Consider the following 56,551-nt stretch of genomic DNA (forward strand, 5'->3'; position numbering starts at 1 on the left):
GATCCAAAATCTGGACGCGCCCGAGCCAGTCCTTCAAGATCACAGACAGATGAGCCTCAGTCTATGCTAAGCGCTCAACCGGACAGCCGTGGGACAAGCCCGGCCATGACCCCTGGTCGCGAGCGGAGCCTACTGCTTCTGCAGCTTCGTCAGCGTGCCCGACCCGTCGGTGTTCGTTGCGGTGTAGGTCACCCTGTCTCCGGCGTGAACGGCATCCAGCATCGCAGCGTCCTTGGCCTTGTACTGCTGGAGCGCGCCGGCGCCGCCGCCACTGCCGCCGACCGTTCCCTTCTGCATCTGCTGGATCGAGATCGTGTTGTTGAGACGATCGATTCGAGTGACCATTCCGGTCATATCGTCAGCAAAAGCGCTGGATGCGAGCATGGTGACGGCTGCAGCGCCCGCGAAGATGAATCTTGCTGTTCCCATCGAGGCCTCCCGTTTCCAGAGATTCACATCGACAAGCCATCCTAGATCGATTTGGTTCCGGCAGATAGCGCGCAAACATTAACGATCGTGTTGATATCGCGGGAACTTTCATGAAGCCGACAGGAAGGCTGACGCTATTCGATTTCCTGCTGGATGACGCGGCCGAGCGCGAACAGGCGCTGGTCGATCGTGGTCGGCACCTCGCAGACGAAGCGCACCACCTTGCGGCGGTCCTCGAAGATGCGCGTCTCCCAGATCAGCTGGTTGCTCATGGCGTCGACCTTGGCCTCGTCGCGCGGCGTCGCGTCCTGGAGCGCCTGGAGCTGGATGGTCTCCTCGCGGATCTTGTCGGCAGCCTCGCGCTGCTTGCGGCTGACGCGCTCGAGACCGCCCATGACCTGGGAGCGCTGGGCGTTGAGCGTGTCGAACAGGCCGGCGAACAGCAGCTTTGCCTTGGCGGTCTTGTCGGCGGAGCCGGTCAGAAAGTCCTTCACCGACTTCTCGGCCTCGTCCAGCGGCGTCTTGCGGGCCGCGAGCTTCGAGACCAGGGCGCTGACCTTGCTGTCGTCTTTCCACTTGGTCTCGGCGTCGTCGAGCGCGGGGCCTGCCCAGACGGCGGCGACCGAGATCTCCGGCACCTTGGCCTGCGCGCAGGGCCAGTTTGGATAACGCGGATCGGCTGCGCGTGCGGCGATGGTCGAGACGGCGGCGAACGCAAGGGCTCCAAGCGCAAATGTCCGAACCGTCATCCTTCGCCTCCCGCCGGCCCGCGCCGCGCCAGCCCGCGTGAGGGATCATAGGCGAAAATCGCGCCGATCATGAACACGATTGTGCAGGCTCCGACCACGGCGAGCGAGATCCAGTTGATCTGCCCATACAGCGCGAACCGGATCAGCTCGACCGCATGGGTGAACGGATTGGCCTGACAGACATAGTAGAGATAGGGGCTACCCTCCTGCACCCGCCAGAGCGGGTAGAGCGCCGAGGAGGCGAAGAACATCGGGAAGATGACGAAGTTCATGACACCCGCAAAGTTCTCCAGCTGCTTGATGCCGGAGGAGATCAGCATGCCGAGCGAGCCCAGCATCAGCCCTGATAGTATCAGCGCCGGCAGCACGGCGAGGTAGCCGATCGGGGGCGGCGTGATGTCCCAGAACCAGGCGATGATCAGGAATGCATAGACCTGGAGCAGCGACACCGCGGTGCCCGCAAGCAGCTTGCAGAACAGCAGGAAGCCGCGCGGCAACGGGCTGACCAGCAGCGTGCGCATATTGCCCATCTCGCGGTCATAGACCATCGAGAGCGAGGACTGCATGCCGTTGAAGAGCTGGATCATCGCCATCAGCCCGGGCGCGATGAAGACCTCATAGAGGATGTAGGTCTCGTAGGGCGGGATGATGGAGATGCCGAGCACCTGGCGGAAGCCGGCGGCGAAGATGAACAGCCACACCAGCGGCCGCACCAGCGCCGAGACGAAGCGTTCGCGCTGATGCAGGAAGCGCAGCCCCTCGCGCCAGACGATGCCGGTCAGGCAGGTCATGTACTCCTGCAACGAGAAGCCGCGCGGTGCGTCGCGCGTGGCGATGCTGCTCATGTGCCGCCTCCCGGCATCACTTGCGCGCCCGTCAGGCGCATGAAGGCGGTGTTGACGTCCTGCGCGCCGGCCTCGGTGATGACGCGGTTCATCGGACCCTGCGCCAGCACCTTGCCCTGGTGCAGCACCACGAGCTCGTCACCGGCCGTGATCTCGTCGAACAGATGCGTGGCCCAGAGCACGCCGATGCCCTGCTCGGTCACGAGCTGGCGGACATGGCTGATGATGTCGGCACGCGCCTTGACGTCGAGGCCGACGGTCGGCTCGTCCAGCAGCAACAGCCGCGGCCGGTGCAGCAGCGCGCGGGCAATCTCCAGCCGCCGCATCTGCCCGCCGGAGAGATCGCGCACCTTGCTGCCGGCGCGCTCAGTGAGGCCAATGCGCGCAAGCAACTCGGCGCTGCGCGTGGCCGCCTCGCGCCGGCTGATGCCGTGAAGAGCGGCGTGATAGAGCAGGTTCTGCGTCAGCGACAGATCGAGGTCGAGCGTGCGCGGCTGGAACACGACGCCGAGCAACCGCAGCGCCTCGCCGGGCGTGCGGCTGATGTCATGGCCGAAAATGCCGACGCGCCCGGTCTGGATGCCGAACAGGCGCGTGATCAGCGAGAACAGTGTGCTCTTGCCGGCGCCATTGAGGCCGAGCAGCGCGGTGAAGCTCGCCGGCTGCACATTGAAGGAGACGTCGATCAGCGCCCGGCGCGGGCCGTAGGAATGGCTGACGCCGTCGATCGACAACGCAGGCACCGCGGCCGGACCACGTTTCAATGTCTCGCGTTGTTCTGCGACAGGGGCGGGACTGGTCATGGCGCGATCGTGATGCCCCAGGGCAGCTCGCCCACTTGAATGGTCTTGATCACCTTTTGGGCGGCGACGTCGATCACGGAGACGTCGTTGGAGACGCCGTTGGTAGTGAGCAGATATTTTTCATCCGGCGTGAACGCCATATGCCAGACGCGCTGGCCGACCAGCAGATATTTTGTGACTTTGCGCGAGGCGGTGTCGACCACCGCGACGCGGTTGGCGGGACCGAGCGCGACGAACGCGGTCTTGTCGTCCTTGGTCATGCCGATTCCGACCGGCTGGATCGCCTCTTTCCGCAGGCCCGGAATCTCGAAGGTGATCTTGCCGGTCACCTCATGCTTTGCGGGATCGATGATCGATACCGTGCCGCCGATCTCGGACGACACCCACAATTCGGACGCGTCGTGCTTGAACTGGGCAAAGCGCGGGCGCGGATCGACCAGCACGTTGGCGACGATCTGGCGCGACGAGGTGTCGATGAAATGCGCCATGTTGGTCGTCTCGGAGGTGTTGATCAGGGTCTTGCCGTCGGGGCTGATGGTCATGCCCTCGGGCTCGACGCCGACCTGGATGTCGCCGAGGCGCGCGCGCTTCTCCAGATCGATCACGGTGACGGTGTTGTCGTTCTCGTTGGCGACATAGAGCGTCTTGCCGGCGGCATCCTGGGTGAACAATTCAGGGTCGGGTCCGGAGGGCAGGGTGTCAACCACCGCTTGGGTCTTCGCGTCGATCACCTGGATGGTGTCGTCGTCGCCGACCGCAACCATGACGAATTTACCGTCACGGGTGAACTCGATGCCGCGCGGGCGCTGGCCGACCTTGATGGTCTCCGTCACGGTCCAGCTGTCGGTGTCGATGACAGAGACCGTGTTGCTTTTCTCGTTCGAGACGTAGGCGATGACGGCATGCGCGGGCGTTGCTGCCAGCACCAGTCCGGCCAGCAATCCCGCACGCACCATTCGACGCCTCATTTCAGCTTGCATTTGCTCTCCGGGCGATCGTAGCCGAGCGTGTCGAGCTCGGACACCTGGTGCAGGAAACCTTCCTGCGGCGACACCGACACCACCATGCGGCCATCGACCAGCAGGATCGGCTGGCGCAGCTGGAGATTCCAGTCGCGCACGGTCAGCCGCGTGCCCTTGAAGGCGGCGATCTCGAAGTTCGGCCCCTCGATGAAATCCGTCACCGTCTTGACGTCGCCGGATTTGGTGCGCGAGGTGGCCTCGCCGATCATGCGCACGGCGGTCCAGGCCTGCATGTCGAGCGCGGTCATCCGTCGCGCGTTCAGCCTGATGAAGCGGCTCTGCATCTGCGTCGCGCCCCACTGGTCCTGCGCCGCATCCCAGCTGCGCGGCACGAGGCCGGCTGAGCCCGCGACCGGCCGCGGGTCCCAGGTGCGATAGGGCAAATAGGCTGCGAACACTTCGCTTTCGTCCGCGGCCACCAGCACGTCGTAGGCCGGCGCCTGCTGCGTGAACACCGGCATCTGCCGTTGGATCAGCGTCACGCCGGAGTCCGTGCGGCGCGCGCCACCCTTGTCCTCGAAGGTCCGCTCCTGCACGATCTTGGCGCCGAAGCGCGTGGCGGCGCGCCGCAGCGCATCGGCGTAGAGCCTGTCCTCGTCATGCGAGCCGACCACCAGCAGCCAGCGCGACCACTTCTTCCAGACCAGGTATTGGCCGAGCGCATCCGCCAGCATCGAGCGCGTCGGCGCGGTGTGGATCACATTGGCGCGGCAATCGGCCTCGCGCAGCCGCTCGTCGATGGCGCCGGCGTTGAACAGCAGCGTGCCGCGATCGCGCAAGGCGTCGGCAACCTTCAGAAGCGTATCGGCCGGCAGGTCAGCCACGATGAAGCCGTTATGTTCGGCGAGCGCGGTCGCGGCCTGGACGGCGTCCTCGCCTTGCTTGATCCGGTGCTCCTCCAGCGTGAAGCGCTGGCCGGTGAATCTTCCGGTCGTGTTGTTGTCTTCGATCGCAAGCTTGGCGCCGGCGACCCCGTCATTGTCGGCGGGCTGCTCGACCAGCGACAGTGTCGATTTGGTGCCGGCAACGCGGAGATAGCCAACGTTGATCTCAACGGGGTCCGCCGCCAGCGCCTGCGTCGCCGCAACAGCGAGGCCAATCAGGCCGACGAACCATCGGATCATGCTTCCTCCAAACATCCTCCCCGGCTTGACCGCCGGTGGAGACTTGTTTCTGCTCGAAGCATGACCGATTTGGCAAGGCTTGCAACCCCGCATTTCGTCCGCGCGCGCAGGAGCGCTGGAATCACGATCGTGCGAGCGTTGCTGCGTTTCGCAGCATTGCTGTTGACGGGATCAGCCGCACTCGCCGATCCGCCGAGGCACGGCGGCAAGCGCCGACATGCGTGGCAACACCGATGATCCTGGTCGCGCACGACGAGCTATCTGATCCGCAATCGCCTGCTGGCGCCGAATTACGGCAAGCCGGAGTAGGCTTTTCACCCTCTCCCCCTGTGAGAGAGGGTGGCTTCGCGCAGCGAAGCCGGGTGAGGGGTATCTATCCTCACGAACAGTCCGACGAGTGGAGAGATACCCCTCATCGGGCGCTTCGCGCCACCTTCTCCCAGAGGGGAGAAGGAAGAGAAAGCACTCGAGCAGCCGCTAGCCCTTCAGTCTCTCCGCGTGCCAGTGCAGATGATCGGCCATGAAGGTCGAGATGAAATAATAGCTGTGGTCATAGCCCGGCTGTCGCCGCAGCATCAGCGGGATGTTGGCTTTGGTGCAGGCCGCTTGCAGCAATTCAGGCTTGAGCTGTTCTTTCAGGAAATTATCGGCCTCGCCGACATCGACCAGGAAGCCGGAATATTTCGCGCCGTCCTCGATCAGCGCCACCGTGTCATGGCTGCGCCAGGCATCCTTGTTCGGCCCGAGATAGCCGGTCAGTGCCTTGACGCCCCAGGGCACCTGCGACGGCGCCGCGATCGGAGCGAAGGCGCTCGCAGCACGGTAGCGATGTGGGTTGCGCAGCGCCACGGTCAGCGCGCCGTGGCCGCCCATGGAATGGCCCATGATTGTTTGCCGCCTGGCATAGACGGGAAAATGTCCCGCCACGAGTTTGGGCAACTCGTCGCTGACATAGCTCCACATGCGATAGTTGCGGGCGAACGGCTCTTGCGTGGCGTCGACATAGAAGCCGGCGCCGAGGCCGAAATCATAGGCGTTGTTGGCATCACCGGGCACGCCGGGCCCGCGCGGCGAGGTGTCGGGGGCGACGAAGATCAGGCCGAGCTCGGCGCAGGCTTTGCGGAATTCGCCCTTCTCGGTGACGTTGGCATGGGTGCAGGTCAGACCGGAGAGATACCAGACCACGGGCAGCTTCGCGCCCTCCGCATGGGGCGGAACATAGACCGAGAACACCATGTCGGTTCCCGTCGCCGCGCTGGCATGGCGATACACGCCCTGCACGCCGCCATGGGATGTATTGGTCGAGACAGTCTGGATCGTCATGCCTGATGGCTCCGTGGCATCTCACCACATCGAGAATGCAATGCTCATGTGACCGAGATTTGTCGCGCGCTTTTAGGCCACGCCGCTGTCGATCGCCAGCCGCACCAGCTCGATGGAGGTCCTCACCCCGAGTTTCTGGCGCATGATCGAGGAGGTGTTGGCAACCGTCTTGTAGGACGATTGCACCAGCCATGCGATCTCGGACAGGCTTTTTCCAGCGCTCAGCAGCCGCAAGATCTCCATCTCGCGCGCGTTCAGCTTCGACAACGGGCTCTGCGCCAGCGTCGGCCCTGCGAAAGCGATGCTGCGCGCGATCGCGCTGGGCAGATAGGTGCCGCCGCCGCCAACGGTGCGGATCGCCTCGACGAGGTCATCAGGGTCGCCGGCCTTGGAAACATAGCCCTTGGCGCCGCATTCGATCGCGCGTGCGGCGAAGGCCGGGTCGTTGTTCATGCTGAACATGATGATGCAGGCCTCCGGCGCGCGCTCGAGGATGCGGCGAGCGAGCTCGAATCCGGAGACGGTCGGCAGGTTGATGTCGATCACGCAGAGGTCCGGGCGCTCGACGATGAAAATGCTCTCGCCATCCTCGGCGTCCGCAGCCTCCAGAATTTCGATCTCGCCTTCGTCGGCCAGCACGGCCCGGCAGCCGGAGGCGACAATGGGATGATCGTCGACGATCAGAATGCGCATAGGCGTTCCCCGCGACAGCGCGTTCCCGCGACGGGATTGACTTTCATTATCGCGCCGCATGATGCCGAACGAGAAAGCGCGTCGGGTCATGCAACCCGGCCGGGATTGCTGTACGTTCCGATTAGATATCGGGCGCTTCGCCTCTGTCAACGCTATCGGACAGGGGTGAGCGATCCTTCGTGGGACAGGCGAAAGCAATGTGGCAAAATCTTTCCTTGCGCGGGCGCATCAACCTTCTGCTGGCGCTGCTGCTGGCGCTCGGGCTTGCCGTCAACATCGCCCGCCAGGTCGCGGAGGCCGGTCCCCGCGTGCAGGCCGAGGACCAGAGCGTGATCCGGCTGGCGCGCGAGTTCATCGAGATGATCGTCGCCGATCTCAACGAGGCGCCGGATCCCGATGCCAGGTTGAACCAGATCGCGCGCGACCTCAATCGCCTCCGCCATGTCAGCATCGCGCTCCGGGACGCCGGCGGCAATCCGCTGACGTCGCCGCGTGCCGATAGCGATGATGACACGCCCGGCCCGCCGGCCTGGTTCGTCAGCCTGGTTCATCCCGAGCAGACCGCCGTCAGCGTGCCTGTTTCGGTCCATGGCAGGCCCGGCTCGCTCGTCATCATCTCGCATCCGAATGACGAGATCGCCGAGATCTGGGACGCCATCGTCACGCAGCTCGAGGTCGGATCGGTCATCGCGGTTGTGCTGTTTCTCGTGATGATGACGGTCGTGGGCCGGGCGCTCGCACCACTCGAGTCCCTGGCGCAGACCATGAGCGAGCTCGAAGGCGGGCGCTACGACGCGCGCGTGATGCCGGGCGGCGCGCCCGAGCTTGCCGCGATCTGCACCAGGCTCAATCATCTGGCGGCAACGCTCGGCGAAGCGGTCGAGGACAAGCGGCGACTTGCCGAGCGCGCGGTGTCGCTCCAGGACATCGAGCGCAAGGAGATCGCGCGCGAGCTGCATGACGAGTTCGGGCCCTATCTGTTCTCGCTGCGCGCCCATGCCAGCGCGCTGACGAAGCTCGCCGACGGGCGCGCGCCCAGCGCAGAGGCCGTGCGAAAGCACGGCGGCGCGCTTCTCGAGCAGATCAATGCGCTACAGCAGTTCACCCGTCGCGTGCTGGAGCGCTTGCGGCCTGTCGGCCTCGCCGAGCTTGGCCTCGGCAAGGCGCTGGAATCGCTGTCGCGGCTGTGGCGTGAATCGCATCCCGACGTGACGATCGAGACCACGATCTCGCCGGCGCTCGGGATCACAGGGGAGACCGCCGATCTCACGATCTACCGCGTGGTGCAGGAGGCGCTCACCAACGCCTTCCGCCATGCCGGCGCGACCGCGATCGATGTGGTGATCGAGCCGGCGGAGCAGCCGGGGCGCGACGGCCGTGGCTGTGCCCGGGTGCGCGTCAGCGACAATGGCCGTGGCATGGAGCCGGGCCAGAAACTCGGCTTCGGCCTCGTCGGCATGCGCGAGCGGATTCTGGCGCTCGGTGGCACGCTCAACGTCGCCTCAGGCGAGGGCGGCGTCACCGTCGAAGCACTGGTTCCGACCGCTTCGGCCTGATCGCATCAGGGAAAACTCCCGATCGGGAAAAATTCCCGATTTCGTCGGGAAAACGGGTGCGGAGAATGCCCGACCTTTTGCGGCTAGTGCAACCCCGAGGGCCGGCTACACTTCTTCCTGCAATCGGCGGCGTCGAGAACGGTCGATGCCTGGGATTCGGACGGCTGGGGATGGGCGCGCGAAAGCTTTTGATCGTCTCGATCTCGACGGGACTGGTGCTTTGGAGCGATGCTGGCCTGGCCGCGCAGGACGAGGAGACCAACGTCCAGAACCTGCCCGCGGTCGAGGTGGCCGCGCCGCAGCGGACGACGCGGCGTCCTGCGCCGCGAACGCCGGTGCGCGTCGTGAGCTCCGGCAAGCCCAAGAACCGCATCTACGTCTACCCGACGGCGCCCGGCAATGCGAAGGGCCTCGACGTCGACAAGGTTCCCTCCAGCATCAGCGCGATCGATGCCAGCCAGATCAAGCGTACCGGCTCGATGAACGTGAGCGACGCGCTGCGTGACAACGTCGCGAACGTCAACATCACCGAGGTGAGCGGCAATCCGTTCCAGCCGAATGTCGAGTTTCGCGGCTTCGTCGCCTCACCCATCGTCGGGACGCCGCAAGGGCTTGCCGTCTACCAGAACGGCGTGCGCGTCAACGAAGCGTTCGCCGACAGCGTCAATTGGGACCTGATCCCGACCGCCGCGATCCGCTCGGTCACGGTGGTGACCAACAATCCCGCCTTCGGCCTCAACGCGCTGGGCGGCGCGGTCAATCTGCAAATGAAGGATGGTTTTAGCTACCAGGGGGCCGAGACCGACACGATGGGCGGCTCGTTCGGCCGCATCCAGAGCTCGGCACAGTGGGGCAAGCAGGTCGACGCCAATTACGCCGTCTACGCCGCGCTCGAAGGTCTGCATGACAACGGCTTCCGCAATCTCTCGCAATCGGACGTGCGGCGCTTCTACGGCGATGTCGGCTACAGGGGCGGGGATAGCGAATTCCACGTCAATATGGGGCTCGCCGACGACGATTTCGGCGCGACCGCCACCGTTCCCGCCGAGCTGTTGCAGCAATATTGGGGCGCGGTTTACACCTCACCGCAAACCACCAACAATCGCGTCGGCCACGTCAACCTGACCGGCAAGGTCGAGGCGACGCCCGCCTGGACGTTCGAAGCGACCGCGCATGCGCGCGTGTTCGAGCAGCGTGTGGTCGACGGCAACCCGAGCAGCGTGCAGGAATGCGCGGCGGCCGGTTTGCTCTGCTTTGGCGACAACACGACACCGGCGAACGGCCTCAATGGCGCGCAGCTTGCAAACCCCTTCGCGTCCGGGAGCCTGCTCGGCGAACTGGATCGGACCTACACCCGATCGACCACCTTCGGCGTCTCTGGCCAGGCGACCAATACTGACGAACTGTTCGATCATGAAAACCGCTTCCTGCTCGGCGCCAGCTTCGATGCCAGCGTCACCCGCTTCAACGCGTCGGCTGAGCTCGGAACCATCGGTACCGACTACGTCGTCAGCGGCAGCGGGGTCTTCCTTGGCCAATCCGGCACCCCCGCGACCGGCGAGATGGGCCCGGTATCGCTGCGCACCGTCAATCAATATACCGGCCTCTATGCACTCGACACCTTCAACGTCTCGGATGCCTTCGCCATCACCGGCGGTGGCCGTTTCAACCACGCCCGCGTCACGCTGGAGGACCAACTCGGCACTGCGCTCAACGGGGATCACGCCTATGACCGCTTCAATCCTGTCATAGGCGGTACCTACAAGATCACGCCGGAGCTCACCGCCTATGCCGGTTACTCCGAGGCCAACCGTGTGCCGACGCCGCTCGAGCTCGGCTGCGCCGACCCGAACAATCCGTGCCTGATCGCATCCTTCCTGGTCTCCGACCCGCCGCTGAAGCAGGTGGTATCCAAGACGGTCGAAGCGGGCCTGCGCGGCACCAAGGAGCTGAATATCGGCACGCTCGGCTGGAAGATCGGCGGCTTCCGCGCCACCAATCACGACGACATCATGGGCCTGCCGGTGGCCGGACGGCAGGGCTTCGGCTTCTTCCAGAACGTCGGGGCGACGCGCCGGCAGGGTCTCGAGGCCGAGGTCAATCTCAAATCGGATAGGCTTCAATTCCATGCCAGCTATGCGCTGGTGGACGCGCGCTTCCTCGACGCGCTCGAGCTCTCGTCCAACAGCCCCTTTGCCGATCCTGGGACGGGGACCATTCAGGTCGTAGCGGGCAACCAGATCCCGGCCGTGCCGCGTCACCGCATCAAGGCCGGTATCGAATACGCCGCCACCGACGCCTGGAAGGTTGGCGGCGATGCGCTGTGGGTTTCGAGCCAATATCTGGTCGGCGACGAATCCAACCAGGCTTCGAAGCTGCCCTCCTACGCCGTGTTCAACCTGCATACCTCCTATCAGTTCACCAAGAACGTCCAGCTCTACGGCAAGGTCGACAATATCTTCGACAACCGCTATGCGAGCTACGGTACGTTCTTCGACACCACGGCGGTCCCGAACTTCGCCAACAGTGGCAACCCCTTCACCGATCCGCGCTCGCTGAGCCCGGCAAGACCCCGAGCGTTCTATGCCGGCATGCGGGTGACGTTCTGAGACGGCTCGATGAGCGCCCGCCTGGTATAATGCCTGCGCCTCGCGCGGAGGGCCGGATTCGCACGGGCCGCGCGATTAAGGATTCCTTAGCGCTCATCGTGCGGATCATCGGTGCGGGTAGATCAGCGGAGGCTGCTCCCATGCTGAAGGACGGTACCTACGCGGCGTGGTACAAGACGCCACTCGACCAAGGCACCGGCATCGTCCATGTCGCGGACGGCCAGATTTCGGGCCGCGACAGCCTGATGACGTATCACGGCTCCTGCAAGATCGATGGCGATCGCTTCACCGCGACCGTGTCGACGAAGCGTCATACCGATGGACGTGTCACGGTCTTCGGCGTCTATGATGAGCTCACGCTGGAGATCGAGGGGACATGCCCCGACAAGATCGCGACCTACACGGCAACGGCAGGTCAGGCGCGCGGAGTCGTCCTGCAGGGTACTCTCATTCTGACGGAACAGCCGGGACCAGCAACTGAACGAATCGAGCAGTTGCCAGCGTTCAATCCTGACAAGCTTCCGAAGTTACCGAAGCGCTCGCGCTGATCGGGCTCGCGGGGATGCGGCTGACGTTCCGGGATTGCGGGATCCCGCTCATCGCCTAGGGTCCTTCCGCCAGACCCGCGAGCGCCATCGCTGCTCTGAGTTCATGCACCGTCGCCGTTCCCGCGCCGGCAGCCTGGAACGCCAGAGGTGCCGGATTCAGTGGAAGCCGCGTCACGTTGGCCGGGCCGCGCGGCGGCTCGAACATCATCGCCTGGCTTGCGCCGAATGGAATGCGGTCGAGCTGCCGGATGGCGCTGCGCATCTCGCGCAATCCCGCATCTAGAGGCATGGCAAGGGGCCGCTGATCGGTCCAGACGCCGAGCGCGCGGGCAGCATCCGGCAACCCGGCTCCGGTCTGCCATGGATGGCCGATGGGCTGCGCCGTATCCTTCAGGATTTGGAACAGCCGTTCGACCCGATGGGCATCCTTTGCGATGAAGTTGCTCTTGAAGTCGCCGTGGTCGGCGAGGATCAGGGCCGCAAGTGCGGCGACGTGAGCCGCTGCCAGTGAGGTGCCGTCGCAGACGGAATAGCCCTCCGGCGACTGGCAGGCAATGACCGCAACACCGGGTGCGCACAGGTCGAGTTCGGACCCGCGGCAGGAAAAAGGCGGTACGAACAACCCGCCCGCCGTCGCAATGGCGACGGCGGCCTGCGCAGCCTGCGGACTGTCTTCCGGGAAGCTTCCCTTCCGTCCGACCGCACCGACTGCCATGACGTGCGGAGAACACGCGGGAAACAGAACGCCCTGTCCGGAGTTGCCTGCGGCGGCAATGATGCTGATGCCTTGCTGCTTGGCCATGGCAATGTGCTGCTCGACCAGCGCGGAGCCGCGCTCGCAACCGACTCCGATGCACGCCACGTCGATGCCGGTTTGCAGGCAATCATCGAGCGCCGCGATCAGGTCGCTGCAACGGGCATCCATTGGAAGTTTGTAGACATGCAGCTCGCTGTCCGGGGCATAGCCGCGGATACAGTGATCTGCCTGCGCGGCCGCGTGGATGATGCCTGCGCAATGCGTGCCGTGGCCGGTGGCATCCTTTGACCATGAGCGATCTTCGCCATTGCGGGCATCGACACCGCGCTGGATGCCAGCCAGTTGCTTGTGACTGGTCGCCACGCCGCTGTCGATGAGGGCGATCCTGACGTCAGCTCCACGGCAGTGGTCTGGAATCTGATCGAAGCGCATCGCTTCGCTGCCCCAATGCGGCCGGTCGGGCAGCCGCAGCGGTTTGAGGGTGACGGTGTTCACCGCATCGGCCTCGATATTCGGATGCTGTTGCCACAAGCCCCAATGGCCGGAACGCGCGCTGACGAAAATGGCGGAGATTGTTTCCGGCACTTCGTCCGGCAGCGTCAGATCGACATTGCCATCACGGTCCGTCCGTCCTTGAACTGACGCCTGCTCGCCGACGAGCTGAACGCATGCCCGTTCCACAGGAGCACCTGCTTCGCTGAGGACCCGGATCGTCACCTTCAAGTCCGGCCCGAGTGCGTTCATCGTCGTAGCCGCCGGGATGAAAGAGGAGACCGGGCGGGCGAAGGATGCAGCCCGCAGATGGCTGTCGGACTCGATGATCAAGCTGCCGGCCGTGGAGCGGCGCAACGCGGCGGCGGCTTCGTCAGGCATGCGCACGATCGCAATGGGCGGGCCACTGACGCCACGCTGGTCATGGGTCCACAGGATGTTGCCGAACTGGTTCAGCTGTTCCGCCAGCGTTTGTGCGCTGACGCCGGGACCCGCCGGCGCGATCATGTATTGGGTGTTGCGCACGGGTTTGCTTCGGGTTCCGCTCGAGGTCGGTCGCGCATCATCTTGATTTGCTGCCATGGCGTCGCCTCCTTTGATTGAGAGCGTTTTCGAGCGAAGTTGAGACCGGTTCGCGTAAAGAAAACGCCTCAGAACAAGAATCTAGAGCCTGTTCCGATTCCATCGGAACGGGCTCTAGTGAATGGAAGATTGCGTGCGATCGATCGAAGCTTGTCGCAGCAGCGGAACGCGGGGATCGGCTGCGCGAGCGCCTTCGATCGCGCGGTAGGCGAAATAGATCAAGTTGAAGGCCTGCGCGAAATCCCGCTCGGTAAACTTGTTGGCTGCCTGGGTGACGGTGGAGACGCAGTTTTCGAGGCCCGCATGCTGTGCCGCATTGGTCTCGAGATAGGCAGACAGCGAACGCAGCGATTCTGCGATCATGTCTCCGATCATGTTTTCCGCAGCCTGATGATCGAGCACTGGATTCGGCATCGGGAAATTGCCGGGCGCGGTTCGGAATGGCTGCTCGAAACCTTGCGACTGCAGGCGCAAGAGCAGCGGCATCAGATTGCCAAGCAGGCCCACGAGCTGCTGAATGTCTGACGAGTGTCGCTGCGACGTGGTTGCGGCAGAGGGATTGGAATCCGACATGAGGCTCTCCTTGAAAGAAGCGTGCACAACGGCAGGCGCGACCGCCGCTTTTGGCGGCGGTCGCGCCCTACCGCGCGGTCAGATCATACGCTGCTGGCCGTAGGCCTGAAGGTTACCGATGACCTGAGGAATGACGCCGATCAGCTGGCGGGTGATGTCGGCGACGTCTTGCTGCGTCAGTTGTCGCTGCTGGCCAAACCCGGTCGCACCGCCGAATGCCGCCTGGAACTGCGGCGCGCCGAACTGGGTACCCCACATCTGCGCTGGCTGAGCCTGCATGGGATGGCCGATACCGAACTGACCGAAGTTTCCGAACTGACCCTGACCGGGACCGCCATGCATGGCCGAATGCTGCATCTGAGGCTGGCCTTGCAGCATTCCCACGATCTGCGGCACGATGGGCAGGATCTGCCGCACGACCTCGCTCACGTCTTGCGGACTTAACTGCCGCGGCGTCTGGCCGTAAGCCGCATAGCCCATTCCTGCGAATGGAGTTTGAGCTTGCGCGAGAATTTGAGGCAGCGCCGGTATTAATTGCCGCACGACCTCGCTCACGTCCTGCTGTGAAAGCTGGCGCTGTTGCCCGCCCCAGGGCTGTTGTTGACCCCCGCCCATTTGCCCGCCCCAGCCGGTGCCATATCCGAACGCGCCGAAGGTCGGCTGACCACCGAACTGCCCGTATTGCTGTCCATAGGCCGCCTGGCCCAATCCAAGGCCGCCTTGTCCATACTGTTGGCCGCCTTGCGAACCGAATGCTCCCGATCCCCATTGTTGCGGACCGAACTGTCCGAATGGCGAACTATGAGCGGGGTTCTGTTGCAGGGTGTCATAATAGGTCATCGCGTGGTCTCCTCCTTGCGATGGTTGGTGCCCTCAGCCCAAAATCCTGCCAAGGCCGGTCGCGCGCGACCCCTTCGCTGGCAATAGCAGTCCGTCACGCCGGTGCGACGGCGTTGCATCTTCAAGTTCAAATGCTTGGCACAGAAATCTCAGCAGTAGGCAATGTCGCCCGCTGGGTGTCGCAAGCTGCGTCCCCTCAAGGTGACAAGCCGACCGCAAGAAATTCCAGAACGGCAAAATGATAGGCCGTCGAGAGATGTGGAGCGGGGTTTCCTTGCTGGCACGATGCTAGCCAATTATCGTTTACGTCCGCTCAAACGCTAGCAATTACGCTGATATCTCCCCAGTTCTGCAATCCGCGCAGACGCGAAGAACGTGCTCACGTTGAAATTAGTTGCGCGAAAGCGCGGCGAGATTTTGGCGCCGATCAAACTCCGCAAAGATTAAAAAATTCAAGCAGCGTGTTTTTTCGTCAGCACTGTTTGCCTGGTCAGCGAATCTTCCGAGGTAAATCGGGAGTCGATTTCAGCGAATGCTAATAGGCGAGGTCGAGCAACGTGCCGACACGCTCGGAGGTGGCAGGATGGCTGCGAAGCAAACGCACGGGATCATGCGCGAATGCGGACGTGCGGCTTGGGGCAGAGCCGGTGTGATGGCGCTCCAGCTTGTCGAGTGCGGCAATGAGCGCTCGCGAGTCGCCGGTCAGTTCGAGCGCCGTTGCGTCTGCATCGAGTTCGCGAACGCGCGACAGAGCAAGTCCGAGGAGCTGGCCGAGAGCTGGTGCTGCGCTCAGCAGCATCGCCAATGGCCCGCTCGATGTCGTGCCACCGATATGATGGCTGGTTCGCAGCAGCGCGAGACCAGCGAGCGAGGTCCAATCGATCGCGCGTCGCAACGCCGTCGCCCAGCCCATCGTCCAGGCGTCATTGTTGCGGATATGAGCGACTTCATGGGCCAATATCCCGGCAACTTCGTCGCGCGTCATGCCGCGCAGCAGGCCTTCGGTCAACACGATGGCACTGCGTTCCGGTCCGCCGAGCGCATATGCATTCATGTCGCGCGGTGTTGGCAGACAGTAGAGGTCCGGCAATCGCACCAGCCCGGCTCGGCTGCAAACTTTTGTCAGAATCGCGAACAGGTCCGGCACTTCGGCGGGGGACAGCAGGCGGGCGCCGAACCAGCGATACACGTTCTCGTGCGAGATGATCGTTTCGTCGGGGCGGGGTGCGCTCCCTGACAACGCCCGCTCCATGCCCGCGGCTCCGCCGACGCTCCAGCCGCAAACGGCGAGCAGCAATGTCATGGCAAGGATCGCCAATTGAGAGGATTGATGGTTCGCAGCCTGATGGGCGCGCTGCCGATGCCGCGACCGCCACTGGTCTCTCGAGCTCAGCTCGATACGGCATCGCAGGATGAGGCCTGCCTCCGCCGACGGCCAATGAATCTCCACGGTGACGTCGGGGCCGCACCGCAAAATGCGCAGCATCTCTCGCGGCGCATGCCGCACCAGGGCCAACGAAAGGCCTGGCGCGAGGCCGGCAACGACATCCTGGCCGTGCCGACCACGCAACGCCATCGGGTTTACGCCAGCGTGAATCACCCTTGTCCCCTCGTGCGCGTTCAAAGCAAAAAGCTACGGCTCTCCCGGTGTCTTGTCATGCGAGTTTCACGCCTTGGACACAGAAAAGTCCCGGTATCCACACGGGAGATCCGATCCGCTTCAGTGCAAGCCGTCCGGATGAGGCCTCAGGAACCGGGGTGTGTGCAAGCTAAACCATGGTTTGGTCCGATAGTGCCTATTCTGCGCTCCACGTCGGAGACGACAGCTGTGAGCGCCGGTTGCAGTCGAGACAACCAGGGACTCCGCTTCTCAAATCGGCCGGAACTCGCCATTGTGCCGGCCGCAACGATGGAAGTGGAGGAGTAGCAATGCCGGACGAGTTCTCGCGTCGCCAGTTCGCGATGATCGCGGGGCTGTCTACAGTAGCAATAACATCTCCAGAGCCGGCGGAGGCCAAGCCTGCTCTGGCCTCGCACAGCGCGGGGAGCTTTCCTTCGGGCTTCCTTTGGGGCACGGCAACCTCGTCGTATCAGGTCGAGGGTGCCGTCAGTGAGGACGGCCGGGGGGCCTCGATCTGGGACAGGTTCGTCCGCATCCCCGGCAAGATCGAGGACGGCACCACGGGCGATCGCGCGAACGAGCATTATCATCGCTACAAGGAGGACATCGCGCTCATCAGGGAGCTCGGCTGCAAGGCCTATCGCTTCTCGGTGGCCTGGCCGCGGGTGTTTCCGGATGGCGACGGCAAACCGAACCCCAGGGGGCTCGACTTCTACAATCGCCTGGTCGACGAGCTGCTGAAGAACGGCATCGAGCCCTGGCTCACGCTCTATCATTGGGATCTGCCGCAATCGCTGCAGGATCGTTTTGGCGGCTGGCGCTCGACCGAGACCTGCAAGATCTTCGGCGACTACGCGGCCTATGTCGCCGGGCACCTGACCGATCGCGTCAGATGCGTATTCACGTTGAACGAGAGCGGCCGCTTCGTCTATTTCGGCTACGGCATCGGCATCGATGCGCCGGGCCTGACCTTGCCGCAAGCGGAGGTAAACCAGATCAGGCACAACACCGCGCTCGCGCACGGACTTGCGGTGCAGGCCGTGCGCGCCCACGGCCGCCGCGGCACGCGCGTGGGCCCGGCCGAGAATGTCGATGCCTGCATTCCCGCGATCGACACGCCCGAGAACGTCCGCGCCGCCGAGATCGCGTTGCGCGAGCTGAATGCCGGCTATCTCAACGTCATCATGACCGGCCGCTACACCGACGCGTTCCTGAAATACGCCGGCGCCGACGCGCCGAAATACACCGACGCCGAGTTGAAGATCATCTCCTCGCCGGTCGATTTCCTCGGCCTCAACATTTACGCGCCGCAGCACTACATCGTGGCGTCCGATCAGGGGGCCGGCTTCATGCCGGTGCCGATCCCGAAATCATTCCCGCACATGAATTCCGACTGGCTGCGCGTCGGCCCCGAGACGATCTACTGGGTGCCGAAGCTGGCTGCAAAGATCTGGAAGACGGATGCGATCTATATCAGCGAGAACGGTACCTCCGGCGAGGATCAGGTGACGCAAGACGGCAAGATCTACGACACCGATCGCATCATGTACCTGCGCAACTATCTCGCCCAACTCCAGCGCGCCACCACCGAGGGCGTGCCGGTCCGCGGCTACTTCCTCTGGAGCCTGATGGACAATTTCGAATGGGTGTTCGGTCTCAACAAGCGCTTCGGCCTCTACCACGTCGATTTCGACACCCAGGTCCGGACGCCAAAACTCAGCGCGAGCTTCTATCGCAACGTGATCGCGAAGAATGCTGCGGGGGCGTGACCTGTTCGCCTCTGCCCCCGTGCGGCCCCCGGGCGGGGAGAGGTGAAGAGAGGCGTGCCACATTGACTCCACTCTCCCCCTGATTCAAAACCGCCCTCAACACTCATAACCAGAGGACACGCCCATGACCGACGCGCTGATCATCGATGCCTGCCGTACGCCGCGCGGTGTCGGCAAGGCCGGCAAGGGAGCCCTGTCAGGCATTCATCCGCAGCAGTTGGGTGCCACTGTGTTGCGCGCGCTCGCCGACCGGACCGGTGTCAACACGGCCGATGTCGACGACATCGTCTGGGGCTGCAGCGCGCAGGTTGCGACGCAAGGCGGCGATCTCGGCCGCATGTCGGCACTCGATGCCGGCTATGACGTGCGCGCCAGCGCCGTGACGCTCGATCGCTTTTGCGGCTCCGGCATCACCAGCGTCAACATGGCGGCCTCCTCGATCATGGCCGGCGCAGAAGACCTCGTCATCGCCGGCGGGTGCGAGATGATGTCGATGGAAGGACGTCGCGGCGGAGGTCCGATGATGATGGACTCCGGCAATCTGCGCCTGCGTGCGCGGCATCCGCAGTCGCATCAGGGCGTCTGCGCCGACGCGATCGCGACGCTGGAAGGCATCACGCGGCAGGACGTCGATGCGCTCGGCGTCGAAAGCCAGCAGCGCGCCGCACAGGCGATCGCCGGTGGTCATTTCAAGAAGAGCCTCGTGCCTGTTCATCGCGAGGATGGCAGCCTCGCGCTCGACCGCGAGGAATATCCTCGGCCGCAGACCACGATGGAAGGTCTCGCGGCGCTGAAGCCGGCATTCGCCGCGCTCGCCGACTATGCGCTGGACGACCAGGGCACGACCTATCGTGGCCTGATCCTGCAAAAATATCCGGACCTCAACATCGAGTTCATGCATCACGCCGGCAATTCGTCCGGCGTCGTCGATGGCGCGGCGGCAATCCTGTTGGCGTCGCCATCTTACGCCAGGGCGCACGGCCTGAAGCCGCGGGCGCGCGTCGTCGCGATGGCCAATATGGGGGACTCGCCGACCCTGATGCTGAACGCTCCGGTGCCGGCGACGCGCAAGGTGCTGGCGAAGGCCGGGCTCACCATCGACGACATCGATCTGTTCGAGATCAACGAGGCCTTTGCCGTGGTCGCGGAAAAATACATCCGGGATCTCAAGCTCGACCGCGCCAAGGTCAACGTCAACGGCGGCTCGATCGCGCTCGGCCATCCCATCGGCGCGACCGGTTCGATCCTGATCGGCACCATGCTCGATGAGCTCGAACGGCGCGACCTCAAGCGCGGTCTCGTCACCATGTGCGCCGCAGGCGGCATGGCGCCGGCTATCATCATCGAGCGCATATAACTCGCCGCAGCCCGTAAAAGGCAGGGAGAAACGCCGCAGAGCGACGATCCAGCCTTATTTTTCAGGGTGAATCGCGCTTCCCCTCCGGCAAAGAGGCCGGTGGTCGCTTGTCGAAAGCCTCGAATCAGCTTTAGCAAGGCTGCTTGCGGGCCTTTGAAACAAGGCAAAAACCGCTGCCCGAGGCATCTTCCGCTCTGGAAGCCGCTAAAATGCAGGGGTTTTTGTCGCAGGGGGCCAAAAAAGCCCGTAAAACCGCGACAAAACTGTGCAGAGGGCTATAGGCCTTCGCCGGTTGGTCTAATATGCAACCGGCAACGAATCAGAGGAGACACGATGCCAACCCAAATGTCGAAATCGCAGTTGATCGAAAAGATTGCGACCGCCACCGAGCTTTCCAAGCGCGACGTCAAGAACGTCATGGAGACGCTGACCGACGTCGGCCACAAGGAGCTCAAGAAGAACGGCCTGTTCCTGGTGCCGGGCTTTGCCAAGTTCGTGGTCATCAAGAAGCCCGCGACCAAGGCGCGCAAGGGCACCAACCCGTTCACGGGTGAAGAGATGATGTTCAAGGCCAAGCCGGCCCGGAAGATCGTCCGCGCCCGCCCGGTCAAGGCCGCCAAGGACGCTGTGGGCTGATAACGCAAAGGCCCCCTCGCGGAGAGGGGGCCTTTTGGTTTGACGAAGTGACTGCGGGGGCTGGAGCGGAGGGGTTCAGCCCTTGCGGCGCCTGGCCCGAACCGGGATCGGCGCAAGCCGTGGCTCGGGTCCTGCGAGCGCATCGCGCACCCGGTCGATGGCACGACCAAGCAGCTGGCGCAGCCGCTGCGTTGTCCGCGATCGCTTCGCCTCTTCCAGCAATTTTTTCATTGCATCACTCCGCCGCTTCCACGTTGGCTTCGACAGGCTCGAGCGCTGCGGCGATGGCCTCGTCGACGCGCTCCAGCCAGATGAATTCGAGGTTGTCCCGCGCGCTCTTCGGGATGTCGTCATAGTCGCGCTTGTTGCGCGCCGGCAGCATCACCCGCTTCAGGCCGGCGGCGGCCGCAGCCACCACCTTCTCCTTGATGCCGCCGACCGGCAGCACCAGCCCGCGCAGCGAGATCTCGCCGGTCATCGCCGTGTCGCTGCGCACCGTGCGATTGGTGAGCAGGGACGTCAGCGCCGTGAACATTGCCACGCCCGCGCTCGGACCGTCCTTCGGGGTCGCACCCGCCGGCACGTGAACGTGGATGTCGCTCTTCTCGAACAGCTGGGGATCGATGCCGAGTTGCGTCGCTTTGCTCTTCACCAGCGTCAGTGCCGCCTGCACGCTCTCGCGCATGACCTCGCCGAGCTGGCCGGTCAGGATCATGCCGCCGCGGCCGGGGACGCGCGAGGCCTCGATGAACAGGATGTCGCCGCCCACAGGCGTCCAGGCAAGGCCGGTAGCCACGCCCGGAATGCTGGTGCGCTGCGCGATCTCGCCTTCGAAGCGCGGCTGGCCCAGCACATCGGCGATGTCCTTTGCCGTCACGACGACTTTCGCAGTCGTGCCTTCGGCGACCCGCACGGCGGCATGGCGGAACACCTTGCCGATCTCGCGCTCGAGGTTACGCACGCCGGCCTCGCGGGTGTAACCCTTGACGACCAGCTTCAGTGCCTCCGGCTCGATCTCGGCCTGCTCGGCCGTCAGGCCGTTGGCCTCCAGCTGCCGCCGCACCAGGTAGCGCCGGGCGATCTCCAGCTTCTCCTCTTCGGTGTAACCGGCGAGGCTGATCAGCTCCATGCGGTCCAGCAGCGGACCCGGAATCTGGTCCAGCATGTTCGCGGTCGCGATGAAGACCACGCGCGACAGGTCGAACGGCACGGCCAGGTAATTGTCCCGGAACGTCCCGTTCTGCTCGGGGTCGAGCACCTCCAGCATGGCGGCAGAGGGATCGCCCTGCACGCCGCGGCCCATCTTGTCGATCTCGTCGAGCATCATGACGCAGTTGCGGCTGCCTGCCTTCTTGATGCCCTGGATGATGTTGCCCGGCAGCGCGCCGATATAGGTGCGCCGGTGACCGCGGATCTCGGCCTCGTCATGCACGCCGCCGAGGCTGACGCGCACGAAGGGGCGATCCATCGCGCGCGCGATGGATTGTCCGAGCGAGGTCTTGCCGACGCCGGGCGGGCCGACGAAGCACAGGATCGGGGCTTTGCCCTGCGGAGCGAGCTTGCGCACCGCAAGATATTCGATGATCCGGCTCTTGATCTTCTCCAGGCCAAAGTGATCCGCATCCAGGATGCGGCGCGCTTCCTTGATGTCGATCGGCTTCTCCGCCGGCAGCGCCCAGGGCAGCTCGATCAGCCAGTCCAGATAGGTGCGGACCATGCCGGCTTCGCCCGCAGCCTCCGGCATCCGCTCGTAGCGGCGCAGCTCCTTCCTGGCATGCGCATCCGCTTCCGGCGGCATGTTGGCCTTGGCGATCGCAGCCGTCAGCTCGGCGACTTCGGCGGCCTTGCCGTCGCCTTCGCCGAGCTGGCGTTGAATGGTCGCCATCTGCTCGCGCAGGATCGCCTCGCGCTGCCGCTCGTCGAAGCTGGCGCGGGTCTGCTGGCCGATTTCGTTGCTGATGCGCAGCACCTCCAGCCGTTCGGCCAGGTGCTTCGACACCTTCTCGACGCGCAGAGCGAGGTCGATGGTTTCCAACACCTCCTGCTTGTCCTGCGGCTTGATGTCCATGAACGAGGTCGCCAGATCCGCCAGCGCGCCGGGCGCGCTGGTGTTCTGGAACATCGCGGTCAGCTCGGGCGGCGCCTGCGGCAGCAGCTCGATGGCCTCGACGGCTTGGCGCTGCAGGTTCAGCGCCCGCGCCTCGATCTCGGGGGAGGACGTGGTCGGCTCGGGGATCTGCTGGATGCGCGCAGCCGGGAACGGCGTGCCCGGCAGGAAGTCGAGGATGCGCGCGCGCTGCACGCCCTGGCAGACGATGTGATGCGTGCCGTCGGGTGCGGTGATGTAGCGCACGATGTTGGCGATCGTCGCGACCCGATAGAGATCGTCCGGGCCGGGCTCCTCGATTGCGGGGCTGCGCTGCAGGACGATGCCGACCGGTCGCTGCTCGCGCAGCGCCTGCTGTGCGGCGGCGATGGACTTCGCCCGGCCGATCGCGATCGGCGCGATGGCACCGGGAAACAGCACCATTTCGCGCACGGGGATGATGATCAGTGCGTCTTCGGGAATCTTCACGCCAGCACCGTTTTGGGAATTCGTCGGTTCGTTATTCATCTGTTCGGTGGCCATGATCGACCTCAGGATTTGGCGAGGCGCAGTGCGACGCAGCCGTCCATGACGAAGCGGCTGATGGCATAGCGGCCAAGGGGCAACGCGATGCGGCGCTCAAAACGCCCCTGCGGCAGCTCGAGCCGGTGGATGCGGGCGTTGCGAAGCTCCGGCGGCAGCGTGCGCTGGCCGGAGATGATGAGGACGCCGTCCTGGATTACCGTCTCGACATTGTCAGGATTGACGCCGGGAAGCGCGACCAGGATCAGGAGCTCATGCTCGGTCTCGAGCACGTCGATCGGTGGCTCCCAGCAGGCCTCCTGGCGGCCGAACTGCTGCCGCATGCGCTCGCCGCGGGTCAGCTGGTCCAGGGCTTCGGACAGCATCCAGTCGAAGGGGTTTTTCGGTTGCATGGCAAAACTCGGGGGAGGCGCTGCGGTTGGAAAACGGGGATATGGGGATGGTTCCCGCGAATTCCAGCATCGCGCGTATGGAGCATGCCTGGCCCTCGAAGCAGCGGAGGCCCTTGCGGTCAGACGTATCGACGCCGCGAAAGATATTCCGCGGCGTCGATGGCAATGATTGGGCGAGATGCGGGGGGATCAGGCGGCCTCGCGATACTCGGCCTCCGCCTCGAGGTTGATCACCGAAGTGGCGAGCTCCGACAGCGTATGGTCGGTCGCCTCTTCCTCATCCAGCGTCTCCTGAAGCAGCCTCGCGGCGTCTGGCATGCCGAGCTCCTCGGCCCAGGTGCGGAGCGTGCCGTAACGGGAGATCTCGTAATGCTCGACGGCCTGCGCCGCTGCGAGGAGGCCGGCATCGAGGGCAGGGGCGTTCTTGAAGTCCTTCATGATCTCGGCACCCTCGTCGGTAATGCCGTTGATCGCCTCGCACGGCTTGCCGCGCGCCGGCTTGTCCAGCATTCTGAAGATCTGCTCGAGCCGTTTGACCTGGCCCTGCGTCTCCCGCAGGTGCTTGTTGAAGGCGGCCGCAAGGTCCTTCGAATGCGCGGCCTTGGCCATCTTGGGAAGCGTCTTGATGATCTTGTTCTCGGCGAAATAGATGTCCTTCAACGTTTCCAGAAACAGATCACTCAGCATCTTGGGCGCCTGACGCGGACGGCGCGATGCGGTCTTTTTCTTGGATGCGCGTTTCTTTGCTTTCTTAGCCATAAATCCTCCTCATGAGGTGACACGGGAAGGCACGCCCTTCCTCAATCCACACGCGATCAAGAGCCAGCGTCTGCAAATGTTCCTCGCGAAGGCCCTCGCGAGCCGCTCTGGCTGGCCGTTCACGCCTGCCGAGACGCCCCCCGATGCTCGACTTCGCCCTGTCCGCCTTCGTCACGCTGCTGCTGGTGGTCGATCCCGTCGGCCTTGCGCCGGCCTTCCTGGCGGCGACCAGGGGCATGCCCGAGGCGATCAAGCGGACGGTGGCTCTGCGCGCCCCGCCTCGGCCCACCTGATCGCGCGGACGCTGGGACGCACCGGGAAGGCCGTGCTGTCGCGGGCTCTTGCGGCCAATTCGGTGCAGTTCGTGATCAGCGGAATCGCGGCCGTTCGGGCGCGCCTGTCAGAGGGCTGCGACGATCTTTTAATCTATTGATTTTACGATCAATTTCTTGGGTTTGCGGGCCTTCCGGCAAGCCGGCGCCCGAACCGGTCCGCTTTCGCTTGCGCTGCCATATTGCTTTGACGTACTTCGGGTCTAACAAACTCCCGTCGCAAGAAGGCCGAGGTAAAATCGAGATGTCGATCACATCGGACGAGCTCGAGAAGAGACAGGCCATCATCGACGCCTGCCGCCGCATGAATGCGCTCGGCATCAACCAGGGCACCTCAGGCAACATCAGCGTGCGTTTCGGCGAGGGGCTCCTGATCACGCCCACCAGCCTGCCCTATGACGCCATGACGCCGGACCAGATCGTGTTCATGGCGATGGACGGCTCGCACGCGCCCGATCAGAAACCGTCCAGCGAGTGGCGCTTCCATCTCGACATCCTGAAGGCGCGCGCCGACGTCGACGCCGTCGTCCACGCGCATCCGACCTATTGCACCATCCTGGCGATCATGGGCATGGAGATTCCGCCGGTGCACTACATGATCGCAGCCGCCGGCGGCGACAGCATCCGCTGCGCGCCCTATGCCACTTTCGGGACAGTGGAACTGTCCCGGCATGCGGTGCATGCGCTGGAGGGCCGGCTCGCCTGCCTGCTCGACCATCACGGCATGATCGCGCTCGGCAAGACGCTCGACAAGGCAATGTGGCTTGCCGTCGAGGTCGAGACGCTGGCCCGGCAATATCACGGCTGCCTCCAGATCGGCAAACCGCCGCTGCTCTCGAGCGCCGAGATCGAGCGCGTCCGCCAGCGCATGGCCGGCTACGGCCTGTCGGAAGGGTAGGGCGGGCAGACGGTGTTTGCGCGGATCAGATATCTCGTCGATCGCAAGGGGACCAACCGCACCATGGTGCGGCTGCGCGCGCTCCTGCGCAGCAACGAGTTCTACCTGATCCCGCTGGCGCTCGTGATCGGGACGCTGGCCGGCGCGATCGTGACGCTGATGGCCGAGATCGCGCAGATCGCCCATGTCGTGATCTACGGCATTCCGATCGACGTGCGCCTCTCGGCCAACGCCTATGTCAGTCCCTGGGCGGCGATGATCGCGCCCGCGCTGGGCGGCCTCGCGCTCGGCGTGATGGAATGGTGGCGGCGACGGCTGAAGCTGTCGAGCGCGGTCGACCCGATCGAGGCCAATGCGCTGCGCGGCGGCAATCTGTCGATGCGCGACAGCGTGGTGGTGTCGAGCCAGACCCTGATCTCGAACGGCTGCGGCGCCTCGGTCGGTCTCGAGGCCGGTTACACCCAGATCGGCTCGGGCATCGCCTCGCTGTTCGGGAAGTTCTTCAACCTCCGCCGCAACGACCTCCGCCTCATCGTCGGCTGCGGCGCCGCGGCGGCGATCGCGGCGGCGTTCGGCGCGCCGATTACCGGCGCGTTCTACGCCTGCGAGCTGATCGTCGGGGTCTATTCGGTCGGCAGCGCGGCGCCGATTTTGGCGGCCTCGCTCGCCGGCGCGCTGACCGCGCAATGGCTCGGCGGCGCGCCGTACTCGATCGAAATACCGAAGGTCAGCGCCGTCGGCGTCGAGCAATATCTGGCGCTGATCGGGCTTGCGCTCATCACCAGCGGCGTCGGCATCGCCGTGATGCGCTCCTCGCCGATGTTCGAGCGCCTGTTCAAATGGCTGCCGGTCTGGCTGCGTCCGGTGTTCGGCGGCCTCATCGTCGGCAGCTTCGCGCTTGTCACGCCGCAGGTGCTGGCGGCCGGCCACGGCGCCATGGTGCTCGACCTCTTCCATGAGATGACGATCGGCCTGGTCGCGACCATCATTGCGCTGAAGGTGACGGCCTGCCTGATCTCGCTGGCCTCGGGCTTCCGTGGTGGTCTGTTCTTCGCCTCGCTGTTCGTCGGAAGCCTGATCGGAAAATTCTTCTCCGCGGTGCTGCTCCTGATCAGCCCGAACTTCGTGATCGATCCGCTTGTGGCGATGCTGACCGGCATGGCCACGCTCGGCGTCGCAATCGTCGGGGGTCCCCTGACGATGTCGTTCCTCGTGCTCGAGATGACCCGCAATGTCGACGTCACCGCCGTGGTGCTCGCCGGCTGCATCGTCACCTCGATCTGCGTCCGATTCATGTTCGGCCACTCCTTCTCGACCTGGCGCCTGCATCTGCGCGGCGAAACCATCCGCAGCGCCAACGACGTCGGCTGGCTGCGCAACCTCACCGTCGAGCGCCTGATGCGCTCGGACGTCGGCAAGGTGCCGTCGAGCACCACGATCGCGGCGACACGACGGGAATTCGCGCTGGGGTCGCGGCCCGGCATCGTCATCGTCAACAATGCTGACGAATATGTCGGCCTCGTCCTGCTGCCCGATCTGTTCTCCAGCGACCTCGACACCATCGCCGACGACATCCAGGTCATCGAGCTCGCGCGCCTGACCGAAATCGTGCTGATCCCGGAAATGAACGTGAAGAGCGCGATGGCCGTGTTCGACGAGGCCGAGGCCGAAATGCTGGCGGTGGTCGATTCCACCGACAGCCGCAAGGTGGTCGGCTTCCTGACCGAGAACTTTGCCCGCCGCCGCTATGTCGAGGAAATCGACAAGGCCACGCGCGGCGTGCTGGGCGCATTGTCCTAAACCGCAAGTCCCGGACCGGCGTTTCGACCTCCCGGCTGCAGGTGACGTGCTGTGGAAGCACTGGAGCTATCGCACCCAGAGGGTTTGCAATCCTTCAAACCGTGGCAGATTGCCGCGATCGCGAAACATTTCGGTGCTTCGTGAATTACGTGTTGCTTCCATGTCTCTTGTTTGGTGCGAGCAGAGGGCATTCAGATGAATGACAGGTCCGCGCATTCGGGAATTGGCCGCCGCGCCATGCTGGCGGTGTTCGCCAGTCTCGCCCTGGTGATGGCGCCCCTATCGCCTTCGGCTGCAGCGTCCCCGGCGCCGGTCAAGGCCACGCCGGCCGCAATGACAGGTCACGGCTCGTCCGCAGTGACCGATTTCGGCGCAGCGCGCCGCCATCATCATCACTACCGTCGCGGACCGAGCGCGGCGGGCCTTGCCTTCATGGGCGTCGCCGCCGGCCTGATCGGAGGCGCGATCGCCGAGAGCCGTCGGCAGGAGTACTACGACAATTACTATGATGGCGGTCCGGGTTATTACGGTCCCGGTTACGGCTATTACGGTGGACCGCGCTACTATCCGTACTGACCGCTGCCGTGGCTGGCCGCGCGGCCGCTGCCCCCTGTGTCGCGCTCTGTCAACGTCCTCCGGCGGAAATATTCCACTTTACCTGCGCTACATCTCGCGCGGCGGAGCGCGGGTGCGAGGTCGGCACCCGGCCTTCCCTGCCGAGAGCGTGGAGTGACCCAAGCAAAGCTCGGGCGAATTGCGCCGCGAGGACGCGATGGTGTGTCTGCAATTCAAAATGAGGCCGAAACAGTGTAGTTGCCGCCCCACGCTCCGTCATTGCCTCGCTTCGCTCGCACTGACAAAAGCAGTGCCGGCTAAACATTCGGCAGTCGCGTATCGCAAGCTCGCCGGTGGACTTGCCCGCTCCAATCCGGTTGAATGGGCCAACCGAGTTCCAGGCACAAACGATGTCGAAATATCTGCTGATCCTGCTTTTGACCGCCGTGCCGGCTGCGGCGCAGGTGAAACCTGCTCCCAAGGCCTCGGCGGCGCGTCCCGACCCCTGCGCTCCGATCGGGCGCACCGCGGACGGCAAGCTGGTCTATTCCATGAAATGCGAGAACCTGCCGGCCCCGCCGCCGGCCGCGGCACAGGCGGAACTAAAGGAGGCTCCCGCACCGGCGGCCGCCGCCGAGCCGGAGACGCAGCGGAGCGGCATATTCGGCTGGTCTTACGACCGCAGGTAAGCCGTTCTGCGCCACTTGCGCGAAGCCCGCCGGAATGCTCTTTGCTTGCAAGTTCCCCGCGGGGCATGCCCCCGCCGCTGAGAAGATCAGATGAGCAAGCTCGTTATCCGCGCCGGCGATTTCACGTTCGACGCCCGCTTCGAAGAGCAGGCGGCGCCCAAGACCGTTGCCGCGTTCCGCAAGGCGCTGCCGTTCGAGAGCCACATCATCCATGTGCGCTGGAGTGGCGAAGGCGTCTGGATGCCGCTCGGCGATCTCGACTTCGGCGTTGGCTATGAGAACCACACCAGCTATCCCGCGCCGGGCCAGATCATCCTCTATCCCGGCGGCATCAGCGAGACCGAGATATTGCTCGCCTATGGCGGTGTCCGCTTCGCAAGCAAGATGGGCCAACTCGCCGGCAATCATTTCATCACGGTGACCTCCGGTCTGGAGAATCTGGTGACGTTGGGCAAGAGCGTGTTGTGGAATGGCGCGCTACCGATTCGTTTCGAGGAAGTCTGAGTGACCGATACAAGCTACCCGCGCGATCTTCGCGGCTACGGCCGTAATCCACCCCACCCGCAATGGCCCGGTAACGCGCGCGTTGCGGTGCAGTTCGTCGTCAATTTCGAGGAAGGCGGCGAGAACAATGTCTTGCACGGCGACCGCGCCTCGGAAGCGTTCCTGTCGGACGTGCTGGGCGCGCAGCCGTGGCCGGGCCAGCGTCACGCCAACGTCGAATCCATGTTCGAATATGGCTCGCGCGCCGGCTTCTGGCGGCTGTGGCGGACGTTCGGCGAGCGCAAATGGCCGGTCACCGTGTTCGGTGTCGCCACCGCGCTGAGGCGCAATCCGGAGATCGTCGCTGCGATGAACGAATCCGGCTGGGACATCGCGAGCCACAGCCTGAAATGGATCGAGCACAAGGACATGACGGAAGCGCAGGAGCGCGCCGAGATTGCCGAGTCGATCCGAGTCCATACCGAGGCCACCGGCTCGCGCCCGCTCGGCTGGTACACCGGGCGCTCCTCGATCAATACCAACAGGCTGTTGATGGAGGAGGGCGGCTTCCTCTATCTCTGCGATTCCTATGCCGACGATCTGCCTTATTGGGTGAAGGGTGCGAAGGGCAAGCAGCTCATCATTCCCTATACCTTGGACGCCAATGACATGCGGTTCATCAATCCGCAGGGCTTTGCCGAAGGCGAGCAGTTCTACACCTATCTGAAGGACGCCTTCGACGTGCTCTATGCCGAAGGTGAGACCGCGCCGAAGATGATGTCGGTGGGCTTGCACTGCCGCCTCGCCGGCAGGCCGGGCCGCGCCGCGGGCCTGATCCGCTTCCTCGACTATATCGGCAAGCACGAGCGGGTCTGGGTGCCGACGCGGTTGGAGATCGCGCAGCATTGGCATGGCAAGCACGCGCATCTTGCCACTGATGCATTCGAGATTCGGTGACAGCGCGATGTCGCAGATCCCGCTCGCCGAGCTGAACGCCGCAAGCCAGGCGGATTTCGTCGCCGCCCTCGCCAATGTCGTCGAATATTCGCCTTGGATTGCCGAGCAGCTCGCGGCGCAGCGGCCGTTTGCCGGCATCAACCAGCTGCATGCCCAGCTGATGGCGGCGATCCAGGCTGCCGAACCTGACGTGCAGCTGGAACTGATCCGGGCGCATCCCGATCTCGCCAACAAGACGCAGCGCGCAGCCGGCCTGACGGCGGAATCGACCGACGAGCAGAACAGCGCGGGCCTCGATCGCTTGTCGGAGGCCGAATATTCGGCGTTCGAGCGCGTCAATAATGCCTACCGCGACAAGTTTGGCATCCCCTATATCGTTTGCGTTCGGCGTCACACCAAGGATTCCATTCTGCGTGATTTCGAGACGCGCTTGCGCAATATTGCCAAGACCGAGACGCGTCGCGCGATCGAGGAGATCGGCCGCATCTCGGCGCTGCGGCTCGATCAGCTCGTCATCGCCGACGACCACTTGAAGGTGCACGGCCGGCTCTCGACCCATGTGCTGGACAATCACGGCGGCAAGCCCGCGCTCGGGATTGCCGTCGAGTTGGTCGAGCTCGCCGCGCTCGGCGAGAGCCGCGTCATCGCGCGTGCGGTCACCAATGCGGATGGCCGCACCGACCAGCCCCTGATCGGCGGCCGTCCGCTGCCGATCGGCCGCTACGAGCTCCGCTTCAACGTCGCCAGGTACTACGCCGAGCGTAACGTGCAGCTCCCCGATCCGCCCTTCCTCGACGAGATCCCGCTGCGGTTCGCGATCAGCGAGCCTGAGGGACACTATCACGTGCCGCTGCTGGTCACGCCGTGGAGCTACTCGACGTATCGGGGGAGCTGATCGCCGAACTTGTCGTGCAGCGCCGGAAACAGCCGATCCGGCTTGAACGGCGGCGCGGTGAAGCGGATGCCGGTGGCATCGGTGATCGCGTTGCCGAGCGCGGCGGCGACGGGGTTATACGGGCTCTCGCTCATCGACTTCGCGCCCAACGGTCCGATCGTGTCTGAGGTCTCGGCGAACAACACTTCCGTACGCGGCACGTCCGCGAAGGACGGCAGATGATAGTCGCGGAATTTGGGATTGGCGACGCGGCCGCCTGCGTCGACCACCATCTCCTCATAGAGGGCCGCCCCGAGGGCTTGGGCAACGCCGCCCTCGACCTGACCGCGACACTGCATGGGATTGGCCACGATGCCGGCGTCGGCGGCCTGCACGCTCTTGAGAATCCTGAGCTCGCCGGTGCCGGTGTTCACGGCGACGCGAAAGCCATGCACGTTGAAGCCGACGGAACGTGGCGTTCCCGCGGAATTGCCTTGGGCCGCGAGCGGACGACCGGTCTCGCGCGCGAGCTTCGCCAGCTCGGCAAACGACATTCGCCGCATGCCGCTGACGACGAATTCGGCTTCGAGCGTGCAGCTCGTGGCATCGCAGAGCCACGCGCCGGCGGCCGCCGCCTTCAACTCTTCCGCAAGCTGCATGGCCGCGGCCTGGGTCGCCTTGCCGGCCACGAACGTACCGGTGCTGCCGTAAGCGCCGGTGTCGTGGCCGCCATGGGCCGTGTCGGACTGGCGCAGGCGAATCCTGTCGACGGTGGTCGCCAGCACGGTCGCGGCGATCTGCCGGTGCACGGTGCTGGTGCCGTTGCCGAACTCGGCGGTGCCGACGGTGAGATCGAAGCCGCCGTCGTCGTTGAGCGCGACGGTCGCATCGGCAATGTGCCCGGCGGGCGGCACGGTGTCGATCATGCTCAGCGCAATGCCATCGCCGGTCAGCCATTCCGGCGACAATTCGGGCTGCTCGATATCGGCCTGCATCGCGCGCTCGACGAGGTCGATGCACTGGTCGAGACCGTAGGAACCATAGAGCACATCGTGATCATCGGACGCCGGTGGCGACAGCATGGGATCGCCGGGCCTGACGATATTGCGGCGGCGCATGTCATAGGGGCTGATGCCGAGCTGCTTCGCCAGTTCGTCGATGGCGGCCTCGACCGCGATCAGGGCTTGCGGCAGGCCATAGCCGCGAAACGCGCCTGCGGGCACCGTGTTGGTGTAGACGGCGAAGCCGTCGACGCGCTTGTTCGGGCAATTGTAGACGGCGATGGATTCCGATACCGCGTGGAACATCACGGACGGACCGTGATTGCCGTAGGCGCCCGTGTTGGAGAGCACGTCGAGTTGCAATGCCGTGAGCTTCCCGTCGGCATTGGCGCCGGCCTTGATGTGGACCCGCATCGGATGCCGCGTCGAGGTCGCGATGAACTGCTCCTCGCGGGTGAGCTCGAGCTTGACGGGGCGCCGGGTCTTCAGCGCCGCCAGCGCCAGGATGTCCTCGACGAACATCTCCTGCTTGCCGCCAAAACCACCGCCGACGCGCTCGCAGAACACGCGGACCTTGTCCATGGGAAGCTCGAAGATGTTCGAGAGCGCGCGCCGGGTCAGGAACGGGACCTGTGTCGAGGTGCGGACGTTGAGCACGCCAGCCTCATCGAGCCAGGCAAGTCCGCCATGGGTCTCGAGCGCCGCATGCTGTACGCGTTGGCTGTGGAAAGTCGCAGCGAAGGTGACGGCGGATGCAGCCAGCGCCGAAGCGACATCGCCGAACTCGCCGTGTATCTCCGCGACGAGATTGCGCTGGGCGTCGGCGACGCGGTTCGCGCTGGTCCTGTCAGGATGGACGAGCGGCGCGCCCGGCATCATCGCCTGCTCCGGGTCGATCAACGCGGGCAAGATCTCGTAGACGACCTTCAGCAGGCGGCAGGCCTCCTCGGCGGCGCCTTCGCTGTCAGCGACGACAGCCGCGACCTTCTGGCCGACGAAGCGGACGACATCGTCGAGAATGCGGGTGTCCGCGGGGTCCATCCAGTCCTTCTCGTGCCGCGCCGTCGAGAACAACATCGAAGGCGCATCTTCATGCGTCAGGATGGCGTGCACGCCTGCTACAGCCATCGCCGCCGATCTGTCGATCGAAACGATCCTGGCGTGCGGATGCGGCGAGCGCAGCAGCTTGATATGCAGCAGGCCGTCGATCTCGGTGTCGAAGGTATAATGCGCGGTGCCGCGGACGATGTCGGGGCCGGCAGGCGCCGGCAGGCTGCGGCCGAACGCACCGCCGGCTTCGACGCGCTCCTCGATATTGGTGTTGCCGTCGATCGCGTCCTCGATCGAACGATAGCCGGTGCAGCGACAGATGTTGCCCTTCAGCGCGGCGCCAAGATCGGTGCGCTGGGCCTGGTTCAGGGCGGCACAGGTGAGGATCATGCCGGCGGTGCAGAAGCCGCATTGGAAGCCCTGCGCCTCGAGGAAGGCCTGCTGCATCGGGTGCATACCGTCCTCGCCACCGAAACCTTCGATCGTGGTGATGGCGCGTCCCTCCGCACGAAACGCGGGGATCAGGCAGCTATGCACGGGCTCGCCATCGATCAGCACGGTGCAGGCCCCGCAATCGCCGGCGTCGCAGCCTTTCTTCACCCCGAAATGTCCGAGTTCGCGCAAGAACGTGCGCAGGCATTGGCCGGCGCGCGGCGCTTGCGGAAAATTCGTGCCGTTGATCTCGAAGCTCATGGTGACGTTGATCCCAGGAGCTCGGCACGGATCTCCTCGGCAAGCCGCAGCGTCATGTGCTTGCGCCAGAGTGGCTTGCCGTGAATGTCGGTATGATAGAGATCGTCGGTGATCTCCTCGGCGATCGCAGCGCGAAGCGCGCTCGCATCGGTCGGCCCAGGAAACGAGATCTGGATCGGGCGGACAGTCGACGCGGTGACGGTCAGCTTCAGCGCGCCATTGCTGTCGAGACTTCCGATCAGAAGAGCCGCGGAGCGGCCGACCGGCGCAAGCGAGATCTGGCGAAAGGCGGAGCGGCGCTTCAGCGCGGCGATCGGAATATCGATCTGTCGCAGCAAGTCGCCCGCGGACAGGCGATTGCGCTGATTGCCGGTGACGAACTCGACGACGGGAATCCGCTGCTCGCCGCCGCTGGCCTTCCAGATGGTGCAGACGCCGTCGAGCGCCGAGGTGAGCGAGATCATCGGCCCGGCCGGCAGCGACATGCAGAGATTGCCGCCGACCGTCGCCGTCTTCCAGATCTTGAAGGATGCGAGAAAGGCGCGGCAGCATTGGCCGATCAGCGGTGCCGCCAGCCACTCGGCCGGACAGGCGAGCGCATCGAGTTGCGAGATCGTGCAGGTGGCGGCGATGCCGAGGTGGCTGCTCGTGATCGCCAGCGCCGGCCATTTCAGATCGGTGAGATCGACGAGCCGCGTGAGGTGGGTCTGCGGTTCCGAGAACAACCAGGTGCCGCCGGCGAGCCAGGCATCACCCGGCGTCCAAATGGGCAGTTCGGAGCGCGTTTGCGGATGGGAGACCGCTGTGATGGTATTCAAGTCCATGGCCGCGATAATGCCTGCGCCGGTGATTTGACTGAAGGGAAAGTCTTGCAAGACCAGCGCCAAGTGGCAACAAGAAGTGGCACAACGAGTCGCGGTCATCGCGCTCTCGGGCTGGCCCCTGCCTTGCAGGCCTGTCGTCAGCGGATGTCGGGGGAAGCAGGCGCATGAGTGACGCAAAGCCGATCTGGATCAGGGATCCCCTCGCGATCCTCGCCGATGGTGCAGGGCACGGGATCGTCGTGAGCGATGGCCGTATCGTTGAACTCGTGCCCACAGGCGGGAGGCCTGCAACCGCAGACGTCACCGTGTTCGATGCGGGCGGACACGTCGTGCTGCCGGGTCTCATCAACACCCACCATCATTTTTATCAGACGCTGACGCGGGCGCTGCCGGCGGCGATGGACCGCGAGCTGTTTCCCTGGCTTCAGGCGCTCTATCCGGTGTGGGCCAAGCTGACGCCCGAATCGCTGGAGCTCGGCGTGACCGTCGCGATGTCGGAGCTGCTGCTCTCGGGCTGCACCACGACGACGGATCATCACTATGTCTTCCCGGCGGGGTTAGAGGAGTCCGTCGACATCGAGGTCGGCGTCGCAAAACGGCTCGGCATGCGCGTGCTGCTGACGCGCGGCTCGATGAACCTGTCGCAGCGCGACGGCGGCCTGCCGCCTGACAGCGTCGTGCAGGACGAGGACACCATCATGGCCGACAGCGCGCGCGTCGTCGCCAAGCACCACCAGCGCGGCCCGGATGCGATGGTGCAGATTGCGCTCGCCCCTTGCTCGCCGTTCTCGGTGACGACGTCGCTGATGCGCGCCACCGCCGCTCTCGCCGACAAGCTCGACGTCCGGCTGCACACCCATCTCGCCGAGACCGAGGACGAGAACAAATTTTGCCAGCAGATGTACGGCTGCCGCCCGCTCGACTATCTCGAGCAATGCGGCTGGCTCAATGCGCGGACCTGGCTCGCCCACGGCATCTTTTTCAACACTGAGGAGATGAAGCGCCTCGGCAGGGCCAGGACCACCATCAGCCATTGCGCGTGCAGCAATCAGCTGCTGGCCTCCGGCTGCTGTCCGGTGTGCGAGATGGAAGAGGCTGGCGTCGGCATTGGCATCGGTGTCGACGGCTCGGCCTCCAATGACGGATCGAACCTGATGCAGGAGGTGCGCGCCGCCTTCCTGCTGCAGCGCGCCCGCTATGGCGTGAGCAATGTCAGCCACAAGGATGCGCTGCGCTGGGCCACCAAGGGCTCGGCGGCTTGCGTCGGCCGTCCGGAACTCGGCGAGATCGCGGTCGGCAAGGCGGCCGACCTGGCGCTGTTCAAGCTCGACGAGCTGCGCTTCTCCGGTCATGGCGATCCGCTGGCGGCACTGGTGTTGTGCGGGGCGCATCGCGCCGATCGGGTGATGGTGGCGGGGAAATGGGCCGTGATCGACGGCGCGCTTCCGGGACTGGACGTCGCGGATCTGATCCGCCGGCATAGCGCCGCGGCGCGGGCGATGCAGGCGGGATAGGAAAATAGCAGGAGGGGGCGACCACAAGTGCCGGGTGCTTCTGGCCACCCCCTCCGAACCTCCTCCGGGAGGAGCAGGTCATTTGGTGAAAGCAAGAAGCGTGCTACTTGCCCGGCAGCTTGTCATCGATGCCCTTGACGTAGAAATTCATGCCGAGGATCTGGCCGTCGGCGAGATTGGCGCCCCCCTTGCACTCGATCTCCTTGCCATCTTGCCCAACAACCGGGCACTTGAACGGATGCAGAGTGCCGGCAGTGATGGCCGCCTGGGCATCCTCGGCGATCTTTTTCACGTCGTCAGGCATGTTGGTATAGGGCGCCATCGCGAACATGTGGCTGTCGAGGCCGCCCCAGGTGTCCTCGGACTTCCACGTGCCGTCGAGCTCGGCCTTGACGCGTTCGATATAATAGGGGCCCCAGGTGTCGAGGATCGAGGTCAGCTGTGTCTTGGGCCCGAACTTGATCATCTCGGAGTCCTGGCCGAAAGCGAGCTTGCCGCGCTCGCTGGCGATCTGCATGGCGGCGGGCGAATCCGTGTGCTGCATGATCACGTCGGCGCCCTGGTCGATGAGCGCCTTGGCGGCGTCGGCCTCCTTGCCCGGGTCGAACCAGGTGTTGGCCCAGATGATCTTGACCTTGATGTTCGGGTTGATGGTCTGCGCCGCGATCATCGTCGCGTTGATCCCGGAGACGACCTCCGGAATCGGGAACGAGCCGATATAGCCGAGCACGCCCGATTTCGACATCTTGGCCGCGATCAGGCCTTGAATGTAGCGGCCCTGATACCATTTCGACGAGTACGTCGACATGTTCTTGTCGCGCTTGTAGCCCGTCGCGTGCTCGAAATGCACGTTCGGGTATTTCTTGGCGACCTTCAGTGTCGGGTCCATGTAGCCGAACGAGGTCGTGAAGATCAGCTTGTTGCCGGCACGGACGAGTTGCTCGATGGCGCGCTCGGCGTCGGGACCTTCGGGGACGTTTTCGAGATAGGTGGTCTCGATCTTGTCGCCGAGCTCTTTCACCAGCGCCTGGCGGGCCAGCTCATGCTGGTAGGTCCAGCCGAGGTCGCCGATCGGGCCAAGGTAAATGAATCCGACTTTCAGCTTGTCGGCGGCGGACGCTGCGCTGAGGCTTCCGGCAAGCAGAAGGCCGGCAGCGAGCGCAAGAAGTGGTTTCCTCATCATCAATCTCCAAGCATCAGGGGAAGCTACAATCCGCAACATGCGCGCCCCATCGCGCACGCTGCGAAAACGAAATCAGCGGTCAGGCACGAACACGGTGCCAAGCGCGGCCGGGGCGGTCGAGCCGCCGGTGCGCGCACGGGAGAGCAGGACCAGCACGATGACGGTCGCGAGGTACGGCAGCGCCGACATGAATTGCGAGGGAATGCCGACGCCAAAACCTTGCGCATGCAGTTGCAGGATCGTCACCGCGCCGAACAGATAGGCGCCGACCACGAGGCGACCCGGCCGCCAGGACGCGAACACGACCAGAGCCAGCGCAATCCAGCCGCGGCCGGCGGTCATGCCCGGAATGAAGAACGGTGTGTAGGCGAGCGGCAGATAAGCGCCCGCCAGCCCGGCGCAGGCGCCGCCGAACATGACGGCGAAGGTGCGAATGCGCAGCACGGGATAGCCGAGCGCATGTGCGGAGACGTGGTTGTCGCCGCAGGCGCGAAGGATCAATCCCGCGCGTGTTCGATACAGGAACCACCAGGCCCCGATGATGAGCGCGATGGAAAAATAGACGAAGCCGTCTTCGCCGAACAGCACATGGCCGATCAGCGGAATCTCGGTAAGGCCGGGAATGGTGAGATGCGCCGCCGGCGAGATGCGTTCGCCGACGAAGCCGGCGCCAATCAGTCCGGACAGGCCGACGCCGAAGATCGTGAGTGCGAGGCCGGTTGCGACTTGGTTGACGGCAAGCCCGAGCGCCATCAGCGCGAAGATCAGCGACATCAGTATTCCGGCGACGATGCCGAACAGTGCGCCGATGAAAATTGATCCGGTGAGCCACGCGCCACCAAAGCCGCAGGCGGCGCCGACGATCATCATGCCCTCGACGCCGAGGTTGAGCACGCCGGAGCGCTCGGTCACGAGCTCGCCGGTTGCCGCGATCAGGAGCGGCGTCGATGCGGCGAGCACCGACAGGATGATGGCTTCAACCAGCTCCACGGGCCACCTGACGGTTCGGGAAGACGAGCTTGAAGCGGTAGAGGATGAGGGAATCGCAGGCGAGCACGTAGAACAGCAAAATGCCCTGGAATACCTTGGTGACATCCAACGGAATCTTCATTGCGATCTGCGCCTGCTCACCGCCGATAAAGGTCAGTGCGAGAAAAAGGCCTGCAATTAATATTCCAACCGGATTCAACCGGCCGAGGAAGGCGACGATGATCGCGGTGAAACCGTAGCCCGGCGAGATGCCGGGCTGGAGATGTCCGACCGGGCCCGCGACCTCGATGATGCCGGCGAGGCCGGCCAGCGCGCCCGACACCGCGAAGGTCAGGATGATCAGTTGATTGGCGTTGAAGCCGCCGAACCGCGCCGCGCGCGGGGCGGCGCCCACCACGCGTATCTCGAAACCCTTGATCGTGCGCCCGAGCAGGATGGCGGCCGCGGCGACGACCAGCAGCGCGATGATCGAGCCGAGGTGCAGTCGGCCCCCCTCGATCAGCACCGGCACCGTTGCGACCGGATCGAAATCGGCCGTGGTCGGGAAGTTGAAGCCGTTCGGGTCGCGCCAGGGACCGCGGACGAGATAGTCCAGCAGAAGGTCGGCGACATAGACCAGCATCAGGCTGGTCAGGATCTCGCTGGCGCCGAACTTCACCTTGCAGATCGCCGGGATCAGCGCATAGAGCGCGCCGGCGGCAGCCGCGAGCACGAGCATCACCGGGAGAACCCAGGCGCCGGCGTCGGTGCCTTGAGTCTTCACCGCAATCCAGCTTCCGGCAACCGCTCCGATCAGGAATTGGCCTTCCGCGCCGATGTTCCAGGCGTTCGCGAGATAGCAGAGTGACAGTCCGATCGCGATCATCACCAGCGGCGTCGCTTTCACCGCGATCTCCTGGAGCGAATAGCCGTCGGTCAGGGGCGCGACGAAATAGGCCTGCAAGGCCAGTAGCGGATTCTTGCCGAGGATCGCGAACAGGATGGTCATGGTCACGATCGTCAGGCCGATCGCTATCAACGGCGAGACCAGCGCGATCGTGTTGGAGCGCTCAGTGCGCTTCTCAAGCACCAACTGCATGCGCGGCCTCCCTCGGCTCGAGGCTGCTGCCGCCCATGAGCAGGCCGAGCTTCTCGCGCGTCGCTTCGCTTGCCGCGAGCGGAGCCGATAGCCGGCCATGGAACATCACGGCGATGCGGTCGGCGATCTCGGCGAGCTCGTCGAGATCCTGGCTGGTCACGAGCACCGCCGCGCCTGCGCTCGCGAGATCAAGCAGTGCCTGGCGGATGACGGCGGCAGCACCGGCATCGACGCCCCAGGTGGGCTGGCTGACCACCAGCACGGCCGGACTGCGCAGGATCTCGCGGCCGACGATGAATTTTTGCAGATTACCGCCGGAGAGGGATGCCGCTTCCGGATCGCGCTTGGCCTTGCGAACGTCGAACGTCTCGGTCGCCTTGTCCACGGTCTGCAGCGTCGCTGCCGTGTCGATGAAGCCGTGATGGACCATGCCGCTGGCGGCGTGGCCGGTGAGCAGCGCGTTCTCGGACAGCTTCATGCGGGGCGCGGTGCCGTGGCCGAGCCGCTCTTCGGGTACGAAGGCGGCACCGAGCTTGCGGCGCTTGGTGATCGAGAGATGGCCGGCGGCGATGCCTTCGATCACCACCGTACCGGGATCGTTCGACAGCCGCTCGCCGGACAGTGCTGCGAACAATTCATCCTGGCCGTTACCGGCGACGCCGGCGATGCCGAGGATCTCGCCGCCCTTCAGCTCGAACGAGATATGCTCGAGCCGAATCCCGTGTGGCTCGTCGGGCGGGAGCGATAGATCGTTGACGACCAGCCGCGGGATCGTGGTCTGACGGCCGGCGGCTGCCTTCACTTCCCTGATCTCGCCGCCGACCATCATGCGTGCGAGCGAGGCGGCGGTCTCGCGCCTGGGATTGCAGGTCTGGATCTTCCTGCCGCCACGCAGGATTGTCGCGGTGTCGCAGAGCCGCTTCACCTCTTCGAGCTTGTGGCTGATGTAGAGGATGGCGCGGCCTTCGGCCTTGAGGCGCTCCAGCACGACGAAGAGCTGGTCGGCCTCCTGCGGCGTCAGTACCGCGGTCGGCTCGTCCAGGATCAGGAATTTCGGGTCCTGCATCAGCGCCCGGACGATCTCGATCCGCTGGCGCTCGCCGACCGACAGTTGCCAGACCTCGCGCTTGGGATCGAGCGGCAGGCCGTAGGTCTTCGACACCTGCTCGAGCCGCGCCGACATGTCCCTGAAGGATTCCCTGCCGTCGAGGCCGAGCGCAACGTTCTCGGCGACGGTGAGATTGTCGAACAGCGAGAAATGCTGGAACACCATTCCGATGCCGCGGCTGCGTGCCTCCGAGGGGCCGGACAGCACGATTCGTTCGCCCCGCCAGCGGATCTCCCCGGCAGAGGGCTGGATCAGTCCATAGATCGCCTTCACCAACGTCGACTTGCCGGCACCGTTCTCGCCAAGCAGCGCATGGATTTCGTTCGGCCAGACGTCGATGTCGATCGAATCGTTGGCGAGGAAGTCCCCATAGCGCTTGGTGAGCCCGACCGTCGTGAGCAACGGGGACTCGCCGGAATGCGGGCCGTTAGGCGTCGGATCTAACATTCGCTGATACGCTGGCATGGGACGAATTGCCTCAATACTGGGCTAGTTTAAGCCTCCGCGTAAGGTGTGAAAAAGCGTCATCCGTTGCTTAACGCTTCGGCACGGGCTGGTAGCCGTGAGTCGCGGCGCGCCGCGGGGCCGTGATCGTCTCCAGGGAGGAGTTGGGGAGCGGTCGCGACCCACTCTGCAAGCGATGTCTGTTGCAAATTTGTGACGGTTCGAACCAAATCGGAACCGGCGGTGCAGCCTTGCCGTGAAGTTGAGCAAAGCGGTACCTGCAGGCGTATGCAATGCGGAATCGCCCGCAATCGTTGCCGGGCCTGCCCGTTGTCCGAGATAAAACGCAAACGAAATCAACCGGGAATGTCCGGCATTGCGTCGCCGTTTCCGCGCGACGGTCGAATGCGCAAAAACCCTCGAATTTCCGCTGTGAATCGTCGGCCGCTGCCGAAACTTGCGGCACGCCTTGGAAAAAGTTGAGGCTTCTCACTCCGGGAATTCGGCGCAAGGGTCGCGCCCAAGGGACGTTCATTTTTACGTGTCCAAACTTGGGGGTATTCAGGATGTCGTTTCGTTTCAAGGCAGTGGCAGCAACGGTGCTGTCACTTGCTACGCTGGCCAACGGTGGCTGGGCTCTCGCGGCGGATTTGCCGGTCAAGGCCGCCAAGAAAGCGCCTGACCTTCCGTTCTTCCTGGTGATCGACGACCGCGTGTCGTTCTCCTGGATGCCGAAGGGCACCGACCCCGGCATGTGGAGCACCCGCCCGGATGGCAGCATCAACGGCACCACCGCAAAACAGGTCTATTCCTTCACCCATTTCGATGCCTGGGCCTACGGCACCAACTTCTTCACGATCTCGATGTTCAAGTCGGGTCATAATGATCCCGCCTCGCCCTGCACCGCACCGGGCGTGACGATCACCGGCGCCGCCGCCGACTGCGCTGGCGCGACCGAGATCTACGGCCTGTTCCGCTCGACCTTCGGCTGGAATGAGTTGTTCAACACCAAGACCTTCGCCGCGGGCCCACTGCACAACATTTCGTTCGAAGTCGGGATGGACGGCAATACCGAGAACAACTTCCTCGCGCCCGCCAAGCGCGACGTCGTCGCCGGTCTCCAGTTCGCCTTCGACCTTCCGTACAAGGGCTACATCGACGTCGCGCCCTTGGTGTACTGGGAGTTCCTGAATCACAACGCGTTCACGCAATGCGGACTGTTCGGTGCGGGTGTTGCCGGCGTGACCTGTAATTCGGATGGCAATGTCAGCTATCGTCCGACCTGGGCGGTCGAAATCAACTACTACATGGACCTGGGTTTCCTGCCGCCGAACATGCAGTTCTGGTCGATCAGCGGGCGCGCCGGCTGGTACGGCCCCAAGGGCGATTCGAACGGTCTTCCCGCGCTCTCGGGCATCGGCCGGTTCTCAACCGCCTCCAAGACCGAGCTGAACAGCGAGCCGATCCGTCTAACGTTCGACGCGTCGAAGGCTGCCTGGGGTGACAAGTACTCGCACTTCGTCGACCTCTGGGTCGCCTACCGCTATTGGCAGAACAAGTTCGGCCTCGACCACAACGCCATGGCTGGTGTCTGCACCGTCGCCGCGACCGGCCAGAGCACCAACAGCTGCACCGAGTCCACGGTCTATGGCGGCGTCACTGTGAAGTTCTGATCGCCCGAGGTCTCAAGGCTCGAATGGCGTCGCGCAGGGATGTGCGGCGTCATTCGTGTTCGGGAGAGCCGCGGCCGGGTGGGGCGTGCCCACCACTTTTACTCTACACGAGACGGTGTGGCCGGTACTAGACCGCCTTTGCCCGTAGCCCGTAGGATGGGTTGAGCCCTTGCGAAACCCATCGCTACTCTATCTCCGCTCTCCTTAGTCGCGGTCATCATCCGACAAATCGCCCGCCGAATCGGCCGGATAATTGCCCAGCTCCACGTGACGATGAAACGACGACGCGGCCCAGTCGCGCACCCGGTCGACGAGCCCATGCTTGACGGGGTTGATGTGAACGTAGTCGACGTGCCGCACGAAATCGTTTTCGTCGCGAATGGTGTGCTCCCAATATCTGCGTTGCCAGACGCCGCGTTCACCCTTGGCCGAGCGGCTTTGGGATATCCGTTCGTTCGACGGCAGGCGGCGTGAGAAAGCGGACTTGATCAACTGCCAGCGCGTCGCGAAATCGGCGTCACCTTCGGGCAACGTCCACACGGTGTGAAGGTGATCGGGCAACACCACGATGGCCTCGATCGTGAATGGATGACGCCGGTGCGTCTCCCGAAACGCCGCACGCAGCAACTCGACATGTTCCGTCAGCAACGATAGCTTTCGCTCCGCCAGATTGACGGTGAAGAAAAAGCATCCACCCTGAACGAAGTTACGACGGTACGCGGTCATGGCGCGACGTTACCACGAAACAAGTGCGATGGGTTTCGCAAGGGCTCAACCCATCCTACGGGCTGGACTGCACCCGTTGAGTGAGACACAATCATTTCAGTGACTGCCGCTCGATTGGCCGTTGCCCGCCTGGAGATTGGCTTTCTGCAGCAGGGCTCCACGCATCGCCTTCGGCGACCGGCTAGCCGCGTTTTCAAATGTGCAATGATGGCATCATGCCACTGTTTTGCCCGACGCATCAAGCGCTATTCGAAAAATACGAAAAAATTCCGCAGCGACCTCGTGCCGGCGAGCTGTCGCGCTTCTACTGTGCATGGGGTTGTTTTCGATTTTTTTGGAGAACCTACTTCGCCCACACGCCGTCGTGCAGCGCTGCGGCCTCGTCTTCGAGCAACGGCCCCACCACCTCGGTCGGCCGCTGGCCACTTGCAAAGACATCGCGGCAGGGCAGGTCGAGCGTCGGGTTCTCCGGATGATTGCCGGTGATGCCGCGCAGGCGGTGCTCGCTGAGGCCATAGACCACGCGGCCGATGCCGGCCCAGTAGATTGCGCCCGAACACATCGCGCAGGGTTCTGCGGAAGAGTACAGCGTCGCCTTCGCCAGGACCTCGCGGCTCAGCGTGCGGCAGGCTTGGGTTGCCGCGAGGCGCTCGGCATGTGCGGTGCCGTCATGGGCAGGCATGTAGCCGTTCTCGGCTTCGATCAGCACCTTTCCGTCGGCATCGACGACGATGCAGCCGAATGGATGATTGCCGTGGGTGAAGGAGCGGCGGGCGACGGCGAAGGACAGACGCAGGAAGTATTGGTCGCTCAGGCCGTCCATGGCGCCTCCGCGGTCAGTGTCCCGCCATGTGCCGCCCGATCTCGGTGAGATCGGCTTCGCTGGTGCGGGCTTCATACACGAATTCACCGTGGAACATCACCACCAGTCGATCAGACAGCTCAAGCAATTCGTCGAGATCCTCGCTCACGAGCAAGACTGCGGCGCCGCGGTTGCGTGCGGCCATGATTTCAGCGTGGATCTGCGCCACGGCCGCGAAGTCGAGGCCGAAGCAGGGATTGGCCGCGATCAGGACCTCGACGTCACCAGCGAGTTCGCGTGCGAGCACGGCGCGCTGGACGTTGCCGCCCGAAAGTGCCGAGATTGGCGTGTCCGGCGTGCGGGTCTTGATCTTGTACTGGCCGATCTTCTTCCTGGCATCGTCGCGAAAGGCGCCACGGTTGAGCCACCAGCCGCCGCTGGCAAACGGCGCGCGGTCGAACTCGCGGAAGGCGATGTTGTCGGCAACGCTCATGCCGCCGACGCAGGCGTTCTTCAGCGGCTCCTCGGGCAGCACCGACATCCTGTGGCGCCGCATCTCCTCGCGGCTGGCGTGATAGGGATCGCCGGCGACGCGGATTTCGCCGCACTCCGCCTCGCGCTGGCCGGCCAGGACCTCGACGAGCTGGCGCTGGCCGTTGCCGGAGACGCCGGCGATGCCGACGATCTCACCGGCGCGCACGGTCAGGGAGACGTCATGGACAGCGATGCCGCCGGCGTCGTCGAGCGCGCGGACTTTCGCTAGTTCGAGCCGGGCCTGACCGGCTTCTCCGGTCCGTGGCGGTTGCACCGTCAGCTCCTCGGCGCCAATCATGGTGCGCGCCATCGCGTCCGGCGTCAACTCGGCGACCTTGCCGGCGCCGGCGAGCTTGCCGCGGCGCAGGATCGTCACCTCGTCGGCGAAGGCCATGACCTCGCGAAACTTGTGGGTGATCATCAGGATGGTCAGCTCGCCCTTCACGACCATGACGCGAAGCATGCCGAGCACCTCGTCCGCTTCTGCCGGCGTCAGCACCGAGGTGGGCTCGTCCAGGATCAGGAAACGGCGCTTCAGATAGAGCTGCTTGAGGATCTCGCATTTCTGCCGTTCACCGGCGGAGATATCGGATACTTTGGCGGAGAGCGGCACCTTGAACGGCATCCGCGCCAGGAAGGCCTCAAGCTCCTTCATCTCCTTCGGCCAGTTCACCACGGCCGGCACGTCGTCGCGGGCCAGCACGAGGTTTTCGGCAACGGTCATGGCCGGCACCAGCGTGAAATGCTGGTAGACCATGCCGAGGCCGAGCGCGTGGGCGTCCTTCGGATTGGCGATGGCCTGCTCGCGGCCGCCGACGAGAATGTCGCCCTTGGTCGCGTGATAGTAGCCCATGATGCATTTAACCAGCGTCGATTTGCCGGCCCCGTTCTCGCCGAGGAGCGCGTGGAACGACCCTGGTCGTACCTTCAGCTCGACATTGTCGAGCGCCAGGAAGTCACCGAAGCGCATGGTCATGGCGATGGCGTCGACACCGAAGGCGCCCGAGGGCGGAGGCTGCTCGCCGATGATCAAGAAATCGCCCCGATGAAAGCGTCCGACGTCGAGACCGCGCCGAACACGCCGCCCTGCATCTTGATCATCTTGAGTGCGTGATCGTGGTTGCTCTTGTCGGTCGCGCCGCAACAATCGTGCAGCAGCACGCATTCGAAGCCGCGATCGTTGGCCTCGCGCATGGTGGTGTGGACGCAGACGTCGGTGGTGATGCCTGTGAGAACGATGTTCTCGATGCCCCGCACGCGCAGAATCAATTCGAGATCGGTCGCGCAGAACGAGCCCTTGCCGGGCTTGTCGATAATGGGCTCGCCCGGCAGCGGCGCGAGCTCCTCGATGATGTCCCAGCCGGGCTCGCCGCGCACCAGGATGCGCCCGCAGGGGCCGGGATCGCCGATGCCGGCGCCGATTTGGCGGGAGCGCCATCGCTTGTTGGCGGGGAGATCAGAGAGATCCGGGCGATGACCTTCGCGGGTATGGATGATGTGAAAGCCTTGGGCGCGCATGACCGCGAGCAGCTTCTTGATCGGCTCGATCGGCGCCCGCGTCAGCGAGAGATCATAGCCCATCTTGTCGACATAGCCGCCGATGCCGCAGAAGTCGGTCTGCATGTCGATGATGATGAGCGCGGTGTTTTGCGGACGGAGATCGCCGTTGTAGGGCCAGGCGTAAGGCTCGGACTTGATGGTGCGCTCGGGCATGATGGGCTCTCTAGCGGGTGATCGACAGTTCGGCCGGGGCTCCGGTCAGCGTGCGTTTCGGCGAGCAGGTGATGATCATGATTGCCAGCGTCAGGACGTAAGGAGCCGCGTTGAAGAGGTGATAGCCTGAAGTCACGCCGACCGATTGCAGCGCCGGTCCGAGCGCAGCGGCGCCACCGAAGGCGAGCGAAGCCCACAGGCAGAGCAGCGGATCCCAGCGGGCGAAGATCACGAGCGCCACGGCGGTGATGCCTTGGCCCGATGACAGCCCCTCGTTCCAGCTGCCGGGATAGAACAACGACAGGAACGAGCCGCCGATGCCGGCAAGGAAGCCACCGACCATCGTCGCACGCAGGCGGATCAGGAGGACGGAGTGGCCCATTGCGCGCGCCGCATCCGAGCTTTCGCCGGCGGTCCGGATCAGCAGGCCCCACCGCGTGGCGCGGAAGGCCCAATACAGGGTGGGTGCGAGCGCGACACCGATCAGGAACAGGACGTTGACGCGCAGGGCGGCGCGGACTTGCGGGATATCGCTCCACCAGCCGAAATCGATGGCGGGCAGGCGTGGCGCGGTGGGCTCTATCAGCGGCTTGCCGAGATAGAACGCAAGGCCTGTGCCGAACAGCATCAACGCGATGCCGACCGCGACGTCGTTGACGCGCGGCAGCGAGCAGATCCCGGCATGCAGCGCGCCCAGCAGTGCACCCGTGATGCCGGCGGCGAGCAAGCCGAGCCAAGGCGATCCCGTGAGATAGGAAATGCCATAGGCGCTCATCGCGCCCATCACAAGCGTGCCTTCCAGGCCAAGATTGATGCGGCCCGAGCGCTCGGTGATGCATTCTCCAAGGCTGACGAACAGGAAGGGCGTGGAAACGCGAATGGCGCCGCCGAGCACGGCGAGGGAGACAGTCCAGAGTCCGATCGATCCATCTGCCATCTCAGGATTTTCCCTTCAGGAAACCGATGCGGCCGTAGAGCGCGTCGCTGGCGAGCACGAAGACGAAGATGATGCCCTGCAGCACCAGCACGGAGGCATCGGGCAGCCCGAGGCGGCGCTGCAGCAGGCCGCCGCTGGCGCTGATACCGCCGAGCAGGATGGCGACGGGAATGATGGCGAGCGGATTTTGCCGCGCCAGGAAGGCGACGAGGATGCCAGTGAAGCCGTAGCCCGCCGCAAGGTTGGCGTTGGTGCGGCCTTGCACGGCGGCGACTTCGACCATGCCGGCAAGCCCGGCGGCGCCACCTGCGAGGAAGCAGATGGTCAGGATCAGCTTGCTGACGCCGAGGCCGACGATCCTGGCAGCGCGGATGTTGCCGCCGGCAACGCGCGCGGCGAAGCCGAAGACGGTGTGATAGATCAGGATGTAGGCGGCGACCGCAGCGATGAGACCGAACACGAGGCCCCAATGCACGTCGGTGCCGGGAATGGAGCCGATCATGTTGGCGGCGCCGATCTCGCGGGTCGACGGTTTGTTGAGGCTGGCGGGATCCCGCATCATGCCTTCGACGAGATGATTCAGGATTGCGAGCGCGATGTAGACGAGCAGCAGGCTCGAGATCGTCTCATTGACACCGCGATATTGGCGCAGCGCGCCAGCGAGCGTGATCCACAAGCCGCCACCGATGACGCCGGCAATGACCATGGCGATCTGCACGACAAACGGCGGCATGCCCTGAAGCAACAGTGCGGCGCTCGTGGCCGACAATGCGCCGATCAGCAGCGCGCCTTCGCCACCGATGATGACCATGCCGAGCTGCGCCGGCAGCGCCGTGCAGAGTGCCGTGAGGATGAGGGGCGCTGCACGCGTCAGCGTGTTCTGCCACGAGAACCAGGTGCCGAACGCGCCGTAGTACATGTAGAAATAGAGGTCGAGCGGATTCTTGCCGAACAGCATGACGAAGATGCCGAACACCGCGAGCGCGCCGGCGACCGCCGCACCCGGGATCAGGACATACTCGATCGCGCCGCCGTAACGTTGCAGAAAGCCGGCGTCGGCGGCCGGGGCAATTGCCCCGACCGCCTCGGCAGAATCCGCTGCCTCCGACGTCACGAAGTCGCTCCGATCACGCCTTCGACGAGGTAGTCCATCTTCTCGAGTTCGGGATCCTTCTGGCCGCGATCGGTGCCGGCCGCGATCACCGTCTTGCCCTTGTTGTCGACCAGTCCACCCTTGAAGATCGCGTAACCTTCGGCCGACAGGAATTTTGCCTTGATCTCGTCGGCGTGCTTGCGCGCCTCGGCGGAGACGGCTTCGCCATATGGCGAGGTTTTGACGATCTCCTCCTTGAGGCCGCCGCGGTAGAAGTTCGGGATGCTCTCGCCGGCGGCGATCATCTTCACGAACTTCGGGTAGAGGGCTTCCCAGTTCCACTCGGCGCCAGTGAGATACGCCTTCGGCGCGAGTGGCGACTGATCGACATGATAGCCGCACACCATAGCGCCCCTGCGCGCCGCGTTCTCGACCATGGTCTTCGGACCGTCGACATGGCAGGTGAGGACATCCACCCCCTGATCGATCAGGCTGTTGGTGGCTTCGGCTTCCTTGACTGGCATCGACCAGTCACCGGTGAAAATCACCTGCGTGGTGGCTTTGGGATTGGCGAGCTTCGCGCCGAGCGCGAAGGCGTTGATGTTGCGCAACACCTGCGGGATCGGCTTGGCCGCGACGAATCCGAGCTTGCCGGTCTTCGAGGTGTAGCCGGCAACGATGCCCGAGATGTACTGGGCTTCATCGATATAGCCGAAATAGCTACCGGCGTTCTTCGGGTCCTTGTCGGTCCAGAGGCCGCCGCAGTGCTCGAAGTGAAGCTTCGGGTACTTGGCCGCCATCTTGACGATGTGTGGATTGTAGTAACCGAACGAGGTCGGGAAGAGCAGGCTGGCGCCGTCGAGATTGATCATGGACTCGATCGTCTTCTCGACCGCGTCGGTCTCCGGCACCTTCTCTTCCTCGACGACCTTGACGCCGGGAATCTTCTTCAGCGCCGCCGCCCCTTGCGCATGTGCCTGGTTGTAACCGTAGTCGTCACGCGAGCCGACATAGATGAAGCCGATGGTGGTCTCGGCCGCGAAGGCTGGGCGGGCGCCGGCCGCTGCGCCGAGGGTGAGGGCCGCACCGCCCTGCAACAAATGACGTCGTGAAATCCTGCCAAAATCCATTGCTTGCTCCCCTTGGCGGCTGGACCGCCTCAATTTGGCGGCTGCGCCGGTCTGGCGGAGCCCGCGATAGGATGTCGCAAGCTTCATGCCAGAGAGGAAAGAAGCGGCAGTTTCAAATAAGCTATTGAAATACAATACCTATATGCAGTGTCTGAATCTTGGTCAGAAACAATATTGATCAAAAGTTAGGCGAAATATCCGTGTTGTATGCAATCGGGTTGGGCACGCCTTTCCGCTGCTGCGCCGTGTCATCGGGGTGAGACATGAATCAACCATGTTCGGTATGAGTGGCCGGCCGTCGGCGGGGTCACGAGATACCCGGTCCATAAGCAGCGGTATTTCCTTGCCGTCACATCGCGGAAATCGGTTTTACCAAGGCGGAGCCGCGACCTTCATCGCCAATGCCCTTCAGGCGGTCAATTTTCTCGGTGATCGATTCCTGAGACAGTCGCATCACTCATCGTCACCCATCGAGGACCTCTACCGGCATTCGATGGACAGCGCCTTTTCGGTGACCGAGGCGTTCCTCGTTACGGGCGCACCGCATGCCTCCGCCTATTACCCGCGCGACTTCGCCTGGTTCTATCCTGATGTCCTCGACGCCGAGACCATCATGCGTGCGCTTGTTGCTGGAGGCGGTCCGCGCCGACGTCGTCACGACCACCATCGTTCCGGCGGGGCAGGACCGGTATCTCGGCGTGAACTATTTCTCGCCTCCTTCGGATACGCTGCTCGGCATTCTCGCCGGTCTCCAGCAGATGCTCTCGGCCGAGGAGCGGGCGTCGTCCTATCTGGCAATGTCGCAATGCGCGCGTGCGGGGCGTCTGCTGCTGACCGAATACGGCGGCGATCTGAAGCGCGCGGTCCTGAAGCTGGCAAGCGAGCTCGAACCTTTCGACGCCGACGGCATCAGATGCTTGCTCTGTGATGCCAGCGGGCCTCGCTCCGCGGCAACGGACACCCGTGCCGAGCGCCGGCGTTTTGTCACCAATGCCTGCGTTTACACGACCTTCGTGTGGGGCGTGCAGCTTGGCGTCGTCGATGAGACCGAGCTAAAGCGGCTGCTCGGTCGCGACCTCGCCGAGTACAAGAATGGGCTGCTCAGTCTATTCGGCAAGGAGGGTTATGTCAGGCATTCGCTGGATGCTCCGATAGGCACGCCGGCGTCCCTGGTCGCGCTGGATTTCGTCAGCGTGCATCGCGGCTTCTGGGATATGACCGATGCACGTGAGCGCGCGCTGTTTGCGGCCACGACCGATCTGATCATCGCCGAACCGCGCTTCCGCATCCCCAACACGTTCCACTTCCTAATGTCGGCCGACAATCCGCGGAACAAGATGATCCATAGGATTGCGGCGCCAGCCTACCAGGGTCGCTCGTCCTGGCCGACGTTCAACGTCGAGTTCGCGGATCGCATGATGGACTTCGACGAGTCCTCGGAAAGCAATACATACCGCGCCTGCGCGCAAGCAATCTTGAAGGACATTCGCACCTCGACGGAGGTCCATGGTGGATATCAGGAGCTGATCTCCGAGCACGGACTGAAATATCGCACCTGGGCCTATAAGGGCGCAGTGGCACATTCCTGGTTTCCGCGCTTCCTGTCGGTGTGGAAAAGGGCGTACGGAACGCCGCTCCTCCAGTGGAATGACTGATCCACGGGCACTATCCCGCGGTCACGTCCACCAGTTCTCCGCCCTCGAGAACCTTGGCCGCCTTGGCGCGGTCCAGGTCGCCTTCCCAGGCCGCCACGACGACTGTCGCCACGCAATTGCCGATGAGGTTGCCGACTGCGCGAGCCATGCCGATGAACCAGTCGACCGACAGCACCAGCACGAGTCCGATCGCGGGAATGCTCGGCACCGCGTTCAGCGTCGCGGCCAAGATCACGATCGCCGAGCCCGGCACGCCGTGCGCACCCTTTGACGTGATCAGGGAGACGCCCAGCACCAGCAGGAGATCGCCGAACGACAGCGGCGTGTTGGTGGCCTGCGCGATGAATACCACGGCGAGCGTGAGATAAATCGAGAAGGCATCGAGGTTGAAGGAATAGCCGGTCGGAATGACGAGGCCGACCACGGAATCCTTGACTCCCATCCGCTCCAGCTTCTTCATGATCTGCGGCAGCACCGCGTCGGAAGAGGCGGTCGCGAGCACGATCATCAGCTCTTCGCGCAGGTAGGCGAGAAACTTGAGAATGTTGATTCCTGCAAGCGCCATCACGCCGCCGAGCACGCCGAGCACGAAGATACCGACCGAGACGTAAAACAGCATCACCAGCGAGACGAGCTGCTTCAGCGAGCCGACGCCGTATTTGCCGACGGTATAGGCCACCGCGCCGAGCACGCCGAGTGGGGCCACGCGAACGACGAGCCCCATGACACGGAACAGCACCGTGGACGCCGCATCGATGATCGAGGTGACGAGCGCGCCCTTCTCGCCGCCGACCAGCGCGAGGCCGACGCCGAACAGCACGGCGAAGAACAGCACCTGCAGCACGTCGTTGCGCGACAGTGCATCAAACGAGGTGGACGGGATGACGTTGAGCAGGAACGCGCCAATGCCCGCGCCCTGCAGCTTGTGGGCATTGTCAGCGTAGGTATTGAGCGCCTTGGCATCGAGCGTCGAAGGATCGATGTTCATGCCGTGGCCGGGACCGAAAGCGTAGGCCAGGACCAGCCCGAGCAGGAGCGCGACTGTGGTCATCGCCTCGAAATAGACCAGTGCCTTGACGCCGACCCGACCGACCTTCTTGAGGTCGCCGGCGCCGGCAATGCCGTGAACGACGACGCAGAACACAATCGGGGCCACGATCATCGAGATCAGCTTCAGGAAGGCATCGCTGAGGATCTTGAGGCTGATGGCGAAGTCCGGGGCGACCACACCAAGGATGATGCCCAGGATCAGCGCCACCAGCACCTGGACGAACAGCGAGGCGTAAAGCGGCTTGGGCTCGGCGGCCGCGGCCGCGGCAATGGTCGACATGATAACTCCCCCGTTGTGACGACGTGCTGACGACCAAGGCTAGCAACTACCGTGCCAGATTGTCGCGGTTTTGGAGGTCAGCGGAGGCCTTTTTCAGCGCCTGAGGTCCAGTTCGGAAGGGGCCAACATCATTTTTCGGGGCGGGCGCCCGACGACATCTCCATGGCGGCGGTGGCCAAGGGTGCGAAGGTAGCCGAGCGAACCTTCTATCGGCATTTTGAAGACCCGGTCCGCTCCTCGGCAGGTCGGTGGTGACGGCCTATATCGAGTCGACCACCGGCGTGCAGGCCGGCGGCCGCACCGGCTTGGCCTCGCTGACCGCTGCGGCGTTCTTCTTCCTTGCGCTGTTCCTCTGGCCGATCTTCGTCATTATCCCGCCGCAAGCGACCGCACTGCGCAGGTGCTCGTGGGCGTGTTGATGATGCATCTCGGCAATGCGATTCCGATCGTGCTGACGCTGCTGGTCAGCACGCTGACCAACAACCTCATCAACGGAATGGCCTTCACTCTCAGCGACATCGCCCTGGAAGTCCCGGTCGGCCGTCGGTCGACGATTCCAGCGGTGGTGTAGGGACTGGGCATCGTGTTCATCGCTTGCGCGATCGTGACAGCCCAGATTTTTTGATGTGTGCGCGCTACGCTGCCAGATCCAGCAATCTGCACGATCCGCGCACCAGAACCTTCCGGCCGATGTCGGTCAACGCAGGTCCGCCGTCGCTGAACATAACAAGGCCGAGCCTGACGAGACCGTCGAGCAGATGAGCCTTCGAGAGGCGACCGTTCGGCACCGGGCTGCGAAGCGTCTTGAGGGCTTCCCACTGCTCCGGTGAAAGGTCGAAATCGAAATCGTTGTTCATGTTGCCTCGAGCGACAGTACCGTCCGCGCGCCCCTGTTAGCGGCGCTGCATGACCATGCGACGACAATGAGTCGGCAATTCGATGCTCTGCTTGGAAACTCTCTTCACGAATTGCCGCTCTTCGTTGCGTCACAATGGTTAAGATCGTTCGGGCGCGAAAGATCATCCCGCTCTTTGATCACTAATTGATGATTTCTATTTGATGTTGCCTTGCGGCGGCAGGTGCAGCGGAAGCGCTACTGCCTCATTCTGCGACGCGATATACTCGGAAGAAGACAAAAGCCGGGGAATCGGAACAGCGCGCGCTCGATGAAATTCCCCATCACATTCGCGACTGCAACGCGACGCGCGGAACCTGCGCGGAGCTGACGTCCGCGGACAGGCCTACTGGTAAGTCGCAACGATATCGGAAACGGCTCGCTCGAGCTGCTGCGCAGTGGCGCATTGCCGCACCACGCTGCAAAACGTCGCGTAACGCGGCATCTCGGAATCGCCAAAGCCCCAGGCAAGCCGTCCTTCGGGATTAAGCCAGACCAGCCGCTTCGATCGTTCGGAGACGCGGCGCAAGATGTCGGCACGCGGATCGAGATTGTTGCTGCGGGCATCGCCGAGCACGATCACCGTGGTCTGCGGCGTCAGCGTGCTCATGAAGTCCTTCTCGAAATCGACCAGTGACGAGCCGTAATCGGACGAGCCGAAGCCGACTTTGGACATGATCTCGGCCATCGCCTCTTCCGGCGGCTTCTTCTCCAGGATTTCGCTGACCTCGATCAGGTGCGACGAGAATGCGAAGGAATGAACGTCGTCCACCACCTCGTGCAGCGAGTGGATCAGGAGCAGGAAGAAGTCCGAGACCTGCGCAACCGAGCCGGAGACGTCGCACAGCGCCACGATCTTCGGCCGCTCACGGTGCTTGCGCTTCCATGCGGTGAGAAAGGGGACTCCGCCCCAGGCAGCGTTGCGGCGTAGCGTGCGGCGGACGTCGAGATGTCCACGGCGTTGGCGCTTGCGCGGCTTCGAATAGCGCTCGCGCAGGCGGCGCGCGATCTGGCGGATGAGAGCCCGCATTTCCGCGACCTGTCGCCGCTCGATGCGGGCCAGTGGCGCATTGCGCAGGATCTCGTTGCGGAGGTTTTCGGCCTCTTCGCGTGCATAGAGCGCAAGCCCTTGCGAGACGGTGTCGCGGACGGCCTCGCGCAGGGCGTCGAGTGCCGCGCGGAGACGCTCGGCCAGCGACGGATTGGTTGCGGTGAGTTCATCCAGATCATCACGCAGGCGCTGCAGGCCCATCGCGTCGAGGATGCGGCTGGAGAAGATGCCGCGTTGGGTGGAATAGCGGATATCGGAAAGTGAGGCTGCACCGGACGCGCTGGCGATCGCGGCAGACATCGCATTGCGATCCTGCGACAGCAGCATCTGTGCGAGAGGACCTAATCCTTCGGGAGGCTGAGCTTCGGCCGCTCCGCTGGCCGAGCTCGAGGAGGGCGATTGATCGGGCTCCTGAGAGGCCTCGCCATTGTCGTTGGCTTCGGCTTGATCCTGAGCCGGTTCGGGCTGGCTGAAGAACAGATCAAAGCAGTCGCCGAGCGCGAGCTTCTCGTCCTGCGACTTGGCGAGCGTCAGAAGCAGCGCGTCGCGCAAAATGGCGCGGTCGGCGAGGCCAACCTGCGCCACTGCGCGCATCGCATCAATGCTTTCCGCGGGCGAGACATGGACGCCGGCGCCCCGCGCCGCCCGAAAGAAACGATGAAGGTTCTCGCGCATCGGCGTCAACCGAAGACGTTGGACCGTGCCGCCTTGGCAATGAAGGTCGTAATCTGCGGCGACGCAGCCTCGATGTCGGCCTCGTACTTCAGGAGCACGTTGAGCGTGTCCCTGACGATCTCGGTGTCGAGCTCGGACGCCTGAAGCAGCACCAGCACGCGCGCCCAGTCGATAGTCTCGCTGACCGAGGGCAACTTCTTCAGGTCGAGCGAGCGGATCTCGTGGATGAAGCCGACCATCTGCCGGCGCAGCGTCTGCGAGATGCCGGGGACGCGGCTTTCGACGATGCGCTCTTCCAGCCGCTGCTCGGGGAAGCCGATATGCAGGTGCAGGCAGCGCCGCTTCAGCGCGTCGCCCAGATCGCGCTCGCTGTTGGAGGTGAGGATCACGGTCGGTGGCGTGATCGCCGAGACCGTGCCGAGCTCCGGGATCGTGACCTGGAAGTCCGAGAGGATTTCCAGCAGCAGCGATTCGAATTCGGCATCCGACTTGTCGATCTCGTCGATCAGCAGCACGCAGCCGCCCGGCTGCTCCAGCGCCTGCAGCAGCGGCCGCGGCTCGACGAACTCCTTGGAGAAGAACACGTCGCCGAAATCATGGAGCTGGTCGAGCGCAGCATGCAGCGTCTGCGCGCCGCCGAGGACTTCGCCGAGCTTGTCCTTCAGAATCTGGGTGTAGAGCAGTTGCTTGGCGTATTTCCACTCGTAGAGCGCCTTGGCCTCGTCGAGGCCTTCGTAGCATTGCAGGCGGATCATCTTCTTGCCGCGCCAGGCCGCGATCGCCTTGGCAAGCTCGGTCTTGCCGACGCCCGCAGGTCCCTCGACCAGGATCGGCTTCTCGATCTGTTGCGACAAATAGACGGCGGTCGCGATCTGCCGGCTCGCGATATAGCCCTGCGCGGCGAGGCCGCTTTCCACTGCCTCGATCGAGGTCGAGGCCTTCTGTTCAGCCACGAAAGGCGCTCCCAAAGGTCTTGCTTGAAGCTTGTTCTGCCTGCGTTCCCGGCAAAGAACAAGCCTCGTCTGGGATGGGCCTGATCCGCGCTGACGCCCTTTTTTCCGTTCAGCGCAAATTACTTGATGAGTGGCTGACGATGCGATCAGTGCCGCAGCGGCCCCGGTTTGCGGATGGTCTGCCTGACCTCGGCGCCGCAGTCGCCGCATTCAAAGACGAAATCGATCTTGGCCAGGCTCCAGTGCGGTTCGACCTCGCGCACATACATCGGCAGGAACCCGATGCATGTCGGGCAAATCACAGGCGCAATTTCGCTATCCTGATGATGCTGTACATAAGCTGGCATCCCGGCTCTCCTTCACAGGCGACTACCAAACCCCGCGCCAAGGCTACTGCCTGATGTCGCGAGGGCGTCATCAACTCTTCCGAACAGAGGCGGAACGGCGAGGGTTTCTCGGTCGCTGTGACATTCTTGTTACGTCTTCTATACTGTACCGGGCGGACCAAATACCTATCTCACAGGTTGATCCGGCTTTCGGACCATCATTAACACAACGATAAGGGAGCAACGCGCATGACCCATGCCATTCGCTTTCACAAGACCGGCGGACCGGAGGTTCTGGTTTGGGAGGAGGTCAATGTCGGCAAGCCGGGACAAGGCGAGGCGCGCATTCGCCATACCGCTGTTGGCCTCAACTTCGTCGACATCTACAACCGCTCGGGCGTGTATCCGGCGCAATTGCCGAGTGGGCTCGGCAGCGAGGCCGCGGGTGTCGTCGAAGAGGTCGGGCCGGGCGTCACT

Annotated in this window: 53 protein-coding genes and 3 pseudogenes (1 of these 56 cut by a window edge); 22 read left to right on the forward strand and 34 right to left on the reverse strand. The window is 64.1% G+C overall.

The genetic code is table 11. The annotated features are described in order from the left end of the window. Positions 1 to 129: 129 nt before the first annotated feature. The 6 genes from BM222_RS13985 to BM222_RS14010 form a co-directional block, all read right to left on the reverse strand. Positions 130 to 429: a copper-binding protein gene (locus BM222_RS13985; protein WP_092228826.1), complete on the reverse strand. Its 300-nt coding sequence runs from the start codon at positions 427 to 429 to the stop codon at positions 130 to 132. Positions 430 to 563: 134 nt separating this feature from the next. Continuing rightward, entirely contained in the window at positions 564 to 1,178 is a 615-nt protein-coding gene (locus BM222_RS13990; protein WP_092228827.1) for a hypothetical protein, read from the reverse strand. Continuing rightward, positions 1,175 to 2,023, reverse strand: a complete 849-nt coding sequence (locus BM222_RS13995) for a lanthanide ABC transporter permease protein PedC (protein WP_092228828.1) — start codon at positions 2,021 to 2,023, stop codon at positions 1,175 to 1,177. Before BM222_RS13995 ends, BM222_RS13990 begins: the two co-directional genes overlap by 4 nt. After that, entirely contained in the window at positions 2,020 to 2,826 is an 807-nt protein-coding gene (locus BM222_RS14000; RefSeq protein WP_092228829.1) for a lanthanide ABC transporter ATP-binding protein PedB/LutE, read from the reverse strand. Before BM222_RS14000 ends, BM222_RS13995 begins: the two co-directional genes overlap by 4 nt. Then, complete coding sequence (locus BM222_RS14005; RefSeq protein ID WP_092228830.1) at positions 2,823 to 3,806, reverse strand: YVTN family beta-propeller repeat protein; 984 nt, start codon at positions 3,804 to 3,806, stop codon at positions 2,823 to 2,825. The genes BM222_RS14000 and BM222_RS14005 overlap by 4 nt, the downstream gene beginning before the upstream one ends. Beyond that, positions 3,791 to 4,972, reverse strand: coding sequence for a lanthanide ABC transporter ABC transporter substrate-binding protein PedA1 (locus BM222_RS14010; protein WP_092228831.1), 1,182 nt, complete (start codon positions 4,970 to 4,972; stop codon positions 3,791 to 3,793). Before BM222_RS14010 ends, BM222_RS14005 begins: the two co-directional genes overlap by 16 nt. 199 nt (positions 4,973 to 5,171) lie before the next feature. Here BM222_RS14010 and BM222_RS42035 point away from each other — a divergent pair. Further along, positions 5,172 to 5,281: pseudogene (locus BM222_RS42035) on the forward strand (DUF2380 domain-containing protein); the annotation flags it as partial. Between the two features lie 168 nt (positions 5,282 to 5,449). On the opposite strand, the gene fghA reads toward BM222_RS42035, so the two are convergent. Next, on the reverse strand, positions 5,450 to 6,295 hold the full coding sequence (gene fghA / locus BM222_RS14020; protein WP_092228832.1) for an S-formylglutathione hydrolase: 846 nt from the start codon (positions 6,293 to 6,295) through the stop codon (positions 5,450 to 5,452). Positions 6,296 to 6,367: 72 nt separating this feature from the next. Beyond that, complete coding sequence (locus tag BM222_RS14025; RefSeq protein ID WP_092228833.1) at positions 6,368 to 6,988, reverse strand: response regulator; 621 nt, start codon at positions 6,986 to 6,988, stop codon at positions 6,368 to 6,370. Between the two features lie 197 nt (positions 6,989 to 7,185). Between BM222_RS14025 and BM222_RS14030 the strand changes: the two genes are divergently transcribed. The 3 genes from BM222_RS14030 to BM222_RS14040 all read left to right on the forward strand — a co-directional run bounded on the left by BM222_RS14030 (position 7,186) and on the right by BM222_RS14040 (position 11,701). Beyond that, positions 7,186 to 8,544, forward strand: a complete 1,359-nt coding sequence (locus tag BM222_RS14030) for a histidine kinase (RefSeq protein ID WP_092228834.1) — start codon at positions 7,186 to 7,188, stop codon at positions 8,542 to 8,544. Between the two features lie 170 nt (positions 8,545 to 8,714). Further along, a complete protein-coding gene (locus BM222_RS14035) occupies positions 8,715 to 11,153 on the forward strand; it encodes a TonB-dependent receptor (protein ID WP_092228835.1) in 2,439 nt (812 codons plus the stop codon). A gap of 140 nt (positions 11,154 to 11,293) precedes the next feature. Next, positions 11,294 to 11,701: a hypothetical protein gene (locus BM222_RS14040; protein WP_177243209.1), complete on the forward strand. Its 408-nt coding sequence runs from the start codon at positions 11,294 to 11,296 to the stop codon at positions 11,699 to 11,701. A gap of 55 nt (positions 11,702 to 11,756) precedes the next feature. Here the strand turns inward: BM222_RS14040 and BM222_RS14045 are convergent, their stop codons facing one another. The 4 genes from BM222_RS14045 to BM222_RS14060 form a co-directional block, all read right to left on the reverse strand. Further along, positions 11,757 to 13,532, reverse strand: coding sequence for a S8 family serine peptidase (locus BM222_RS14045; RefSeq protein WP_092228836.1), 1,776 nt, complete (start codon positions 13,530 to 13,532; stop codon positions 11,757 to 11,759). Between the two features lie 114 nt (positions 13,533 to 13,646). Next, positions 13,647 to 14,105, reverse strand: coding sequence for a hypothetical protein (locus tag BM222_RS14050; protein ID WP_092228837.1), 459 nt, complete (start codon positions 14,103 to 14,105; stop codon positions 13,647 to 13,649). 78 nt (positions 14,106 to 14,183) lie between these two features. Continuing rightward, positions 14,184 to 14,945 (reverse strand): hypothetical protein, encoded by a 762-nt coding sequence (locus BM222_RS14055; protein WP_092228838.1) that lies wholly within the window; start codon positions 14,943 to 14,945, stop codon positions 14,184 to 14,186. A gap of 535 nt (positions 14,946 to 15,480) precedes the next feature. Next, positions 15,481 to 16,248 carry a M48 family metalloprotease gene (locus BM222_RS14060; protein WP_177243210.1) on the reverse strand — a complete coding sequence of 256 codons (768 nt, stop codon included), beginning with the start codon at positions 16,246 to 16,248 and terminating at the stop codon, positions 15,481 to 15,483. A 626-nt stretch (positions 16,249 to 16,874) separates the two neighbouring features. Here BM222_RS14060 and BM222_RS14065 point away from each other — a divergent pair. The 3 genes from BM222_RS14065 to BM222_RS14075 all read left to right on the forward strand — a co-directional run bounded on the left by BM222_RS14065 (position 16,875) and on the right by BM222_RS14075 (position 20,328). Further along, the gene (locus BM222_RS14065) at positions 16,875 to 18,335 is read left to right on the forward strand and encodes a GH1 family beta-glucosidase (RefSeq protein ID WP_177243211.1); all 1,461 of its coding nucleotides are present in this window, start codon (positions 16,875 to 16,877) and stop codon (positions 18,333 to 18,335) included. A 124-nt stretch (positions 18,336 to 18,459) separates the two neighbouring features. Further along, on the forward strand, positions 18,460 to 19,692 hold the full coding sequence (locus BM222_RS14070) for an acetyl-CoA C-acetyltransferase (RefSeq protein ID WP_092228840.1): 1,233 nt from the start codon (positions 18,460 to 18,462) through the stop codon (positions 19,690 to 19,692). Between the two features lie 333 nt (positions 19,693 to 20,025). Then, entirely contained in the window at positions 20,026 to 20,328 is a 303-nt protein-coding gene (locus BM222_RS14075) for an HU family DNA-binding protein (RefSeq protein WP_018320691.1), read from the forward strand. Between the two features lie 75 nt (positions 20,329 to 20,403). Here the strand turns inward: BM222_RS14075 and BM222_RS41050 are convergent, their stop codons facing one another. The 4 genes from BM222_RS41050 to BM222_RS14090 form a co-directional block, all read right to left on the reverse strand. After that, the gene (locus BM222_RS41050; protein WP_177243212.1) at positions 20,404 to 20,559 is read right to left on the reverse strand and encodes a hypothetical protein; all 156 of its coding nucleotides are present in this window, start codon (positions 20,557 to 20,559) and stop codon (positions 20,404 to 20,406) included. Between the two features lie 4 nt (positions 20,560 to 20,563). Then, positions 20,564 to 22,957, reverse strand: coding sequence for an endopeptidase La (lon, locus tag BM222_RS14080; protein WP_092228841.1), 2,394 nt, complete (start codon positions 22,955 to 22,957; stop codon positions 20,564 to 20,566). A gap of 8 nt (positions 22,958 to 22,965) precedes the next feature. After that, positions 22,966 to 23,349 (reverse strand): Hsp20/alpha crystallin family protein, encoded by a 384-nt coding sequence (locus BM222_RS14085; RefSeq protein ID WP_092228842.1) that lies wholly within the window; start codon positions 23,347 to 23,349, stop codon positions 22,966 to 22,968. A 189-nt stretch (positions 23,350 to 23,538) separates the two neighbouring features. Next, positions 23,539 to 24,108 (reverse strand): YciE/YciF ferroxidase family protein, encoded by a 570-nt coding sequence (locus tag BM222_RS14090; protein ID WP_092228843.1) that lies wholly within the window; start codon positions 24,106 to 24,108, stop codon positions 23,539 to 23,541. A 143-nt stretch (positions 24,109 to 24,251) separates the two neighbouring features. Here BM222_RS14090 and BM222_RS43305 point away from each other — a divergent pair. The 8 genes and pseudogenes from BM222_RS43305 to uraD all read left to right on the forward strand — a co-directional run. Beyond that, positions 24,252 to 24,386, forward strand: a pseudogene (locus tag BM222_RS43305) (MarC family protein); the annotation flags it as partial. A gap of 298 nt (positions 24,387 to 24,684) precedes the next feature. Continuing rightward, positions 24,685 to 25,338 (forward strand): class II aldolase/adducin family protein, encoded by a 654-nt coding sequence (locus tag BM222_RS14100; RefSeq protein WP_177243213.1) that lies wholly within the window; start codon positions 24,685 to 24,687, stop codon positions 25,336 to 25,338. A 12-nt stretch (positions 25,339 to 25,350) separates the two neighbouring features. After that, complete coding sequence (locus tag BM222_RS14105) at positions 25,351 to 27,138, forward strand: chloride channel protein (RefSeq protein WP_092228844.1); 1,788 nt, start codon at positions 25,351 to 25,353, stop codon at positions 27,136 to 27,138. Between the two features lie 195 nt (positions 27,139 to 27,333). Then, positions 27,334 to 27,714 carry a hypothetical protein gene (locus BM222_RS14110; RefSeq protein ID WP_092228845.1) on the forward strand — a complete coding sequence of 127 codons (381 nt, stop codon included), beginning with the start codon at positions 27,334 to 27,336 and terminating at the stop codon, positions 27,712 to 27,714. 389 nt (positions 27,715 to 28,103) lie between these two features. Next, positions 28,104 to 28,382, forward strand: coding sequence for a hypothetical protein (locus BM222_RS14115; RefSeq protein WP_092228846.1), 279 nt, complete (start codon positions 28,104 to 28,106; stop codon positions 28,380 to 28,382). A 90-nt stretch (positions 28,383 to 28,472) separates the two neighbouring features. Next, positions 28,473 to 28,886: a DUF3830 family protein gene (locus BM222_RS14120; protein ID WP_092228847.1), complete on the forward strand. Its 414-nt coding sequence runs from the start codon at positions 28,473 to 28,475 to the stop codon at positions 28,884 to 28,886. Further along, positions 28,887 to 29,822 (forward strand): allantoinase PuuE, encoded by a 936-nt coding sequence (gene puuE, locus BM222_RS14125; RefSeq protein ID WP_092228848.1) that lies wholly within the window; start codon positions 28,887 to 28,889, stop codon positions 29,820 to 29,822. A gap of 7 nt (positions 29,823 to 29,829) precedes the next feature. After that, complete coding sequence (gene uraD, locus BM222_RS14130) at positions 29,830 to 30,717, forward strand: 2-oxo-4-hydroxy-4-carboxy-5-ureidoimidazoline decarboxylase (RefSeq protein ID WP_092228964.1); 888 nt, start codon at positions 29,830 to 29,832, stop codon at positions 30,715 to 30,717. On the opposite strand, the gene BM222_RS14135 is transcribed toward uraD, so the two are convergent. Beyond that, on the reverse strand, positions 30,693 to 33,440 hold the full coding sequence (locus tag BM222_RS14135; RefSeq protein ID WP_092228849.1) for a molybdopterin-dependent oxidoreductase: 2,748 nt from the start codon (positions 33,438 to 33,440) through the stop codon (positions 30,693 to 30,695). The two genes, uraD and BM222_RS14135, sit on opposite strands and share 25 nt — an antisense overlap. Then, positions 33,437 to 34,264: an FAD binding domain-containing protein gene (locus BM222_RS14140; protein WP_092228965.1), complete on the reverse strand. Its 828-nt coding sequence runs from the start codon at positions 34,262 to 34,264 to the stop codon at positions 33,437 to 33,439. The genes BM222_RS14135 and BM222_RS14140 overlap by 4 nt, the downstream gene beginning before the upstream one ends. Before the next feature lie 164 nt (positions 34,265 to 34,428). On the opposite strand from BM222_RS14140, the gene BM222_RS14145 reads away from it, so the two are divergent. After that, positions 34,429 to 35,778: an 8-oxoguanine deaminase gene (locus BM222_RS14145; protein WP_092228850.1), complete on the forward strand. Its 1,350-nt coding sequence runs from the start codon at positions 34,429 to 34,431 to the stop codon at positions 35,776 to 35,778. A gap of 103 nt (positions 35,779 to 35,881) precedes the next feature. Here BM222_RS14145 and BM222_RS14150 read toward each other — a convergent pair whose 3' ends face one another. From BM222_RS14150 to BM222_RS14165, 4 genes are all read right to left on the reverse strand, one after another. Further along, positions 35,882 to 36,958 (reverse strand): BMP family ABC transporter substrate-binding protein, encoded by a 1,077-nt coding sequence (locus tag BM222_RS14150; protein ID WP_177243227.1) that lies wholly within the window; start codon positions 36,956 to 36,958, stop codon positions 35,882 to 35,884. A 75-nt stretch (positions 36,959 to 37,033) separates the two neighbouring features. Beyond that, positions 37,034 to 37,951 (reverse strand): ABC transporter permease, encoded by a 918-nt coding sequence (locus BM222_RS14155; protein ID WP_092228852.1) that lies wholly within the window; start codon positions 37,949 to 37,951, stop codon positions 37,034 to 37,036. Further along, a complete protein-coding gene (locus BM222_RS14160) occupies positions 37,938 to 39,029 on the reverse strand; it encodes an ABC transporter permease (protein ID WP_092228853.1) in 1,092 nt (363 codons plus the stop codon). The genes BM222_RS14155 and BM222_RS14160 overlap by 14 nt, the downstream gene beginning before the upstream one ends. After that, positions 39,013 to 40,584 (reverse strand): ABC transporter ATP-binding protein, encoded by a 1,572-nt coding sequence (locus tag BM222_RS14165; RefSeq protein WP_092228854.1) that lies wholly within the window; start codon positions 40,582 to 40,584, stop codon positions 39,013 to 39,015. Before BM222_RS14165 ends, BM222_RS14160 begins: the two co-directional genes overlap by 17 nt. Before the next feature lie 563 nt (positions 40,585 to 41,147). On the opposite strand from BM222_RS14165, the gene BM222_RS14170 reads away from it, so the two are divergent. Beyond that, on the forward strand, positions 41,148 to 42,254 hold the full coding sequence (locus tag BM222_RS14170; protein WP_092228855.1) for a hypothetical protein: 1,107 nt from the start codon (positions 41,148 to 41,150) through the stop codon (positions 42,252 to 42,254). Between the two features lie 204 nt (positions 42,255 to 42,458). On the opposite strand, the gene BM222_RS14175 is transcribed toward BM222_RS14170, so the two are convergent. The 7 genes from BM222_RS14175 to BM222_RS14205 form a co-directional block, all read right to left on the reverse strand. Next, entirely contained in the window at positions 42,459 to 42,980 is a 522-nt protein-coding gene (locus BM222_RS14175; protein ID WP_092228856.1) for an REP-associated tyrosine transposase, read from the reverse strand. Between the two features lie 343 nt (positions 42,981 to 43,323). Continuing rightward, positions 43,324 to 43,803, reverse strand: a complete 480-nt coding sequence (locus tag BM222_RS14180; RefSeq protein ID WP_092228857.1) for a nucleoside deaminase — start codon at positions 43,801 to 43,803, stop codon at positions 43,324 to 43,326. A 13-nt stretch (positions 43,804 to 43,816) separates the two neighbouring features. Next, on the reverse strand, positions 43,817 to 45,349 hold the full coding sequence (locus BM222_RS14185; RefSeq protein ID WP_092228858.1) for an ABC transporter ATP-binding protein: 1,533 nt from the start codon (positions 45,347 to 45,349) through the stop codon (positions 43,817 to 43,819). Next, positions 45,346 to 46,029, reverse strand: a complete 684-nt coding sequence (gene biuH / locus BM222_RS14190; RefSeq protein WP_092228859.1) for a biuret amidohydrolase — start codon at positions 46,027 to 46,029, stop codon at positions 45,346 to 45,348. Before biuH ends, BM222_RS14185 begins: the two co-directional genes overlap by 4 nt. 10 nt (positions 46,030 to 46,039) lie before the next feature. Next, complete coding sequence (locus tag BM222_RS14195) at positions 46,040 to 46,966, reverse strand: ABC transporter permease (RefSeq protein ID WP_092228860.1); 927 nt, start codon at positions 46,964 to 46,966, stop codon at positions 46,040 to 46,042. Position 46,967: 1 nt separating this feature from the next. Further along, positions 46,968 to 48,080, reverse strand: a complete 1,113-nt coding sequence (locus BM222_RS14200; RefSeq protein WP_092228861.1) for an ABC transporter permease — start codon at positions 48,078 to 48,080, stop codon at positions 46,968 to 46,970. Next, positions 48,077 to 49,189 carry a BMP family ABC transporter substrate-binding protein gene (locus BM222_RS14205; protein ID WP_092228862.1) on the reverse strand — a complete coding sequence of 371 codons (1,113 nt, stop codon included), beginning with the start codon at positions 49,187 to 49,189 and terminating at the stop codon, positions 48,077 to 48,079. Before BM222_RS14205 ends, BM222_RS14200 begins: the two co-directional genes overlap by 4 nt. A gap of 325 nt (positions 49,190 to 49,514) precedes the next feature. On the opposite strand from BM222_RS14205, the pseudogene BM222_RS14210 reads away from it, so the two are divergent. Next, a pseudogene (locus tag BM222_RS14210) lies at positions 49,515 to 50,844 on the forward strand (hypothetical protein). 10 nt (positions 50,845 to 50,854) lie between these two features. On the opposite strand, the gene BM222_RS14215 reads toward BM222_RS14210, so the two are convergent. Further along, positions 50,855 to 52,174: a dicarboxylate/amino acid:cation symporter gene (locus BM222_RS14215; protein WP_092228863.1), complete on the reverse strand. Its 1,320-nt coding sequence runs from the start codon at positions 52,172 to 52,174 to the stop codon at positions 50,855 to 50,857. A 51-nt stretch (positions 52,175 to 52,225) separates the two neighbouring features. On the opposite strand from BM222_RS14215, the gene BM222_RS42820 reads away from it, so the two are divergent. From BM222_RS42820 to BM222_RS42055, 3 genes are read left to right on the forward strand one after another with little or no spacing between them, the layout of a single operon-like run. Then, entirely contained in the window at positions 52,226 to 52,429 is a 204-nt protein-coding gene (locus tag BM222_RS42820; RefSeq protein WP_283810236.1) for a TetR family transcriptional regulator, read from the forward strand. Further along, positions 52,426 to 52,593, forward strand: a complete 168-nt coding sequence (locus tag BM222_RS42050; RefSeq protein ID WP_244547125.1) for a hypothetical protein — start codon at positions 52,426 to 52,428, stop codon at positions 52,591 to 52,593. The genes BM222_RS42820 and BM222_RS42050 overlap by 4 nt, the downstream gene beginning before the upstream one ends. Next, positions 52,593 to 52,745 carry a hypothetical protein gene (locus BM222_RS42055; protein ID WP_244547126.1) on the forward strand — a complete coding sequence of 51 codons (153 nt, stop codon included), beginning with the start codon at positions 52,593 to 52,595 and terminating at the stop codon, positions 52,743 to 52,745. The genes BM222_RS42050 and BM222_RS42055 overlap by 1 nt, the downstream gene beginning before the upstream one ends. Before the next feature lie 64 nt (positions 52,746 to 52,809). Here BM222_RS42055 and BM222_RS14230 read toward each other — a convergent pair whose 3' ends face one another. The 4 genes from BM222_RS14230 to BM222_RS14245 all read right to left on the reverse strand — a co-directional run bounded on the left by BM222_RS14230 (position 52,810) and on the right by BM222_RS14245 (position 56,095). After that, positions 52,810 to 53,031, reverse strand: coding sequence for a hypothetical protein (locus BM222_RS14230; protein WP_092228865.1), 222 nt, complete (start codon positions 53,029 to 53,031; stop codon positions 52,810 to 52,812). A 384-nt stretch (positions 53,032 to 53,415) separates the two neighbouring features. Then, a complete protein-coding gene (locus tag BM222_RS14235; protein WP_092228966.1) occupies positions 53,416 to 54,795 on the reverse strand; it encodes a vWA domain-containing protein in 1,380 nt (459 codons plus the stop codon). Between the two features lie 5 nt (positions 54,796 to 54,800). Then, on the reverse strand, positions 54,801 to 55,748 hold the full coding sequence (locus BM222_RS14240; RefSeq protein WP_092228866.1) for an AAA family ATPase: 948 nt from the start codon (positions 55,746 to 55,748) through the stop codon (positions 54,801 to 54,803). Positions 55,749 to 55,894: 146 nt separating this feature from the next. Then, positions 55,895 to 56,095, reverse strand: a complete 201-nt coding sequence (locus BM222_RS14245) for a hypothetical protein (protein WP_092228867.1) — start codon at positions 56,093 to 56,095, stop codon at positions 55,895 to 55,897. A gap of 228 nt (positions 56,096 to 56,323) precedes the next feature. On the opposite strand from BM222_RS14245, the gene BM222_RS14250 reads away from it, so the two are divergent. Beyond that, positions 56,324 to 56,551, forward strand: the start of a protein-coding gene (locus BM222_RS14250; protein ID WP_092228868.1) for a quinone oxidoreductase family protein. Its footprint extends 747 nt past the window's final position; 228 of the gene's 975 nt are visible here — the first part of the coding sequence; the start codon lies at positions 56,324 to 56,326; the stop codon falls past the right edge of the window.

The organism is Bradyrhizobium sp. Gha, from assembly GCF_900113735.1.
In the GTDB taxonomy this organism is placed as follows: domain Bacteria; phylum Pseudomonadota; class Alphaproteobacteria; order Rhizobiales; family Xanthobacteraceae; genus Bradyrhizobium.

Coding starts and splice junctions, on each gene's coding strand:
- lon (WP_092228841.1), bottom strand. CDS start 22,957: ATGGCCACCGAACAGATGAATAACGAACCGACGAATTCCCAAAACGGT.
- BM222_RS14010 (WP_092228831.1), bottom strand. CDS start 4,972: ATGATCCGATGGTTCGTCGGCCTGATTGGCCTCGCTGTTGCGGCGACG.
- BM222_RS14140 (WP_092228965.1), bottom strand. CDS start 34,264: ATGGACTTGAATACCATCACAGCGGTCTCCCATCCGCAAACGCGCTCC.
- BM222_RS14000 (WP_092228829.1), bottom strand. CDS start 2,826: ATGACCAGTCCCGCCCCTGTCGCAGAACAACGCGAGACATTGAAACGT.
- BM222_RS14100 (WP_177243213.1), top strand. CDS start 24,685: ATGTCGATCACATCGGACGAGCTCGAGAAGAGACAGGCCATCATCGAC.
- BM222_RS14195 (WP_092228860.1), bottom strand. CDS start 46,966: ATGGCAGATGGATCGATCGGACTCTGGACTGTCTCCCTCGCCGTGCTC.
- biuH (WP_092228859.1), bottom strand. CDS start 46,029: ATGCCCGAGCGCACCATCAAGTCCGAGCCTTACGCCTGGCCCTACAAC.
- BM222_RS14175 (WP_092228856.1), bottom strand. CDS start 42,980: ATGACCGCGTACCGTCGTAACTTCGTTCAGGGTGGATGCTTTTTCTTC.
- uraD (WP_092228964.1), top strand. CDS start 29,830: ATGTCGCAGATCCCGCTCGCCGAGCTGAACGCCGCAAGCCAGGCGGAT.
- BM222_RS14165 (WP_092228854.1), bottom strand. CDS start 40,584: ATGTTAGATCCGACGCCTAACGGCCCGCATTCCGGCGAGTCCCCGTTG.
- BM222_RS14145 (WP_092228850.1), top strand. CDS start 34,429: ATGAGTGACGCAAAGCCGATCTGGATCAGGGATCCCCTCGCGATCCTC.
- BM222_RS14115 (WP_092228846.1), top strand. CDS start 28,104: ATGTCGAAATATCTGCTGATCCTGCTTTTGACCGCCGTGCCGGCTGCG.
- BM222_RS13990 (WP_092228827.1), bottom strand. CDS start 1,178: ATGACGGTTCGGACATTTGCGCTTGGAGCCCTTGCGTTCGCCGCCGTC.
- BM222_RS14040 (WP_177243209.1), top strand. CDS start 11,294: ATGCTGAAGGACGGTACCTACGCGGCGTGGTACAAGACGCCACTCGAC.
- BM222_RS14235 (WP_092228966.1), bottom strand. CDS start 54,795: ATGCGCGAGAACCTTCATCGTTTCTTTCGGGCGGCGCGGGGCGCCGGC.
- BM222_RS14050 (WP_092228837.1), bottom strand. CDS start 14,105: ATGTCGGATTCCAATCCCTCTGCCGCAACCACGTCGCAGCGACACTCG.
- BM222_RS14055 (WP_092228838.1), bottom strand. CDS start 14,945: ATGACCTATTATGACACCCTGCAACAGAACCCCGCTCATAGTTCGCCA.
- BM222_RS14005 (WP_092228830.1), bottom strand. CDS start 3,806: ATGCAAGCTGAAATGAGGCGTCGAATGGTGCGTGCGGGATTGCTGGCC.
- BM222_RS14075 (WP_018320691.1), top strand. CDS start 20,026: ATGCCAACCCAAATGTCGAAATCGCAGTTGATCGAAAAGATTGCGACC.
- BM222_RS41050 (WP_177243212.1), bottom strand. CDS start 20,559: ATGAAAAAATTGCTGGAAGAGGCGAAGCGATCGCGGACAACGCAGCGG.
- BM222_RS14215 (WP_092228863.1), bottom strand. CDS start 52,174: ATGTCGACCATTGCCGCGGCCGCGGCCGCCGAGCCCAAGCCGCTTTAC.
- BM222_RS14030 (WP_092228834.1), top strand. CDS start 7,186: ATGTGGCAAAATCTTTCCTTGCGCGGGCGCATCAACCTTCTGCTGGCG.
- BM222_RS14065 (WP_177243211.1), top strand. CDS start 16,875: ATGCCGGACGAGTTCTCGCGTCGCCAGTTCGCGATGATCGCGGGGCTG.
- BM222_RS14170 (WP_092228855.1), top strand. CDS start 41,148: ATGTCGTTTCGTTTCAAGGCAGTGGCAGCAACGGTGCTGTCACTTGCT.
- BM222_RS14060 (WP_177243210.1), bottom strand. CDS start 16,248: ATGACATTGCTGCTCGCCGTTTGCGGCTGGAGCGTCGGCGGAGCCGCG.
- BM222_RS14230 (WP_092228865.1), bottom strand. CDS start 53,031: ATGAACAACGATTTCGATTTCGACCTTTCACCGGAGCAGTGGGAAGCC.
- BM222_RS14160 (WP_092228853.1), bottom strand. CDS start 39,029: ATGCAGTTGGTGCTTGAGAAGCGCACTGAGCGCTCCAACACGATCGCG.
- BM222_RS14070 (WP_092228840.1), top strand. CDS start 18,460: ATGACCGACGCGCTGATCATCGATGCCTGCCGTACGCCGCGCGGTGTC.
- BM222_RS42055 (WP_244547126.1), top strand. CDS start 52,593: ATGATGCATCTCGGCAATGCGATTCCGATCGTGCTGACGCTGCTGGTC.
- BM222_RS14245 (WP_092228867.1), bottom strand. CDS start 56,095: ATGCCAGCTTATGTACAGCATCATCAGGATAGCGAAATTGCGCCTGTG.
- fghA (WP_092228832.1), bottom strand. CDS start 6,295: ATGACGATCCAGACTGTCTCGACCAATACATCCCATGGCGGCGTGCAG.
- BM222_RS14035 (WP_092228835.1), top strand. CDS start 8,715: ATGGGCGCGCGAAAGCTTTTGATCGTCTCGATCTCGACGGGACTGGTG.
- BM222_RS14135 (WP_092228849.1), bottom strand. CDS start 33,440: ATGAGCTTCGAGATCAACGGCACGAATTTTCCGCAAGCGCCGCGCGCC.
- BM222_RS14180 (WP_092228857.1), bottom strand. CDS start 43,803: ATGGACGGCCTGAGCGACCAATACTTCCTGCGTCTGTCCTTCGCCGTC.
- BM222_RS14150 (WP_177243227.1), bottom strand. CDS start 36,958: ATGAGGAAACCACTTCTTGCGCTCGCTGCCGGCCTTCTGCTTGCCGGA.
- BM222_RS14085 (WP_092228842.1), bottom strand. CDS start 23,349: ATGCAACCGAAAAACCCCTTCGACTGGATGCTGTCCGAAGCCCTGGAC.
- BM222_RS14025 (WP_092228833.1), bottom strand. CDS start 6,988: ATGCGCATTCTGATCGTCGACGATCATCCCATTGTCGCCTCCGGCTGC.
- BM222_RS14090 (WP_092228843.1), bottom strand. CDS start 24,108: ATGGCTAAGAAAGCAAAGAAACGCGCATCCAAGAAAAAGACCGCATCG.
- BM222_RS14120 (WP_092228847.1), top strand. CDS start 28,473: ATGAGCAAGCTCGTTATCCGCGCCGGCGATTTCACGTTCGACGCCCGC.
- BM222_RS13995 (WP_092228828.1), bottom strand. CDS start 2,023: ATGAGCAGCATCGCCACGCGCGACGCACCGCGCGGCTTCTCGTTGCAG.
- BM222_RS14205 (WP_092228862.1), bottom strand. CDS start 49,189: ATGGATTTTGGCAGGATTTCACGACGTCATTTGTTGCAGGGCGGTGCG.
- BM222_RS13985 (WP_092228826.1), bottom strand. CDS start 429: ATGGGAACAGCAAGATTCATCTTCGCGGGCGCTGCAGCCGTCACCATG.
- BM222_RS14045 (WP_092228836.1), bottom strand. CDS start 13,532: ATGGCAGCAAATCAAGATGATGCGCGACCGACCTCGAGCGGAACCCGA.
- BM222_RS14110 (WP_092228845.1), top strand. CDS start 27,334: ATGAATGACAGGTCCGCGCATTCGGGAATTGGCCGCCGCGCCATGCTG.